At 64.0% G+C, this 56,393-nt stretch carries 51 protein-coding genes and 2 tRNA genes (2 of these 53 cut by a window edge); 28 read left to right on the plus strand and 25 right to left on the minus strand.

Features of this window, described 5'->3' with window-relative positions; genetic code table 11:
* Positions 1-321 carry the final stretch of a porin gene (locus ACPPVR_RS19700; protein ID WP_426615804.1) on the plus strand. Its footprint begins 1,236 nt before the window's first position, so only the last 321 of its 1,557 coding nucleotides appear in the window; its start codon lies off the left edge, out of view; its stop codon occupies positions 319-321.
* 279 nt (positions 322-600) lie between these two features.
* Here ACPPVR_RS19700 and ACPPVR_RS19705 read toward each other — a convergent pair whose 3' ends face one another.
* From ACPPVR_RS19705 to ACPPVR_RS19715, 3 genes are all read right to left on the minus strand, one after another.
* Positions 601-1,092, minus strand: coding sequence for a GcrA family cell cycle regulator (locus ACPPVR_RS19705; protein ID WP_426615805.1), 492 nt, complete (start codon positions 1,090-1,092; stop codon positions 601-603).
* 73 nt (positions 1,093-1,165) lie between these two features.
* On the minus strand, positions 1,166-1,363 hold the full coding sequence (locus tag ACPPVR_RS19710; protein ID WP_007603456.1) for a hypothetical protein: 198 nt from the start codon (positions 1,361-1,363) through the stop codon (positions 1,166-1,168).
* A gap of 200 nt (positions 1,364-1,563) precedes the next feature.
* The gene (locus tag ACPPVR_RS19715) at positions 1,564-2,505 is read right to left on the minus strand and encodes an acetamidase/formamidase family protein (RefSeq protein ID WP_426615806.1); all 942 of its coding nucleotides are present in this window, start codon (positions 2,503-2,505) and stop codon (positions 1,564-1,566) included.
* A 155-nt stretch (positions 2,506-2,660) separates the two neighbouring features.
* Between ACPPVR_RS19715 and ACPPVR_RS19720 the strand changes: the two genes are divergently transcribed.
* Genes ACPPVR_RS19720 through ACPPVR_RS19735 form a run of 4 tightly spaced genes read left to right on the plus strand, consistent with a single transcriptional unit; the run spans position 2,661 to position 6,683 of the window.
* Positions 2,661-3,464: a YdcF family protein gene (locus ACPPVR_RS19720; protein ID WP_426616139.1), complete on the plus strand. Its 804-nt coding sequence runs from the start codon at positions 2,661-2,663 to the stop codon at positions 3,462-3,464.
* A gap of 49 nt (positions 3,465-3,513) precedes the next feature.
* Positions 3,514-4,296: a DUF169 domain-containing protein gene (locus tag ACPPVR_RS19725; protein ID WP_426615807.1), complete on the plus strand. Its 783-nt coding sequence runs from the start codon at positions 3,514-3,516 to the stop codon at positions 4,294-4,296.
* Positions 4,297-4,305: 9 nt separating this feature from the next.
* Entirely contained in the window at positions 4,306-5,484 is a 1,179-nt protein-coding gene (locus ACPPVR_RS19730; RefSeq protein WP_426615808.1) for a saccharopine dehydrogenase family protein, read from the plus strand.
* 20 nt (positions 5,485-5,504) lie between these two features.
* The gene (locus ACPPVR_RS19735; protein ID WP_426615809.1) at positions 5,505-6,683 is read left to right on the plus strand and encodes a saccharopine dehydrogenase family protein; all 1,179 of its coding nucleotides are present in this window, start codon (positions 5,505-5,507) and stop codon (positions 6,681-6,683) included.
* Between the two features lie 142 nt (positions 6,684-6,825).
* Here ACPPVR_RS19735 and ACPPVR_RS19740 read toward each other — a convergent pair whose 3' ends face one another.
* Positions 6,826-8,022, minus strand: a complete 1,197-nt coding sequence (locus tag ACPPVR_RS19740; RefSeq protein WP_426615810.1) for an FAD-dependent monooxygenase — start codon at positions 8,020-8,022, stop codon at positions 6,826-6,828.
* A gap of 147 nt (positions 8,023-8,169) precedes the next feature.
* Here ACPPVR_RS19740 and ACPPVR_RS19745 point away from each other — a divergent pair, with 147 nt between their 5' ends.
* Positions 8,170-8,646, plus strand: coding sequence for a MarR family winged helix-turn-helix transcriptional regulator (locus ACPPVR_RS19745; protein WP_426616140.1), 477 nt, complete (start codon positions 8,170-8,172; stop codon positions 8,644-8,646).
* Here ACPPVR_RS19745 and ACPPVR_RS19750 read toward each other — a convergent pair.
* From ACPPVR_RS19750 to ACPPVR_RS19760, 3 genes are all read right to left on the minus strand, one after another.
* A complete protein-coding gene (locus tag ACPPVR_RS19750) occupies positions 8,615-9,871 on the minus strand; it encodes an O-antigen ligase family protein (protein WP_426615811.1) in 1,257 nt (418 codons plus the stop codon). The two genes, ACPPVR_RS19745 and ACPPVR_RS19750, sit on opposite strands and share 32 nt — an antisense overlap.
* 155 nt (positions 9,872-10,026) lie before the next feature.
* The gene (locus ACPPVR_RS19755; protein ID WP_426615812.1) at positions 10,027-11,574 is read right to left on the minus strand and encodes an undecaprenyl-phosphate glucose phosphotransferase; all 1,548 of its coding nucleotides are present in this window, start codon (positions 11,572-11,574) and stop codon (positions 10,027-10,029) included.
* Between the two features lie 116 nt (positions 11,575-11,690).
* On the minus strand, positions 11,691-12,824 hold the full coding sequence (locus ACPPVR_RS19760) for a glycosyltransferase family 4 protein (protein WP_426615813.1): 1,134 nt from the start codon (positions 12,822-12,824) through the stop codon (positions 11,691-11,693).
* A gap of 202 nt (positions 12,825-13,026) precedes the next feature.
* Between ACPPVR_RS19760 and ACPPVR_RS19765 the strand changes: the two genes are divergently transcribed.
* Positions 13,027-15,276 (plus strand): GumC family protein, encoded by a 2,250-nt coding sequence (locus ACPPVR_RS19765; protein ID WP_426615814.1) that lies wholly within the window; start codon positions 13,027-13,029, stop codon positions 15,274-15,276.
* A gap of 5 nt (positions 15,277-15,281) precedes the next feature.
* Here the strand turns inward: ACPPVR_RS19765 and ACPPVR_RS19770 are convergent, their stop codons facing one another.
* Positions 15,282-16,463 (minus strand): GNAT family N-acetyltransferase, encoded by a 1,182-nt coding sequence (locus ACPPVR_RS19770; RefSeq protein ID WP_426615815.1) that lies wholly within the window; start codon positions 16,461-16,463, stop codon positions 15,282-15,284.
* A 129-nt stretch (positions 16,464-16,592) separates the two neighbouring features.
* On the opposite strand from ACPPVR_RS19770, the gene ACPPVR_RS19775 reads away from it, so the two are divergent.
* A complete protein-coding gene (locus ACPPVR_RS19775; protein WP_426615816.1) occupies positions 16,593-17,636 on the plus strand; it encodes a polysaccharide deacetylase family protein in 1,044 nt (347 codons plus the stop codon).
* On the opposite strand, the gene ACPPVR_RS19780 is transcribed toward ACPPVR_RS19775, so the two are convergent.
* Entirely contained in the window at positions 17,626-17,847 is a 222-nt protein-coding gene (locus tag ACPPVR_RS19780) for a DUF2842 domain-containing protein (RefSeq protein ID WP_426615817.1), read from the minus strand. The genes ACPPVR_RS19775 and ACPPVR_RS19780 overlap by 11 nt on opposite strands.
* A 97-nt stretch (positions 17,848-17,944) precedes the next feature.
* Here ACPPVR_RS19780 and ACPPVR_RS19785 point away from each other — a divergent pair, with 97 nt between their 5' ends.
* On the plus strand, positions 17,945-19,027 hold the full coding sequence (locus ACPPVR_RS19785; protein WP_426615818.1) for a COX15/CtaA family protein: 1,083 nt from the start codon (positions 17,945-17,947) through the stop codon (positions 19,025-19,027).
* Here the strand turns inward: ACPPVR_RS19785 and ACPPVR_RS19790 are convergent.
* The 4 genes from ACPPVR_RS19790 to ACPPVR_RS19805 all read right to left on the minus strand — a co-directional run bounded on the left by ACPPVR_RS19790 (position 19,024) and on the right by ACPPVR_RS19805 (position 22,430).
* A complete protein-coding gene (locus ACPPVR_RS19790) occupies positions 19,024-19,365 on the minus strand; it encodes a hypothetical protein (protein ID WP_426615819.1) in 342 nt (113 codons plus the stop codon). The two genes, ACPPVR_RS19785 and ACPPVR_RS19790, sit on opposite strands and share 4 nt — an antisense overlap.
* A 108-nt stretch (positions 19,366-19,473) precedes the next feature.
* Complete coding sequence (locus ACPPVR_RS19795) at positions 19,474-20,754, minus strand: O-acetylhomoserine aminocarboxypropyltransferase (RefSeq protein WP_426615820.1); 1,281 nt, start codon at positions 20,752-20,754, stop codon at positions 19,474-19,476.
* 129 nt (positions 20,755-20,883) lie between these two features.
* On the minus strand, positions 20,884-21,468 hold the full coding sequence (locus tag ACPPVR_RS19800) for a CoA-binding protein (protein WP_426615821.1): 585 nt from the start codon (positions 21,466-21,468) through the stop codon (positions 20,884-20,886).
* A 137-nt stretch (positions 21,469-21,605) separates the two neighbouring features.
* Entirely contained in the window at positions 21,606-22,430 is an 825-nt protein-coding gene (locus tag ACPPVR_RS19805; protein WP_426615822.1) for an enoyl-CoA hydratase, read from the minus strand.
* Positions 22,431-22,528: 98 nt separating this feature from the next.
* On the opposite strand from ACPPVR_RS19805, the gene ACPPVR_RS19810 reads away from it, so the two are divergent.
* From ACPPVR_RS19810 to ACPPVR_RS19835, 6 genes are all read left to right on the plus strand, one after another.
* On the plus strand, positions 22,529-22,957 hold the full coding sequence (locus ACPPVR_RS19810) for a PaaI family thioesterase (protein ID WP_045003148.1): 429 nt from the start codon (positions 22,529-22,531) through the stop codon (positions 22,955-22,957).
* Between the two features lie 159 nt (positions 22,958-23,116).
* The gene (rplM, locus tag ACPPVR_RS19815) at positions 23,117-23,581 is read left to right on the plus strand and encodes a 50S ribosomal protein L13 (protein ID WP_092028874.1); all 465 of its coding nucleotides are present in this window, start codon (positions 23,117-23,119) and stop codon (positions 23,579-23,581) included.
* Positions 23,582-23,583: 2 nt separating this feature from the next.
* Positions 23,584-24,063 (plus strand): 30S ribosomal protein S9, encoded by a 480-nt coding sequence (rpsI, locus tag ACPPVR_RS19820; RefSeq protein ID WP_007611021.1) that lies wholly within the window; start codon positions 23,584-23,586, stop codon positions 24,061-24,063.
* 229 nt (positions 24,064-24,292) lie between these two features.
* Positions 24,293-25,525: a diguanylate cyclase gene (locus tag ACPPVR_RS19825; RefSeq protein WP_426615823.1), complete on the plus strand. Its 1,233-nt coding sequence runs from the start codon at positions 24,293-24,295 to the stop codon at positions 25,523-25,525.
* A gap of 58 nt (positions 25,526-25,583) precedes the next feature.
* Positions 25,584-25,820 carry a hypothetical protein gene (locus ACPPVR_RS19830; protein WP_426615824.1) on the plus strand — a complete coding sequence of 79 codons (237 nt, stop codon included), beginning with the start codon at positions 25,584-25,586 and terminating at the stop codon, positions 25,818-25,820.
* 98 nt (positions 25,821-25,918) lie between these two features.
* On the plus strand, positions 25,919-26,215 hold the full coding sequence (locus ACPPVR_RS19835) for an antibiotic biosynthesis monooxygenase family protein (RefSeq protein ID WP_426615825.1): 297 nt from the start codon (positions 25,919-25,921) through the stop codon (positions 26,213-26,215).
* Positions 26,216-26,221: 6 nt separating this feature from the next.
* Here the strand turns inward: ACPPVR_RS19835 and ACPPVR_RS19840 are convergent, their stop codons facing one another.
* On the minus strand, positions 26,222-27,352 hold the full coding sequence (locus tag ACPPVR_RS19840) for an AI-2E family transporter (protein WP_426615826.1): 1,131 nt from the start codon (positions 27,350-27,352) through the stop codon (positions 26,222-26,224).
* Positions 27,353-27,610: 258 nt separating this feature from the next.
* On the opposite strand from ACPPVR_RS19840, the gene ACPPVR_RS19845 reads away from it, so the two are divergent.
* The gene (locus tag ACPPVR_RS19845; protein WP_426615827.1) at positions 27,611-28,384 is read left to right on the plus strand and encodes a gamma-glutamyl-gamma-aminobutyrate hydrolase family protein; all 774 of its coding nucleotides are present in this window, start codon (positions 27,611-27,613) and stop codon (positions 28,382-28,384) included.
* A 179-nt stretch (positions 28,385-28,563) separates the two neighbouring features.
* Positions 28,564-29,175 carry a hypothetical protein gene (locus tag ACPPVR_RS19850; RefSeq protein WP_426615828.1) on the plus strand — a complete coding sequence of 204 codons (612 nt, stop codon included), beginning with the start codon at positions 28,564-28,566 and terminating at the stop codon, positions 29,173-29,175.
* Between the two features lie 113 nt (positions 29,176-29,288).
* Here ACPPVR_RS19850 and glnA read toward each other — a convergent pair whose 3' ends face one another.
* The gene (glnA, locus tag ACPPVR_RS19855; RefSeq protein WP_426615829.1) at positions 29,289-30,698 is read right to left on the minus strand and encodes a type I glutamate--ammonia ligase; all 1,410 of its coding nucleotides are present in this window, start codon (positions 30,696-30,698) and stop codon (positions 29,289-29,291) included.
* A 152-nt stretch (positions 30,699-30,850) separates the two neighbouring features.
* Complete coding sequence (locus ACPPVR_RS19860) at positions 30,851-31,189, minus strand: P-II family nitrogen regulator (RefSeq protein ID WP_007603495.1); 339 nt, start codon at positions 31,187-31,189, stop codon at positions 30,851-30,853.
* Between the two features lie 380 nt (positions 31,190-31,569).
* Between ACPPVR_RS19860 and ACPPVR_RS19865 the strand changes: the two genes are divergently transcribed.
* On the plus strand, positions 31,570-33,069 hold the full coding sequence (locus tag ACPPVR_RS19865; RefSeq protein ID WP_426615830.1) for an NAD(P)H-hydrate dehydratase: 1,500 nt from the start codon (positions 31,570-31,572) through the stop codon (positions 33,067-33,069).
* A gap of 63 nt (positions 33,070-33,132) precedes the next feature.
* Here the strand turns inward: ACPPVR_RS19865 and ACPPVR_RS19870 are convergent, their stop codons facing one another.
* On the minus strand, positions 33,133-34,437 hold the full coding sequence (locus ACPPVR_RS19870) for a multicopper oxidase domain-containing protein (protein WP_426615831.1): 1,305 nt from the start codon (positions 34,435-34,437) through the stop codon (positions 33,133-33,135).
* A gap of 153 nt (positions 34,438-34,590) precedes the next feature.
* On the opposite strand from ACPPVR_RS19870, the gene ACPPVR_RS19875 reads away from it, so the two are divergent.
* The 10 genes from ACPPVR_RS19875 to ACPPVR_RS19920 all read left to right on the plus strand — a co-directional run bounded on the left by ACPPVR_RS19875 (position 34,591) and on the right by ACPPVR_RS19920 (position 44,402).
* A tRNA-Leu gene (locus ACPPVR_RS19875) sits at positions 34,591-34,675 on the plus strand.
* A 179-nt stretch (positions 34,676-34,854) separates the two neighbouring features.
* Positions 34,855-36,216, plus strand: coding sequence for a trigger factor (tig, locus tag ACPPVR_RS19880; RefSeq protein ID WP_426615832.1), 1,362 nt, complete (start codon positions 34,855-34,857; stop codon positions 36,214-36,216).
* A gap of 277 nt (positions 36,217-36,493) precedes the next feature.
* Positions 36,494-37,126: an ATP-dependent Clp protease proteolytic subunit gene (locus ACPPVR_RS19885; protein WP_426615833.1), complete on the plus strand. Its 633-nt coding sequence runs from the start codon at positions 36,494-36,496 to the stop codon at positions 37,124-37,126.
* Positions 37,127-37,589: 463 nt separating this feature from the next.
* Positions 37,590-38,861, plus strand: coding sequence for an ATP-dependent Clp protease ATP-binding subunit ClpX (gene clpX, locus ACPPVR_RS19890; protein ID WP_045014137.1), 1,272 nt, complete (start codon positions 37,590-37,592; stop codon positions 38,859-38,861).
* Positions 38,862-39,185: 324 nt separating this feature from the next.
* Entirely contained in the window at positions 39,186-41,609 is a 2,424-nt protein-coding gene (lon, locus tag ACPPVR_RS19895; RefSeq protein WP_426615834.1) for an endopeptidase La, read from the plus strand.
* Between the two features lie 83 nt (positions 41,610-41,692).
* Complete coding sequence (locus tag ACPPVR_RS19900; RefSeq protein WP_426615835.1) at positions 41,693-42,097, plus strand: GFA family protein; 405 nt, start codon at positions 41,693-41,695, stop codon at positions 42,095-42,097.
* A 49-nt stretch (positions 42,098-42,146) separates the two neighbouring features.
* Positions 42,147-42,222: transfer RNA gene (locus ACPPVR_RS19905), tRNA-Val, on the plus strand.
* 249 nt (positions 42,223-42,471) lie between these two features.
* Positions 42,472-42,885 carry a hypothetical protein gene (locus ACPPVR_RS19910; protein WP_426615836.1) on the plus strand — a complete coding sequence of 138 codons (414 nt, stop codon included), beginning with the start codon at positions 42,472-42,474 and terminating at the stop codon, positions 42,883-42,885.
* 300 nt (positions 42,886-43,185) lie between these two features.
* Complete coding sequence (locus ACPPVR_RS19915) at positions 43,186-43,377, plus strand: hypothetical protein (protein WP_426615837.1); 192 nt, start codon at positions 43,186-43,188, stop codon at positions 43,375-43,377.
* A gap of 164 nt (positions 43,378-43,541) precedes the next feature.
* Positions 43,542-44,402, plus strand: a complete 861-nt coding sequence (locus ACPPVR_RS19920; RefSeq protein ID WP_426615838.1) for a class I SAM-dependent methyltransferase — start codon at positions 43,542-43,544, stop codon at positions 44,400-44,402.
* Positions 44,403-44,411: 9 nt separating this feature from the next.
* On the opposite strand, the gene ACPPVR_RS19925 is transcribed toward ACPPVR_RS19920, so the two are convergent.
* The 8 genes from ACPPVR_RS19925 to ACPPVR_RS19960 all read right to left on the minus strand — a co-directional run.
* Complete coding sequence (locus ACPPVR_RS19925) at positions 44,412-45,401, minus strand: cation diffusion facilitator family transporter (RefSeq protein ID WP_426615839.1); 990 nt, start codon at positions 45,399-45,401, stop codon at positions 44,412-44,414.
* A gap of 2 nt (positions 45,402-45,403) precedes the next feature.
* Positions 45,404-48,613, minus strand: coding sequence for an efflux RND transporter permease subunit (locus ACPPVR_RS19930; RefSeq protein ID WP_426615840.1), 3,210 nt, complete (start codon positions 48,611-48,613; stop codon positions 45,404-45,406).
* A complete protein-coding gene (gene ihpB, locus ACPPVR_RS19935; protein ID WP_426615841.1) occupies positions 48,606-49,583 on the minus strand; it encodes a divalent metal ion exporter adaptor subunit IhpB in 978 nt (325 codons plus the stop codon). The genes ACPPVR_RS19930 and ihpB overlap by 8 nt, the downstream gene beginning before the upstream one ends.
* Complete coding sequence (gene ihpA / locus ACPPVR_RS19940; RefSeq protein ID WP_426615842.1) at positions 49,580-50,854, minus strand: divalent metal ion exporter subunit IhpA; 1,275 nt, start codon at positions 50,852-50,854, stop codon at positions 49,580-49,582. Before ihpA ends, ihpB begins: the two co-directional genes overlap by 4 nt.
* Positions 50,855-50,909: 55 nt before the next feature.
* The gene (locus tag ACPPVR_RS19945; protein WP_426615843.1) at positions 50,910-51,275 is read right to left on the minus strand and encodes a hypothetical protein; all 366 of its coding nucleotides are present in this window, start codon (positions 51,273-51,275) and stop codon (positions 50,910-50,912) included.
* A gap of 148 nt (positions 51,276-51,423) precedes the next feature.
* Entirely contained in the window at positions 51,424-54,582 is a 3,159-nt protein-coding gene (locus tag ACPPVR_RS19950) for an efflux RND transporter permease subunit (protein WP_426615844.1), read from the minus strand.
* Entirely contained in the window at positions 54,579-56,015 is a 1,437-nt protein-coding gene (locus ACPPVR_RS19955) for an efflux RND transporter periplasmic adaptor subunit (protein WP_426615845.1), read from the minus strand. The genes ACPPVR_RS19950 and ACPPVR_RS19955 overlap by 4 nt, the downstream gene beginning before the upstream one ends.
* A protein-coding gene (locus ACPPVR_RS19960; protein ID WP_426615846.1) for a FixH family protein crosses the window boundary here: on the minus strand, positions 56,012-56,393 show its 3' portion. The gene runs 17 nt beyond the window's last position; the window shows 382 of its 399 coding nt (coding positions 18-399); the start codon falls outside the window, past its right edge; its stop codon occupies positions 56,012-56,014. Before ACPPVR_RS19960 ends, ACPPVR_RS19955 begins: the two co-directional genes overlap by 4 nt.

Below are 56,393 nucleotides of genomic sequence, written 5' to 3' on the forward strand. Positions count from 1 at the left end.
ACGGCGCTCTACGGTGCTTGGGCTGCCGTCAACTACAGCGGCACGGCCAAGGGCTTGATCTGCGGCAGCGCCTCGTTCGCGACCCTGACCGGTACCTGCAACCCGGACTTCAACATCGGCCAGGTCGGTGTGATCACCCGCTGGACGCCGGTCAAGAACCTGACCTTCTCGGCTGACTTCGTCTACAGCCACCTCGACCAGAAGTACTCGGGCACGATCACGACGCCGGCGCTCACGGCCGTCGCCAAGCCCGCGGCGACCTACGAGCTGAAGGACCAGGACACCTACAGCCTGCTGCTGCGCGCCCAGCGCAACTGGTAAGCTTCCGGTCTCTTGCAATCGACGAAGCCCCGGCGGGATACCGCCGGGGCTTTTTTCGGAAGAGGCGACGGTTTCGAAAAACCGAAATATCCTACGCAAGCGGCGAAGACGAGCTATGCGAATCGATCGGCGCCAAACTTATTTACTTACCTGAGTTACTAAGCTATATAGCTGTCAGCCGATTTCGAAAGTCACGGCTCTTAGCTTGATGCTAAGCCTCCAGAAACCTCCGGCGATGCCCCGCCGGAGGTTTTTCATTTTGGGAGATTGCGTAGGACCTCAGCCGCGCGCGAGGCGCGCGCGGGAGTTTGGCCGGTAGGCGAGGCGGCTGTGGCCGGCGCAATAGGGCTGTCCATCGTGAGCGGCATTGCCGCAGAAGCAGAAATCGTCTGCGCCCGGCGTCGAGATCGGCCAGCGGCAGCGATTTTCACCGAGCTCCATCAGCGAGCAGCGATTGGCCTCGTCGATCGGCCGGTTGATCGCTGGCTCGTTGGATTCGCCATAGATCGTGGCGAGCATTTCAAATTGCAGCCGGGGTACCGCTTTCGGCGCGCGTGCTGGCGCTAGATTTCTGTCCCGGAGCCTGCGCTCATCGACCGAGCGGCCGCGGGTCAGATTCAAACGGGACAGCTTGCCGATCACGGCGTTGCGGCTGACGCCGATGTCGGCGGCGATGTCGCGGCAGGACAGGCCGGCTTCGAAGTGCTGCTTCAGAAGCTCGATGCGTTCGTTGGTCCAAGTCTGTGAAGAAGTTGGTGAGAGAACAGGCATTTGTAACGGTCCCAGGTTGCAGATGTCGGCCATCCGCCTCTCGAGATCCGTCCGCCTCACGTCCGGCGCGCGCTCACGTCCTGCCATTGTCGCGAATCGACAAAAGCCCGTCCTTGATGGCGAGACGGATGCCTTCCTCGATCAAAGTCCGTGCGACGCCGGGAACGCTGGTGCCGTGGGTGCCCTGTCTCACCAGCTTTTCCAGATAGGTGATGGTCGAGAGCGCCAAGGTTACGGGAATGCGGTCAGTCTCGGCTTTTTCGGTGGCCATGGTCCGAACGCTAACCTCATACTCAGATACATAAAAGTAACGATTAAGACTCTATTTAGGTTCGGGGGTCGAAGTCAAATCCAGCGCCAAGGCGTTCTTGAGGCCCTTGGAATTGCTGAAGAAAATAGCCACGACGCTGCGCGCCGCGCCGACGGATCGGGCGGCGACAGAGCCGGATGGGAGGGGAAGAGCCCGCAGGCCTAGCCGTGCACGATCGCCTTTTCGATCATGCAATGGATGCCCTTGGAGCCGTTGACGGTCTGCGTCACCCGCAAATCGGCCGCCAGGCTGCACAGCGTGTAGGCGTCCTCGCGCGACAGGTTTCGCCTCTCGCCGAGCAGCGTGATCATGTCGCGCAACGCCCGCACCACGCATTGGTCGAGGTCGGGATCCATCGCCATGGTCATGTAGTGCGTCGGCGTCTCGCCACGGGGATAGTCGAGCCGCAAATCCTTGCGCAGCGTCAGCCGGAAGCGACCTTGCAACGCGGTCTCGATCGCGGTGACGCAGACCTCGCCGTCGCCCTGCACCCCATGGCCGTCACCGCAGGAGAACATCGCGCCCGGCACGAACACCGGCAGATAGAGCGTCGCACCCGCGCCGAGCTCTTTGTTGTCGAGATTGCCGCCCATTGCGCGTGGAATGAGCGAGGTGATCCGGCCCCAGGCCGGCGGTGGCGCCACGCCCATCACGCCGAAAAACGGCTTCAAGGGCAGATCGAGGCCCCAGGGCATGCGGCCGACCATCCGAGTCCGGTCGAGAGGAATGTTGAGGATCCGCGTCTCGTGAAAATCGTCGGGCAGGGTGCCGGACAACGGCTTGATCAGATTCCAGCCCCAATCCTGCCGAAGCTGGACGTCGAGGATCTCGATCTCGAGCACGTCGCCGGGGGCAGCGCCGTCGACGGCGATCGGGCCAGTCAGGATATGGCCCGGGAGCATCCGCTCGGATTTCGCATGGACCTCGAACAATTCGGGCGGAACGTGAAACCGGTTGCGGTCCGGCACCACCTCCGGTCCGCCGCTGATGGTGTCGATCGTGACCTCGTCGCCGCTTGCGACGGTGAGAACCGGCTTGAGCTGGGCCTCGAAGAAGCCCCAATGGCAGGTTTCGGGGCTCGCGTGCAGGTGATGATGGGTCATTTGCTGTGTCCGGTCGTTTTCATCGGGAGGCGGCATGAGAACTTGTCATGGCCGGGCTTGACCCGGCAATCGATCCTCTTCCAAGAAGATTTCTGTGGATGGGCGGGCGGGTCAAGCCCGCGCGTCACCGGCTCGATCATTCCAGCGAGGTTCTCCTGTTCTTCGTTCTTTCCAAGACGCTCGGCGCCGCGCTGCTGCCGATCAATTTGCTGGTCGAGCTCGGCGTCCTGTCGCTGGTCCTGATGCTGACGCGCTTTGCGGCGTTCGGCCGCAAGCTCGCCGCGGCCACGCTGGTGCTGTGGGTGCTGGCGGCGTTTTCGCCGCTTGGCAATTGGCTGCTGTATCCGCTGGAATCGCGTTTTCCGCCGTGGGATCCGTCGCGCGGCGCGCCCGACGGCATCATCGTGCTGGGCGGCTCCGTCGATCCGGACCTCTCAGCGGCGCATCATACCCCGGTCGTGCGCCAGGCGGCCGATCGGATGCTGGCGCCGCTCGAATTGGCGCGGCGTTATCCGAACGCGAAGATCGTCTTTACCGGCGGCAGCGGCGACCTGATCTCGTCCGACGCCAAGGAGGCCGATTGGTCCGCGGTGCTTCTGGAGAATGCCGGCATCGCCAAGGAACGCCTGACCCTGGAGCGGAACTCGCGCAATACCTACGAGAACGCGCTGTTCACGAAACAGCTGGTCGCGCCAAAGCCCGGGGAGCGCTGGCTGCTGGTGACCTCGGCCTACCATATGCCGCGTTCGGTGGGGATTTTTCGCAAGGCCGGATTTGACGTCGAGCCCTATCCGGTCGACTGGCGGACGGGTGGGCGCGGTGATCTCTTCACCTTCACCAATTCCGGTGCCGACGGACTTGGTCACACCGACGTGGCCGTGCGCGAATGGATCGGGCTCGTGGCTTACCGCCTGATGGGCAGGACTTCCGATTTGCTTCCCGGCCCGGCGAAGGACTAGAAACGACAACAAAGATGATCGGCGCATGATCGCCGGCCCGGAGAACGCCATGCAACAGCAGAGTGCCGAGACGATCGACCTTGCCGGCCTCGTCGCCGATCTCAACAGCCTGCTGCGGCTGAAGACGACGGTGATCGGCATGAAGCTGTTCGCGCGCGTCGACCAGATGGAGGCAATCCCGAAGATCCGGCGGCCGAATGCGGTCCACACCACCGACCAGATCGTCAGCATGGCCTCACGGTTAGGATGGACCGTCGGCATCACCGGCGAGGATCTCGTGGGCGCGCAGTGCCGCGCGGTGATCGGGCTCGCGCCACAGGACGACAAATGGCTCGCCGGCGAAAACTATGTCGGCGTCTGGCATGGTACGGCGGAGGACGCGCGCAAGCGCCAGGAGGCGCTGGACGTGGTTCCGTTCGGCCACTATCAGGCGCTCGCGGTGAGCCCGCTCGCTAGCGGCCGGCTCGATCCGCCCGATATCTGCCTCGTCTATGCAACGCCGGGGCAGATGATCATCCTGATCAACGGGCTGCAATATACCGGTTACAAGAAGTTCGAATGGGGCGTGGTCGGTGAAACCGCGTGCGCGGATTCCTGGGGGCGGGCGCTCAAATCCGGCGAGCCCAGCCTGTCCTTGCCATGCTATGCCGAACGGCGCTATGGCGGCGTGCCGGATGAGGAGATGCTGATGGCGCTCAAGCCCCAGCATCTCGCCAAGGCGATCGAGGGCATGAAGGCGCTGGCGAAAAATGGCCTGCGCTATCCGATTCCGCCCTACGGGATTCAAAGCGACGTCCGTGCCGGCATGGGCGTGAGTTACGCGAAGAAGTGAAGGCCAGTCATGAGCTCTACGAAATTCGACATCGTCGTCTATGGCGCGACCGGCTTTACCGGCCAGCTCGTCGCCGAATATCTGACGCTGCATTACAAGGGCGACAAGGCGCTCAAATGGGCGATGGCGGGCCGTAGCCTCGGCAAGCTGAAATCGGTGCGCGACGCGATCGGCGCGCCCGGGAATACACAGCTGATTGTCGCGGATGCGTCGGACGCCGCCTCGCTGAAGGCGATGGCGGAGCAGACGATGTCGGTGATCACCACCGTTGGTCCCTATCAGCTCTATGGTGAGGAACTGCTCGCGGCCTGCGTCGCCACCGGCACGGATTATTTCGATCTCTGCGGCGAGCCGATCTGGATGCGGCAGATGATCGACAAGTACGAGGCGGAAGCCAAGGAAAGCGGCGCGCGCATCGTGTTTTCCTGCGGTTTCGATTCCGTGCCGTTCGAGCTCGGCACATTCTTCGTGCAGGAAGAGGCCAAGCGCGTGCTCGGCGCGCCGGCCTCGCGCGTGAAGGGCCGCGTGCGCGACATGCGCGGTACGCTGTCAGGCGGCACCGCGGCGAGCGCGAAGGCGACGTTCGATGCGGTGGCAAAGGACATCAGCCTCATCACGATCCTGAACGATCCATTCGCGCTGACGCCCGGGTTCACCGGCCCGAAACAGCCGAAGGGCAACAGGGCGGCCCTCGAGGAGGACCTGCAATCCTGGGCGGCGCCGTTCATGATGGCGTTGATCAACACGCGCAACGTCCATCGTTCCAATATGCTGATGGGATTCCCTTACGGTCAGGACTTCGTCTACGACGAGATGGTCCTGACCGGTCCCGGCGAAAAGGGCGAGGCCAACGCGAAGCGCGTGATGGCGGCGAATTCAGAGAAGACCGGTCCGAACGCGCCGAAGCCGGGCGAGGGCCCCTCGAAGGAAGAGCGGGATAACGGCCGCTTCGATCTGCTCTATGTCGCGATCGCGTCTGACGGCCGTCAAATCCGCGCCGGCGTCACCGGCGACCGCGATCCCGGCTACGGCTCGACCTCGAAGATGATCTCCGAATGCGCGATCTGCCTGTTGCGTGATGTGACGGACGTGCCGGCGGGCTTCTGGACTCCGGGCGCGGCGATGCAGCACAAGCTGATCGAGCGGCTGCAGGAGCATGCGGGGCTGACGTTCAGGGTTGAAACCTAAGTTCGCTCGGGGCCTCGCCTTTGCCATCGTCGAAATTCGATATCGTCCTTTACGGCGCAACCGGCTTCACCGGCCAGCTCGTTGCCGAATATCTCGCCGCGCGATACGGAGACGATGAGACGCTGACATGGGCGATGGCCGGGCGAAGCAGAGACAAGCTCGCCTCGGTGCGCGATGCGATAGGCGCGGCGGCTGATACGCCGCTCATCATTGCTGATGCTTCCGATCCCGCGTCGTTGCAGGCAATGGTCGATCAAGCGCGGCTGATGATCACCACTGTCGGTCCGTACCAGCTGTATGGTTCTGACCTGCTAGCCGCCTGCGTCGCCTCAGGCACCGACTATATGGACCTCTGCGGCGAGCCGATCTGGCTGAAGCAGATGATCGACAAGCATGAGGCGGCAGCAAATGCGAGTGGTGCTCGCATCATGTTCTCCTGCGGCTTCGATTCCATCCCGTTCGAGCTTGGTGCTTTCTTCGTTCAGGAGGAAGCCAGGCGTGTGTTCGGCGCGCCGGCGCCGCGCGTAAAAGGGCGCGTCCGCGACCTCAGCTGGAAGTTCTCCGGTGGCACCTCGGCCAGCGCAAGGGTCACGTTCGAAGCGGTTGCGCAGGATCTCAGCTTGGCGTCGATCCTCAAGAACCCCTTCGCATTCACGCCCGGTTTTGAAGGACCCAGGCAGCCACGCGGCAACAAGCCTGTTTTCGAGGAGGATATGCAATCCTGGTCCGCCCCGTTCGCGATGGCGATGCTGAACACGCGCAATGTCCATCGCTCCAACATGCTGATGGGATTCCCCAATGGCCGGGACTTCGTCTATGACGAGATGGTGCTGACGGGGGCGGGGGACGAAGGGCAGGCCAACGCGAAGCTTGTGATGGCCGCCAACAGCGAAAAGACCGGCCCCGAAGCGCTCAAACCGGGCGAGGGGCCGTCGAAAGAAGAGCGCGATGCCGGTCACTACGACCTGCTCTATGTCGCGATTGCGCCTGATGGCCGTCAGGTTCGCGCGGCGGTCAAGGGCGATCTCGATCCCGGCTATGCGTCAACGGCGAAGATGATCTCCGAATGTGCGATCTGCTTGCTGCGTGACACACCTGATGTGCCGGCTGGTCTGTGGACGCCGGGCGCAGCGATGCAGCACAAGCTGATCAAGCGGCTGCAAGAGCATGCGGGACTGACGTTTGCGGTGGAAAGCTAGCGGCCCAGTCACGCGCCGCAATCACGTTGTCATCGCCCGGCCTTGACCGGGCGATCCAGTATTCCAGAGGCTGCAATAATTGAGCCGAGAAGCCGCGGCGTACCAGATGCCCCGCTTTCGCGGGGCATGACAGCTTCCATCGCTACACCGCCCTTGCATCATACGCATACATGAACTCCATGCTCTTGGAGCCCAGCGGCAACAGCCATTTCATCATCTGATTTCTGACCCAGGCGCCGGTGGCGCTGAATTCGCGCTTGCTGTTGCCATTGCGCCGCGCCATCGCGACGATCTTTTCGGCGCGCGGGCGGCGCTCGGCCTCGAAATTCTGGAAGGTGACGCCAAGCTCCTGGCCCTCCTGCATGAGACGGGCGAACCGCATGGCATCCTCGAGCGCGAGCGAGGCGCCCTGACCGGCATGCGGGCTCGTCGCATGCGCGGCGTCCCCAATCAGCAGCGAGCGCTTGCGCGACCAGATCGGCAGGGTCGCGACGTCGAGCGTGTCGGTGACCACGATGTTCTCGGCCGCCTCGATGATCGCGGGGATCGGATCGTGCCAGCCGTGATGGAAGCCGCGCAGATGCTGCTTCAGCGTCGTCTCGTCGAGCGCGCGGAACATCGTGGCATCCATGCCGTGCGCGGGCTGCGTGCTCCACCACATCACGCCGTCGCTGGGATCCGGGCTGCAATAGCCGTAGCCGAAGAAGCCGCTCTGCCCGAAAGTGGTCTCGACATGCCGGCCGATCGGCCTGCCGTTGAGCACCGCATGCGGCACGAAGCCGCCGAACCCGATCAGGCCGGTGTTGAAGGGTGTTGGCCCGTCCGGCACCACCTGGCGCCGCGCGATCGAATGCACGCCGTCGGCGCCGATCAGGAAGTCGCCCTCGGCAGTGGTGCCGTCGGCGAAATAGGCGACGATTGGCTGGTCGCCGCGGTCCTCGATCTTGATCAGGCGCTTGTCGAAATACAGCGAGACGCAAGCGCACCAGGCCTTGTCGATCAGCATCTCGTTCAACGTCGCGCGGCAGACATTGACCGCGGGCTGGCCGAAGCGCCGCGCCATGTCGCGGTTGATCGAGCCGAGCCTTCGGCCTTCCTGCGAATAGAAGTCGAAGGACTCCGCGATCGAGCCGCGGCTGATCAATTCGCCGGCGAGCCCGATCTCGTCCATCACATGCATGCCGTTCGGCGCGATCTGGAGGCCGCCGCCAATGCCCTTCGAGTAGGGCCAGGCTTCGTAGATCGCGGATTCGATGCCGGCGCGGCGCAGCAGGATCGCGGTGACGGGACCGGCGATGCCGGCGCCGATGATCAGGGCCTTGCGGGGACGGTAGGACATGGCTTGCTCCGGACGCTTCCGTGGTGATAGGAGAAATTAAGGTCACTAAATCTCTTAGTGACTAAGATATATATCGACTAAGATATGAGGTCGGCCTTGTCAAGGACGAAAGCGCGCGCGACGTTGTTGCAAGAGGTCGAGGAGGCGATGCGCCGGTCGTCCGCGCAGGGCGTGCTCTATGGCCAGACCGTTGCCAACGTTGCAGGAATTGCCAATTCCGACCTCGAATGCATGGACATCCTGTACCTCGAGGGTCGCGTCACGGCGGGCCGGCTCGCCGAAGTCACGGGACTGACGACCGGCGCCATCACCGGTGTGGTCGACCGGCTCGAGAAGGCCGGCCTCGTGCGCCGCGAGCGCGATGAGACCGACCGCCGCAAGGTTTTCATCGCCGTCGTGCCGGAGAAGGCTATGAAGATCGGCGAACTTTATGTGCCGATGCAGCAGGCGATGGAAAAGGTGTGGAGCGCCTATTCCGATGAGGAGTTGCGCCTGCTGCTGCGCTTCGCGACCGAGGGTTACAAGGGCGTGCTCGCGGCGACCGCTGCGCTCAAGGGCTTGCTCGATACGCCGCCGGAGAAGCGTCCCGATCTCAAGCTGAAGAAGCGTCCTCGCCAGACTTGACCTTGTAGGCCTGTGCGGCTGCGATCATGCCCCACATCGCCCCCAGCATCATCCAGAAGTGCCGCCAGTGGTCGGTGTCGATCACAAAACTTTCGCCGACGGTGCCAACGAAGGCCGAGAACACCGCGAGATAGGCGCGCTGCCAGGGCACGCGCACGAAGATGTGGCGGAAGCCCATGATCACGGTGGTGAACACCAGCGCGGGATAGCACACGCCGGAGAGCCAGCCGCCTGACATGAAGGCGTTCAGATAGGAATTGTGGGTGTCCTCAGGGAAGAAGCGGTGGAATTGCAGGGGGCCGATGCCGAACGGCAGGTCGAGCGCCATCTCCGCGCCGAGGATGTGCCGGCCGAACCGGCCGAAGCGGCCTTCGTCATAGCTCTGGTCGAAGCTCGCGCGCTGCTTGAACATTTCGGCGATGCTGTCGAACGACAGCAGCACGGCGATCAGCGCCAGGCCCAGCACCACCGCGACGATCGCCATGATGATGATGCGCGAGCGCTGCGCGTTGGTGCGACTGGTCAGCACCATCAACGCCAGCATGAAGGCCGATGTCAGGACCAAACCACCCCAGGCGGCGCGGGAGAAGGCGAGCAGGATCGCCAGCGACATGATGCCGAAGGCGATGACGTTGCGGAACGCCTTGGCAAGCTTGTCGGAGACCACGCTCTGGAGCGCGAACAGCGCCGGCAGGATCAGGAAGGCGCCGAGCACGTTCGGATCCTTGAACGTGCCGCGCGCACGCTCGTACAGCGTCAGGAGGTCGTGGCCGCCGGGAACGAGGTTGAAATAGCCCGCGATCGCGGAGAGCGAGGCGATCATGGCGCCCACCACGAGGCCACGGCGCAGCATGTCGAGTCGTGCCGCCGTATCCTCTGACGCGACCATGGCAAAGAACACCACGGTCACCGCCATGTACCAGGAGGTCGCGATCCAGCTTGCGACCTCGGACTGGTCGAGCAACGGGATCGCGCTGATGGTGTAGCCGACATTGAGCAGGACCAGGGCCAGCAGCAGCGGCATCAGCACCAGCTTGAGCCGCAGGCCGGTGGCGAAGAAGGCGACGGTGGCCAGCAACGTCACGATCTCGTAGGGGCTCGGCTCGATGAAGACGATCGCACCGGACGCGCCGACCAGCCACACCAGCGCGCGCTGGAGCGCCAGCACGCCGGGCGCAGCGCGAACCGCTGCATTCAATTCCCCAGCTGTTGCCGCATACGCCATCACACGCTCACACTACTCGTACGCTACAAACACCGCTGTCATCGCCCGGCTTGACCGGGCGATCCAGTATTCCGCAGCACGCGTTGGAGAAAACGGCTGGCGCTGCGGAATACTGGATGCCCCGGTCAAGCCGGGGCATGACGGAGAAAATCAGCTCAATACGCGTTCTCGTTCTTGGTCAGCAGCGAGATCGGCGTCTTCAGGAGAATGACGAGGTCGAACAGCACCGACCAGTTCTCGATGTAATAGAGGTCGAACTCGACGCGCTTCTGGATCTTCTCTTGATTGTCGATCTCGCCGCGCCAGCCATTGACCTGGGCCCAGCCGGTGATGCCGGGTTTGACGCGGTGGCGGGCGAAATAGCCGTCGACGGCCTCGTCGAACAGCCGGCTCTGGAGCTTGCCCTGCACCGCATGCGGGCGCGGGCCGACCAAAGAGAGATTGCCGGAGAAGACCACGTTGAAGAGCTGCGGCAGCTCGTCGAGGCTGGTCTTGCGGATGAAGCGACCGACGCGGGTGACGCGCGGATCGTTCTTGGTCACCACCTTCGACGCGGTTGGGTCGGCCTGGTGGTGATACATCGAGCGGAACTTGTAGACGTCGATGCGCTCATTGTTGAAGCCGAAACGCTTCTGGCGGAACAGTACGGGGCCGGGACTGTCCAGCCGCACCGCCAGTCCCACCAGCGCCATCACCGGGAGCGCGGCGAGCAGCGCCAGGCCGCCGACGATACGGTCGAACAGCCATTTCATCACCAGATCCCAGTCCGTGATCGGCGCCTCGAACACGTCGAGCGTCGGCACCTCGCCGAGATAGGAATAGGAACGGGGACGGAAGCGCAGCTTGTTGGTGTGGGCGGAGAGGCGGATGTCGACCGGCAGGACCCAGAGCTTCTTCAGCATTTCCAGGATGCGCGTCTCCGCCGAGATCGGCAGCGCGAACAGCACGAGGTCGACGCGGGTGCGGCGGGCGAATTCGACGATGTCGTCGACCTTGCCGAGCTTGCGCGCGCCGGCGCAGGTGTCGAGCGCGCGGCTGTCGTTGCGGTCGTCGAACACGCCGAGCACGTGGATGTCGGAATCCTCCTGCGCGTTCAGCGCCTCGACCAGCTCCTCGCCGGTACGGTCGGAGCCGACGATGATGGTGCGGCGATCGAGCCGGCCCTGGCGCGCCCAGTTGCGCACCAGCGAGCGCAGCACCAGACGTTCGGAGATGAGCGCCGCAAGCCCGAGGAAGTAGAAGGCGGCGAGCCACAACCGCGACATCTCGCTGCCGAACTTGGCGAAGAAAGAGATGCCGATGAACAGCAGGAAGACGAAAGACCAGGACGAGATCATCCGCGTCATCTGCCGGAGCTGCCCGCGGAACAGTTGCACCTGGTAGATGTCAGCGGCCTGGAAGCAGACCACGGCGGCGACCGCGACGGCGATGATCTCTGCGGGATAAACCCAGCTGAAGCCTACAAGCGGCATGACATAGCCGACATACAGAGCGACTCCGACGAGGCTCAGCAGCAGGAAATCGGCCGCGCGCGCGATGCCGGTGATCACGATCGGCGAATAGGCGGGGGCGACCTTCTGGTTGACGACATCGAGCGCAGCCGGCGTCAGTCGGCGACGGCGTTCGATGAAAGCTGTTTCAGCCGGCAAGGCCGCGGTGCTGGTCGCGGCATCGAGCATCGAGCGTGCGTTGAGCGGTTCCACGGGCGTCCACGTCCATTCCAACAGCCCAGGCGCGGCTTTGCACCCGGGCGGGCATCCCCCAGGCTCATCGGATAACGGACAAATCGGAAGATTCTCTAAAGCGGCCTTAAGGATGGTTAATGATTTGCAAATGCGTCGCGATAACCCGCGAGCACACCATCGACCATCGCCTGCTGGGAAAAATGCGCCGATATCCGCTCGCGGAGCGATGCCGCACGTTGTGCGGTCGCCCGCGGGTTCTCGAGCGCGGCCGCGATGGCCTCGGCCATGGCGTCGGCATTGCTTGCTGCAAACAGGGCTGGGCTCTCGGGCCGAAAAATCTCGGGAATACCGCCGACGCGGGCTGCGATCATGGGAACGCCGGCCGCGCCCGCCTCGATCACGACATAGGGCATGGAATCGCCGCGCGAGGGCACGACCAGGAGCCGGCCCTTGGAAAAACCATAGCGCGCCTTGACGTGGCCGATGAAGCGGATCGCGCCGCCAAGGCCGAGCTTCTCCACTTGCGCCTTCAGCGCTGCCATCTCTTCGCCATCGCCGCCAAGTGTCAGCGTGACCTTCTTGCCGTTTGCGTGCAGTCGCGCCACCGCATCGACCAGCAGGTCGGCGCCTTTGATGTGCCTGAATTCGCCGACATAGGCGAGGTCGGTCGCGTCATCGGCGATGACGACCGGCTCGAACTCCTCGGGCGTCACGCCGTTGAAAACGCAATGCACCACGCCCTTCGGCATGCCGACGATGCGTTGATAAGTGTCCCGCGCAAAGGCGCTCTCGAACAAAAACAAGTCGGTCGCGTTGATCAGCGAGCGTTCGAGCCGTGCGTAGAACTCGCCCTTCAGGGTGTTGAGGGGATAGTGCAGCGAGCCGCCATGCGGTGTGTAGATGCGGATGGTGTCATCCGAGCGCCGCCGCATGCGGACGAAGGCGCCGGCCTTAGCGCCGTGGCCGTGCATGACGTCGGGCTTGAGCTCGCCGACCAGGCGCCGCATCCGAAGCCACACCAGAAAGTCGTCCGGTGATGGTTCGCGGCGGATCGCGAGCCGGTGCACGCCGAGCTTCAGCCTTGGTGCGAGCTCGGCAAGCGCCTTGTCGGCGCGCTCGCCACCGGTGAGGCTATCGGCGAGAATCCCGACATGATGGCCGCGATCGACCTGGCCGTTGGCGAGGTCGAGGATGTGACGAATGATGCCGCCGACCGGCGCGCGAACGGCGTGAAGGATGCGAAGCGGCTGGTCGGCAGAGGGGGGCATGATCAAAACCGGCGTTCGACGGCGAATGCCGAACAAAGTTCTCGAAATATCGAGACGGATTAAGAGCCCTCGTGGTTAACAAACGGTGACGCGCGCATGTGGGTCCGTTGCAAGAGGCCGCGATTAACCCAGCAGCAACCTTAATGGAGTGTAATCGCCCCGGTTGAGGTGGAGTTGCGGCGTTGCCCTGCGGGAGTGTTCGATGCGTTTAGCGTTCTGGCGTGCCGGCAAGGACAAGGCGGTGGTCGAGCGGGCTGTGTCGAAGCCCAAAGCCGAACCCAGAGCCAAGGTCGAAGCAAAGCCCACGCCCGTCGCGGTGAAGCAGGCGTCAGCCGAATCCGGTGATATCGATCTGCATGCGCTCGGGGGCGCGCTGGCCCGCAAGCGCCGCTGGGTCATCGTGCCGACGGTGTTGGCGCTCGTGGTTTCCGTCGCCATCGTCAATTTGGTGACGCCGCGTTTCAAATCTGAATCGCGCATTCTAATCGACGGCCGTGAGAACGTGTTCCTGCGGCCGAGCAGCGACCGCAGCACCGAGGAGCGGCAGGCGCTCGACCCCGAAGCGGTGACGAGCCAGGTCCAGCTCGTGCTGTCGCGCGATCTCGCGCGCGAGATCATCAAGAAGAACAAACTTGCAGAGTTGCCCGAATTCGATCCGGTGCTGCAAGGCGTCTCACCGCTGAAGTCGCTTGCGGCGCTGGTCGGCATCGGCCGCGATCCGTTCTCGATGACGCCGGAAGAGCGCGTGCTCGACGCATATTACGATCGCCTCCAGGCCTACGCCGTCGACAAGTCGCGCGTGATCGTGGTGGAATTCCAGTCGGTCGATCCCGAGCTCGCCGTGCGCGTCGCCAATTCGATTGCCGACGGCTACCTCGTGCTGCAGCAGAATGCGCGCCAGGAGCAGGCGCGCAGCGCCAGCCAGTGGCTTTCGGGCGAGATCGAGAATCTGCGCAAGAAGGTCTCCGACGCCGAAGCCAAGGTCGAGGATTTCCGTTCCAAATCGTCGCTGTTTGTCGGCACCAACAACACCACGCTGTCGAACCAGCAGATGGGCGAGGCCAACACCCAGCTCAACAACGCACGCTCGATGAAGGCTGACGCGGAATCCAGGGCGCGGCTGATCCGCGAGATGCTCCAGAGCGGAAAGCCGATCGAGGCGTCCGAGGTGGTGAATTCCGAATTGATGCGGCGGCTGTCGGAACAGCGCGTGACGCTGCGGGCGCAGCTCGCCGAACAATCGTCCACGCTGCTCGGCAATCACCCGCGGATCAAGGAGCTGAAGGCGCAGCTCGGCGATCTCGACAACCAGATTCGTGACGAAGCGGCCAAGATTTCGCGCTCGCTTGAAAGCGATGCGCGGATTGCCGGCGGCCGGGTCGACAATCTGACCACGAGCCTCGACCAGCTCAAGAAGCAGGCGACATCGACCAACGGCCAGGACGTCCAGCTCCGCGCGCTCGAGCGCGAAGCCAAGGCGCAGCGCGACCTGCTTGAAACCTATCTTGGGAAATATCGCGAGGCCAGTACCCGCGAGACTATCGACACCGCGCCGACGGAGGGCCGCATCATCTCGCGCGCCATCGTCTCGAACACGCCGGCCTATCCGAAGAAGCTGCCGATCGTGCTGATCGCGACGTTGGCAACGCTGCTGCTCTCGTCCGGTCTCGTCGTTACCGGCGAGCTGCTGCGCCAGACCGCGCCGCGCGCCGTTGCTGCGCTGATCCCGGCGCAAACTCAATCGCAAGCGCCGGTGCGCCACGAGCCGGTCGTCGAGCCCGTCATCGAGTCCGTCCTGGCGGAGCCCACGCCGCTCCAGCCGGAGATGACGGCCGATGCGGACGTCAGCGAACTCGTGGAAATCGGTGAATTGGCCGAGAGGCTGCGCGCCGCGGGCCCGGGGGCGAAGAAGGTCACGGTGCTGGGCACAGCCTCGGGCGAGGCCATCACCTTGTCGACGCTGACGCTCGCCCGCCATCTGGCGCGCGATGCCCGCGTCGTCGTGGTCGATCTTGCCGCATCCCTACCGACGATTGCCGCGGTGTCCGTCGATCCGATGGCACCCGGCCTTTCCGAGCTGATGCAAGGGGAGGCCTCGTTCGCGCAAATCATTACCCGCGACAAGCTCTCGCGCCTGCATCTGGTGATGGCCGGCCGTCCCGGCTTCGACCGCAGCCTGCTGCAGTCGCCGCGCGTGACGCTCGCAATCGATGCGCTGCTGCGCGCCTACGACCATGTGCTGATCGACGCCGGCAGTGCCTCCGACTTGCCGGCCGAGCTCCTGACGGCGAATGCCCGCGCCGTCGTGGTGCCCGATGTGTCGATGGAGCCGGAAGTACGCGCCCTGATGTGCGAGCAGCTCAAGGCCGCCGGTTTCAGCGAGGTGACGATGCTGACCAGGCCTGTGCAGCCGTCGGACGCCGTGGAAGTGCCGCGCGTCGTAGCGGCGTAGGCTATTTACCCGAACGCCCGCCGCAGCCTCTGTGCCAGATCGAACAGCATCTGGTTCTGCTTCACCAGGCGTTTGCCGTGGTTGAGTGAGGACATTGCCATCGCGGCGAGCTTGCCGCGGGAGGTCAGGGGGACGAAGCTGTCGAAGATGTCCTCGTCGTCCTTGCAGAACATACGCTTGTAGTCGTCGGAGCCGATGCCGAGGTCGAGCGACCGGTAGCTGCGCTCGGCGTAGCGGTCGATGATGTTGCGCATCAGGATCAGGCCGGGGCTGTAGCGGGCGTGTTCCGACAGCGTGTAGGTGTTGAACATCGTCGAGAAGCGCTGGCCGTCGGCGACGCCGGCGAAGATCGCGATGACCTCGTCGTCGCATTCGAGCGCATGGATGTCGATGACGCGGCCTTCGCCGCGCGGTGACAGGCAGGCGCTGCGGACGAACTGCTCGACGCCCGGCTCGGCGAATACGTTCGGCAGTTTCTGCTCGGCCATCCGCGCCGGCTTGACCCGGAAGAACCAGTCGAGCAGGCGGGTGACGTCCGCATCGGTGGTGGCGAGATGATAGCGATAGCCGGGCAGAGCTTGGAGCTTCTTTTCCTTGCTCTTCAGACGGCGACGGAAGGAATTGCTGATCCGCGATGCGGGGGGGCCGCCGGGCTCCATCACCAGAAGCGGGCAGCCGTTGATCGAGCTCTGCCGCGGGAGAGCCGCAAACGGGTTTTGCTGGTCATTCCAGCGCAGCGGCTGCTGCGTCAGCGCCAGCACGTCGACATGCTCGCGCAGCGGCGCGAACAGCGCGTCGAGATCGGCCGCGCCGGATTGTGCTGCGAACTCGGCGTTCCACAGCCCCATGTTGAAGGTCGTATGCTTGCCGCCCATGAAGCAGGCGGTGCGCACGCCATGGCTCTGACGGAGCGAGAGCGGCAGCAGCGCGAGCGGCCGATGATCGGCGTCGCAGGCAATGACAATGAAGGGGCGTGCGCCTTCGTGTCTGCCGACCTGCTGCTGCCAGGGGCTCAACATCTCGAACCGCTGATAAGGCGTGGAGAGGTGACCGGGCTCCTCGAAGGCGCGCCAGACCGGCTCGGCCACGCCGAGATCGGCGACGATGTCGACATGCGCGATGCGGCTCGCTTTGGACCGCGCTGGCGCTTCTGCCGTCCGGCTTTGCATCGCCGCAGCCATGGTCATTCGCGAAACCTGTCGAGAAATCAAAAAATGCGTATTTCGGCCTGTGGCCGACCTTTGCAAAGAAATGTCAACAAAGGGTAATGACAATAAGCGAGGAAACCGCCCGCGGGCGAGCGCGAAGGTGGGATATTGGCATCTGACGACAGATGGATGGAGCGCTTGCGGCTCGAACTGGCCTGGTTCACCGGCCAGCCATTGCTGCGCAGCCGCGGCGCCGGCGCGATTTTGCGCTTCGAGCGTGTGCGCCCGCGGCGGCACGGCGCGTTCCAGCCGCTGTGCGACAACGAGATCACGCCGCAATTCCTCGACCGCACCATTCGCGCGCTGAAGCGCTGGGGCTACGACTTTCTCGGCATGGACGAGGTCTGCCGGCGCGCGGTCACGCTGCCGGAAAAGCGGCGCTTCGTGGCGCTCACCTTCGACGGCGCCGCCAAGGACCTCATCAGCTTCGCCTATCCGGTGCTGGCGCGCCACGCCGTGCCGTTTACGCTCTACGTTCCCACTGCCTTTCCCGACGGCGTCGGAGAGGCGTGGTGGCTCGGGCTCGAACAGGTGATTGCGCGCGAGAGCCGTATCAGCCTGATGATGGGCGACAGGGAGCAACGCTTCACCGTCACCGGCAACGCCGAGAAGCGCGCGCTTTTCTCGTTCGTCGAAGGCTGGTTGCGCTCGCTGCCGCCGGCGGGCCTGTCGGCCGCGATCGCCGATCTCTGCACCCGCTATCGGATCGATCTCGCCGCACTCTCGCGCGATGCGTCGATGGATTGGGAGGATCTGGCGAAGCTTGCGGCCGATCCGCTGGTCACGATCGGCAGCGCGACCGTGAACTATCCCGTTCTCGCCAACATGAAGGACGTGGCTGCGCTGCGCGAGATGATGATGGGCAAGGCTGTCGCCGAAGCGGCCTTTCACCGAGATATCCGGCATCTGGCGTTTCCGTTCGGCGATCGCGCCTCGTTCCGGCGCAATCACGTCGTGATGGCGGAGGAGGCCGGCTTTGCCAGCGCGGTGTCGACGATACCAGGCATCGTGGACGCGGAAGGGCGGACCAATCTGCGCGCGCTGCCGCGGATTTCCTGGGACGGCCGGGTGCGCTCGCTGCGCCTGATGCGCGTGCTTGTGTCAGGAGTTGCGTTTCCGCCGGTGAAACCGACGGCTGGCGTCACGAACTAGATTTGGCGCGATCCGGCCGCTGCATCCAGCTCACGATCGGCATCGCCGGCAACACCCAGCCCATGCCGACGACCACGTAATAGATCGCCTGCCGCCAGCCGGACTCGGCGATCCACGGTATCTGCGCCGCCGCCATGCCGAGCAGGGCCCAGACGGTGGCGAGCACCAGGAGCAGGATGGCGCCGAGGAACTTGCGGGTGCGGATCGTCATGGCGGAATATTGCGGCTTTCGCGTAACTTGCGCTGCGGGAGCGGGGGACTATAAGGGGCACGCAGTCCGGTTCAAGCCTTGGTTTTGACCCCTGAAAATGACGACGAATTCTGCCCTGACCAACCCGCATCGCGCCGTGCGCTGGTGGCTGATCTCCGTGGCCGCTCTGATCGCGCTGATGGTGCTGGTCGGTGGCGCAACGCGGCTGACGGAATCCGGACTTTCGATCGTCGAATGGAAACCGGTCACCGGCAGCGTGCCGCCGCTTTCTGCGGCGCAATGGACCGACGCGTTCGAGGCCTACAAGACAATCCCGCAATATCGCGAGCTCAATGCCGGCATGAGCCTGTCCGAGTTCAAGCAGATTTTCTGGTGGGAATGGAGCCACCGGCTGCTCGGCCGTTTCATCGGGGTCGCTTATCTGCTGCCGTTCCTGTTCTTCCTGTGGCGCGGCGGCCTGTCCGGTGAGTTGAAGCGGCGGCTGTGGCTGCTGTTTGCGCTTGGCGGGCTTCAGGGCGCGGTCGGCTGGTGGATGGTCGCCTCGGGCCTGTCGGAACGCGTCGAGGTCTCGCAATATCGGCTGGCGACGCATCTCGTGCTCGCGCTCCTGATCTTCGCCGGCATCGTCTGGACGGTGCGGCGGCTTGCCGAGCGGCCGCCGATCGCGGTCCCTGCGCGGCTGCGGTTCACGAGTGCAGTGCTCGTGATCGTGACCTTCGTGCAGATCTATTTCGGTGCGCTGGTCGCGGGCCTGCACGCCGGGCGTGCTTACAACACCTGGCCGCAGATCGACGGCGCGTTCATTCCCTCAATGGAGCGGCTGTGGTTCGAGACGCCGTGGTGGCGCAACATGTTCGACAATGTGCTGACCGTGCAGTTCGAGCACCGCATGACGGCCTACGCGCTGTTCGCGCTCGCGGCACTGCATGCGGTCGATGCGGTGCGGTCTCGCGCGGGTTCAGCAGCGAGTGGCGCGCTCTGGCTGTTGGGCGCGGTGAGTTTGCAAGCCGTGCTTGGCATCCTCACGCTGCTCAACCAGGTGCCGATTGACCTTGCGCTTTCGCACCAGGCGGTCGCGATCGTGGTGCTCACGCTTGCGATGATGCAGGCAGAGCGGCTGGCGTCACGGCACGCCGCCGAAGCGCAGCCGCGCGCGGTTCCCCTCGGTCAGGCCGGCTAGCAATAGCCGTAGATGCCGCACGAGTAGGGCAGGCGCCAGAAATAATCGACCTGCTTCCCGCCGTAATACGAGCCCTGATAGTCGTAGTCCCAGGGACGGCCGTAATAGCCCGGCAGCGTATGCGCGCCCGGCAGCAGCGGCGTGCCCGGCAGATTGCGGATGTAACTTCCGATGCCGTAAGCCGGCGAGATCAGGGCGTCCGGATCGGTCTCGACATAGACTTTGGGAGGCTCTTGCTGAGCGGCGGCCCGCCGCTTCGACGTTGCCGGCAAATCGGCCGCCAGCGCGCTTGAGACGGTCAGCGTCGCGGCAAGGGCAGGTACCATCCAGCGCAGCATCGTCGGCTCCGAATCAAAAGGGCGATCCAAGGACGATGTATGCGGCAGATATGGTTAATGACTGTTAACCGGGGCGCGCTTTCGCGTGCCCCGGAATGACCAGGAAAACTAGGCGCTCAGCGCCTGCTCCAGGTCCGCGATCAGGTCTTCCTTGTCCTCGATGCCGATCGAGAGCCGGACCACGTCGGGGCCGGCGCCGGACTTCACCTTGGCGGCGTCGTCGAGCTGGCTGTGCGTGGTCGAGGCCGGGTGGATCACCAGCGAGCGGGTGTCGCCGACATTGGCCAGGTGCGAGAACAGCTGCAATTTCGACACCAGGCTGACGCCGGCGTCGTAGCCGCCCTTGAGGCCGAAGGTGAACACGGCGCCTGCGCCCTTCGGCGCATATTTGCGCGCGAGCTGATTGTACTTGTCGCTTGGCAGCCCGGCATAGCTCACCGAGGCCACCGCCGGATGGCCGGCGAGGAATTCGGCAACCGCCTTGGCGTTGTCGCAGTGCTTCTGCATGCGCAGCGGCAACGTCTCGATGCCGGTGAGGATCATGAAGGCATTGAACGGCGACAGCGCCGGGCCGAGGTCGCGCAAGCCCAACACGCGGCAGGCGATCGCGAAGGCGAAATTGCCAAACGTCTCCTGGAGGCGGATGCCGTGATATTCCGGCCGCGGCTCGGAGAGCATCGGATATTTGCCGCCGGTCGACCAGTCGAAGGTGCCCGCATCGACGATGATGCCGCCGAGCGAATTGCCGTGGCCGCCCAAAAATTTCGTCAGCGAGTGCACGACGATGTCGGCGCCGTGGTCGATCGGGCGGATCAGATAGGGCGAGGCCAGCGTGTTGTCGACGATCAGCGGCACGCCCGCTTTGGTCGCCACGGTCGAGATCGCCTCGATGTCGGTGATGCTGCCGCCGGGATTGGCGATGGACTCGATGAAGATCGCCTTGGTGCGCGGCGTCACCGCGCGCTCGAAGCTTGCGATGTCATCCGGATCGGCCCACACCACGTTCCAGCCGAAGCTCTTGAAAGCATGCGTGAACTGGTTGATCGAGCCGCCATAGAGTTTTCGCGCGGCGATGAATTCGTCGCCGGGTTGCAGCAGCTGCTGCAACACCACGACCTGCGCGGCATGGCCGGAGGCGACCGCGAGCGCGGCGGTGCCGCCCTCGAGCGCGGCGACGCGCTCTTCCAACACCGCATTGGTGGGGTTGCCGATGCGGGTGTAGATATTGCCGAACGCCTGCAATCCGAACAGCGAGGCCGCATGGTCGGCGTCGTTGAAGACGAAAGAGGTCGTTTGATAAATCGGAGTTGCGCGCGCACCGGTGGTGGGATCGGGCTGTGCACCGGCATGCACGGCGAGGGTCGAAAATCCCGGAAGGCGATCGCTCATTGATGGCGTCCTGTTCTTGTGGTCTGAAATCGCGCGGCATGCTGATCGGCGCCGCGGCTGCCGTCAAGCTGTGGCTTCACGTCGTGCTACGCATTGTCGCGTCGGCGAAATCAATCCTTCGCAGTTGCGTCAGCTTTGATCGCTCTTGTTTTTGGCGGCGCGATCCGCGGCCGCGGTGTCGCCCCCGCCGACACTCATCCGATTGAGGGATAGTCGCATGCCCTGCGTCGGCGCCGGCGGACGCTTGGAACTCAGCGTGCGCGAATTCACACCCATCCAGGAAATTTCGGACGACAAGCGGCCATATTCGATTTTTGGGCAACGGTTCATCACCACCTTGATGCCGGCTGCTTCCGCCTTTTCTGCGGCGGCATCGTCGCGCGCCCCGAGCTGCATCCAGATCACCTTCGGCAGCGGATCGAGCGTCAGCGCCTCCTCGACCACGGGCATGATGTGACTGGAGTTGCGGAAGATGTCGATCATGTCGACGGGACGGCCGATGTCGGAGAGCGACGCGACGAAGGGTTTTCCGAGCAGGTCCTTGCCGACATGGCCGGGATTGACCGGGATCATGTCGTAGCCGCGCTGCGCCAGATATTTGAACGCGAAATAGCTCGGCCGCACATTGACCGGCGAGGCGCCGACCATCGCGATCGACTTCACGCTACTGAGGATGGCGCGGATGTAATTGTCGGGATAGGCGTCGTGGTTCATGTGCTCATCTTCTTGCTGTCATTGCGAGGAGCTCGCGACAAAATTGCGAAGCAATTTTGCGCTGAAGCGACGAAGCAATCCAGTCTGTTTCCGCGGTGGGATATCTGGATTGCTTCGCTTCGCTCGCAATGACGGAGTTATTCATCCCGCCACGTCGGCGCGCGCTTCTCGATGAAGGCGCCGATGCCTTCCTCGGCGTCGCGCGCCATCATGTTCTCGGTCATCACCTCTGCCGTATAGCGATAGGCGTCCGCAAGGCACATCTCGGCCTGGCGATAGAATGCCTCCTTGCCGAGCTTGACCGTGTAGGCCGATTTCAGCGCGACCTGTTGCGCAAGCTCGATCGCGGCATCGCGTTCGGCGCCGGCGGCGACCACGCGGTTGATGAGGCCGATCTCGCGGGCGCGGCCGGCCGGGATCGGCTCGCCCGTCAGCAACATCTCCATCGCCTGCTTGCGCGGCACGTTGCGCGACAGTGCCACCATGGGCGTCGAGCAGAACAGGCCGATGTCGACGCCGGGCGTGGCGAAGCTCGCCGCTTCCGAGGCGATCGCAAGATCGCAGCTCGCCACGAGCTGGCAGCCGGCCGCGGTGGCGATGCCCTGGACGGCTGCGACGACTGGCTTCGGCAGGTGCACGATCGCCTGCATCATCGCGCTACAGGCGTTCATCATCTCGGCAAAGAAGGCGCGACCGCGATCGGGATCGCTGCGACGCGCCGTCAGCTCCTTCATGTCGTGGCCGGCGGAGAAGGCGGGACCATTGGCCGCGATCACCACGCCACGGACGGCCTTGTCGTCCCGGATCTGATTGAGCTCGGCGTGCAGGCTTGCGATCATCGCCTCCGACAGGCTGTTGCGCGCGGCCGGCCGGTTCAGCGTCAGGACAGCGATAGGGCCGATGGTCTCGCGCAGCAGGATCGGCGGTTGCGGGGAGGGGGCGCGAGCGGCCTGGGCGGACATTGAGCGTTTCCGGTTGGATTATTGCACTTGGATGACGCAGATGGATGATGCAGATAACCTAATGTAACAGGGGACGTGAAGCGAGGGCGAGGCGTAGCATGGCGTTAGCGAAAATGAGCGTGGCGGAGCTTGAACAGTTTCTCCGCGACGAGTTTCCCCAGGCCTTCAGCGGCGACGACATCACGATCGAGAGCGCGGATGGCCAAACCTGCCTGCTGCGCCAGCGCTACGGCGAAAAGATGCTGCGGCCGGGCGGAACCGTGTCCGGCCCGACGCTGATGGCGCTGGCCGATTTCGCCATGTACGTCGTGCTGTTGTCGGCCATCGGGCCGATCGGGCTCGCCGTCACCACCAATCTCAACATCAACTTCCTGCGCAAGGGCCAGCCCGGTCAGGACGTGCTGGCGGAGGCGCGCCTGCTCAAGCTGGGCAAGCGCCTGGCGGTCGGGGAGGTGAACCTGTTGTCCGGCACCTCGCCTGATCCGATTGCCCATGTCACGTCCACCTATTCCATTCCAAATGTTTGAGCTTTTTGCAGGTAATATAGCACCATATTTTTAAACTATTGATTTCGCTTGTGTAATTTACGTTGCTGGGCATTGACCGTTGCGCGTCACTTCTCTAGAAAACCGCGCAGTCCGGTGCGGTGTTCGCGCCGATGTCTCCCCGTTCACGGAAACTCCGATATGAAAACCTTTTCGGCAAAGCCGGCTGAGGTGACGAAGAAGTGGGTGCTGATCGACGCCAAGGGTCTGGTCGTCGGCCGTCTCGCCACCATCGTCGCCATGCGCCTGCGCGGCAAGCATCTCCCGACCTACACCCCGCATGTTGATTGCGGCGACAACATCATCATCATCAACGCGCAGCATGCGGTTCTCACCGGTCGCAAGCGCGAGCAGAAGACCTACTACAAGCACACCGGCTATGTCGGCCACATCAAGGAGCGCACCGCGCGCCAGATCCTCGAGGGCAAGCATCCCGAGCGCGTGCTCGAGAAGGCCGTCGAACGCATGATCCCGCGTGGTCCTCTCGGTCGCGTGCAGATGGGTAACCTCCGCGTTTACGGCGGCGCCGATCATCCGCACGAGGCCCAGACGCCCGAGAAGATCGACATCGCCAAGTTGAACCGCAAGAACACGAGGGCCGCATAATCATGGCCGAATCCATTCAGTCGCTCGACCAGCTCTCACAGCTCAAGACCGCAGCGGCGCCCGACGCGCCCAAGCACGAGAAGAAGGTCGACAAGTTCAACCGCGCCTACGCCACCGGCAAGCGCAAGGACGCGGTCGCCCGCGTCTGGATCAAGCCGGGCGCCGGCAAGGTCACGGTCAATTCGCGCGAGGTCGAGGTCTATTTCGCCCGTCCCGTGCTGCGCATGATGATCGAGCAGCCGTTCTCCGTGGCCGCGCGTTCCGGCCAGTACGACGTGATCTGCACCGTCGCCGGCGGCGGTCTGTCCGGCCAGGCCGGCGCGGTCCGTCACGGCATCTCCAAGGCGCTCACCTATTTCGAGCCGGAGCTGCGTACCGTGCTCAAGAAGGGCGGCTTCCTTACCCGCGACTCGCGCGTGGTCGAGCGCAAGAAGTACGGCAAGGCCAAGGCCCGCCGGTCCTTCCAGTTCTCGAAGCGTTAATCGCTTCGGTCACATTCGCTGCGAAAGCGGCTTCAATGAAATGCAAAGGGGCGCTGATTTCAGCGCCCTTTTTGTTGTTCGTTTGTACGCAAATTGATGACGAGTTTCCCGAAAACTTGGCCTCGCTTGAAAACCTGAATGGAACTTGCGGGACATAGAGTCGCATCTGGAAGGGCGCGCAAATCGGCTGAGCCGATCGCGTAACTGCTATGTTCAAGAGGGGGCCGACATGATGTCGCTCGATAGCATCACGCTCTATTTGGTCGCCACGATGGTTGCCGCATTGCTCGGCGCCATGATGGTGTTTTTCGGCAGGCAGGAGAACAGTCCCGCGCTGAAATGGTGGGGCACCGCGTATCTCCTCGGCGCAGCTTCCGTCGCGCTATGGACTGCGACCGGCGACAAGCTCGGCCCGCACCTCTATCTCGCGCTCAATGCGGTGGGCTTCGTCGCCTGCGGCATGGTGTGGAATGCGGCGCGCGTCTTCCACGGCCGCAAGCCGAACTGGCCCGGTCTCGTGCTCGGCGCGCTTGCCTGGGTCGCGACGGTGACGCTGCTCGATCCCGCCGCCTCCATGCTGCGCATGATCATCGGCGCCGGCATCGTCTCGGTCTACGCCGCGCTGACCGCGAGCGAGCTCTGGGTCGAGCGGCGCAAGAGCCTGCAACGGCGCTGGCCCGCCTTCGTGGTGCCGGTGATGCACGGCTGCGTGCTGATGCTGCCAATCCTGCTCGGCAGCTTCCTGCGCCCTCATGACGCCGGGTTCTCAAGCAGCGTATGGGTCACCGTGTTCGCGGTCGAGCTCGTGCTCTATGCCGTCGGCACCGTGTTCGTGATTTTCATGCTGGTGTCGGAACGCACCGTCACCGCGCACCGCACCGCTGCGTCGACCGATCCCCTGACCGGCATGCTCAACCGGCGCGGCTTCTCGGAGGCCTGCGCGCGAATGATCGAGCGCGAGGCCAAGGGCGGCCGCCCGGTCACCGTGATGATCTTCGACATCGACCACTTCAAGTCGATCAACGATCGCTTCGGCCATCCCGCCGGCGACGAGATGTTGAAACTGTTCTCGACCGTCGTCGTCAGCAATCTGCGCATCTCTGACTTGTCGGGCCGCATCGGCGGCGAGGAATTTGCAGCTTTGTTGCCGTGCTCGCTGGAAGAGGGTGTGCTGGTGGCCGAGCGCGTGCGCGAGGCGTTCGCGACCTCCGGCGTCGTGGTCGATGAAGGCCCGGTCGACACCACTGTCAGCATCGGGGTGTCCGGCGGTCCGGCCGGCACCGAGCTCGAGGTGCTGCTGGCTTCGGCCGACACCGCGCTCTATCAGGCCAAGCGCGGCGGCCGTAACCGCGTCGAGGCGGCGGAGGAGCTGCCGCTGTCCTTGGAGAACTGGCGCCGCCAGAGCGCCGCGCGGATCGGTGTGCCCAAGACACAGTCCAAGGTACAGCCGGTCACAGCCTGAGGCGCAGGAGGCCTTGCGGTAATCTTCTGTTTACCATTCGGTTCCTACCATTGCGGTCATGGAATCGATCCGTCGACAGAACCCGCAAGCCGCCCTGATGTCGCTCGAAGCCGCTGCGGCCTCGGCACGCGGCGGTTTCGCCTGTCTGTTCTCGCCGGCTGACGAATACGAGACGGCCGTGATCACCGAGCGCCGCGCGCAGGGGCGCTACACGCAGAGCCGCAGCTATTGGCCGCTCGCACTGTTCGTCGGCTGTGCGCTCGTCGTGGCAGGCGCCGCTGTGCTGTTCGCCTGAGAGCGCCGCGTTTTGAGCCGATCAGGGCGCCGTTCGGGCGCCTTTTTCTTTGCCTCCGGCTGCGGTAAATACGCCCATCAACAAGAAGGGCGGAAACGATGATCACCGAGATCGCGCAAATCGACATCAAGCCGGGCAGCGAGAAGGATTTTGAGGCCGCTGTCGCCAAGGCCAAGGCCGCCTTCGGCCGCTCCAAGGGTTTTCACGGCTTCGAGCTGCACAAGTCGATCGAGAAGCCGCAGCGTTACCGGCTGATGGTGAAGTGGACGACGCTGGAAAACCACACCGTCGATTTCCGCGGCTCGGAGAATTTCACTGAATGGCGCGGCCTCGTCGGCCAGTATTTTGCCTCGGCCCCTGAGGTCGAGCACACCGAGACCGTGCTGACGGCCTGAACTGCGTTAAGCCGCCTCGGCCAGGGCCGGCGCCTCGTACGTCTTGAAATGGTCGATCATGACCTTGGCGATGGCAACCAGTGGCAGCGCCAACGCCAGGCCCCAGATTCCAAAGACGACGCCGAGCAATATCTGGAACGCGAACAGCGTGGCCGGCGGAATGTCGAGCGCCTGCCGCTGGAGCAGCGGCGTCAGTACATAGCTCTCCATAACGTGCACGCCGAGGAAGAGGATGAAGGCGGAGAGCGCCGGGATCCAGCCCGAGGCGAGGCTCGCCAGCACCACGACGACGCCGGCGATGATGGCGCCGACGGTCGGGATGAAGGCGAGTAGGCCAGCTTGAATCCCCAGGATGAACGAGCCGGGGATGCCGATCAGGGCAAGCCCGATCCAGGTGACCACGCCGACCGCGAGCATGACGATGATCTGCGCGACCAGCCAGCGCTCAAGCGTCTCGCCGATGCGGTCGATGATGAGCGTGGCGTGGGTGCGGTGCCTGGCCGGGACGAGGAATAACAGGCCATCGTGATAGACGCCCGGCTGGGCGGCAAAGGCCAGCCCGAGAAACAGCACGATAAAGATGTTGCCGACGGCGCTGATCGTGCCGAGCAGCAGCTTGAAGGTCTGGCTCACGATCGCGCCGCCGCTGGAGGCCAGCGCGCCGGCCCCTGGCAATTGGCCGTGCGGGGCCGGGTTCGGGGAGGGCGCCGCCGTGTCGTTGGAAGCGGCGGGTGCGGTGTTACCGAGATCGAAGAAGCTCGTGTCGATGCCGTGGCTATCGAGGAAGGACTTCACGTTCGTGATCTGCGACTTGATGGTTTTGCTGAGCACCGAGGCTTGATCGGCGATGGTGGCGCCGCCGAGATAGGCGACGCCCGCGAGCACCAGCGCCAGCCCGATGCAGACGATCGCAAGCCGCAGCGTGTGCGGCAGGTGCATGCGGCGGCCAAGCGCATTGGTCAGTGCATTGAGGCCGACGCCGAGCAGCATGCCGGCAAAGATCAAGAGGACGGTGGCCGCAAAATACCAGGTAAAGACCAGCAGCGTGGTGAATAGCACGACACCGGTGCCCCCGACCGAAATCGCCCAGGCCAGATCGGTGCGGGTCCGGGGCCGTTCATCTGCAGGAATGGTCACATCGGGTCCTTTTCGAAGGCGGCGGACGGGGCACTCTGTCGCGAAATTTCCCCGGGGATCAAGCCGCGCCCAAGCGCCGATTTGACGCGTTCGCGGCCTCGGGGGCCAACGCCGCCCGGGCCAAAGGGTGCCAGGCCAGCGTCCGGCCGGTTATTTGCGCGAAATAGCATTGCCGTCCCGCGAACCCTTCTGTTGAATTTGTTCCATCCGAGGGGCATGTTTGGAGAATCTTATTCGGCGGAGAGGTCGGAACGGGAGATGAGAAAGCCGGTCGTCGGCGTGATCGGGAACGCCCATCGCGTCGAAAATCGATTTCAGGTCCAGATGGTCGGCGAGCGCAATCTGCGTGCGGTGGCCGAGGTCTCCGGCGGCTTGCCGGTGATGTTCGCGGGCTCGCCTGACATCACGGATATTGCCGCACTGCTCGATGCCGTCGACGGCATCGTGCTGACCGGTGCCCGTGCCAATGTGCATCCGACCCGCTTCAACGTCGATCCCTGTGAGAAGCACGAGCCCTACGACATTCATCGCGACGAGGTCGCACTCGCGCTCTCGATCGCCTGCGTCGCCCGTGGCATTCCGCTGTTCGGCATCTGCCGGGGCCTGCAGGAGATGAACGTCGCCTTCGGCGGCTCGCTGCATCCCGAGATCCGCGAAATCCCGGGCCGCATCAACCACCGTATGCCGCGGCTCGAGAACGGCGAGATCCATCCCGATCCAACCGTCGTCTTCGCCGACCGTCACGACGTCGACCTCACGCCCGGAGGCGCGTTCGCAAAGCTGCTCGGCTGCGAGAGGATCAGGGTCAACTCGCTGCACGGCCAGGGCATCCTCGATCCCGGCAAACGCGTGCTGATCGAAGGCATCGCCGAGGACGGCACCATCGAAGCGATCCGCATCGCGGAAGCGCCGACCTTCGCGCTCGGCGTGCAATGGCACGCCGAATACGACCCGCAGCAAAATCCGATCAATCGAAAGCTGTTCGAGGCGTTCGGCGAAGCGCTGACCGAGCGGCAGCGCGCGACGGTGTAGGGCGCCTGGCGCCGTCGCTCTAACTCCATCGTCATTGCGAGCGCAGCGAAGCAATCCAGAGATTTGTCGGCGGAGACAGTCTGGATTGCTTCGCTGCGCTCGCGATGACGGGGTGTTGTGCCGAGCCGACCTCGCGCGTTACCTTCGGTCTCTGATTTCAAAATTGGGATTGCATCTCAATGATACGCAACGTCGCCGTCACGACTCTCATCCTGGTCGCGTCCCCCGCATTCGCCCAGACCGCTCCGCCGCAGGAAGCCCCGATCACCTGCGCTTCGCCAATCGCGCCGGACGACACTGAAAGGAGCCTGAAACAGCGCTACGGCAAGGAAGCCGTGGTGCAGGACCTGCCGGGCGCCGAAGGTGAAAACTACAAGGGCCTTGTGCTGTTCCCGAAAGCGACGGACCGTCGTATCGAGATCGCCTTCACCGACGACAAGGCAAGGCGCGTCTCCGGGTTGACCTTGCGCGACAGCGCCAAGACCAGCCGCTGGAGCGTCAACGACATCGCGATCGGATCAAGCCTCGCTGACGTGCAAAAGGCCAATGGCAAGCCGTTCCTAGTCAACGGTTTCGAGTGGGACTATGGCGGCTTCGTCACCGACTGGAAGGGCGGCGCGCTCGGTCGTCCGCTGCAAGGCGGCTGCACCGTGACGGTGCGGTTCGACAAGAACGCCGCTGCGCCCAAATCGCTCCTGGGTGACGGCGTGAAGGCGGCCTCCGACAACGCGACGCTGGTGAAATGGGCGCCGGTGGTGACGGAGATCGGAGTGAATTTTCCGGACAAGTGAGTATCCGTAGGGCGGATTGGCCGAAGACGTAATCCGCCGAACAGGCGTCTCTTCAAAACGAAAAGGCGCCCCTCGCGAAGCGCCTTTTGCTTGTCGCACAGAGTTCGAGCCGATCAGCCCGAATAGTACATGTCGAACTCGACCGGGTGCGGGGTCATTTCGAAGCGGACGACTTCGGTCATCTTCAGCTCGATGTAGCTGTCGATGAAATCGTCGTCGAACACGCCGCCGGCCTTGAGGAAGGCGCGGTCCTTGTCGAGGTTTTCGAGCGCCTCGCGGAGCGAACCGCAGACGGTCGGGATCTGCTTCAGCTCTTCCTTCGGCAGGTCGTACAGGTCCTTGTCCATTGCCGGACCCGGATCGATCTTGTTCTTGATGCCGTCGAGGCCGGCCATCAGCATCGCGGCGAAGCCGAGATAGGGATTGGCGAGCGGATCGGGGAAGCGCACCTCGACGCGCTTGGCCTTCGGCGAAGCGGTGTAGGGGATGCGGCAGGAGGCCGAGCGGTTGCGCGCGGAGTAGGCGAGCAGCACGGGGGCCTCATAGCCCGGGACCAGACGCTTGTAGGAGTTGGTCGACGGGTTGGTGAAGGCGTTGATCGCCTTGGCGTGCTTGATAATGCCGCCGATGTAGTGGAGGCAGGTCTCCGACAGGTCGGCATACTTGTTGCCGGCGAATACCGGCTTGCCGTCCTTCCAGATCGACTGATGCACGTGCATGCCCGAGCCATTGTCGCCAAAGATCGGCTTCGGCATGAAGGTGGCAGTCTTGCCGTAGATGTGCGCGACCTGGTGGATGCAGTATTTGTAGATCTGCAGATGGTCGGCCATCAGCGTCAGCGTGTCGAACTTCATGCCGAGCTCGTGCTGGGCGGAAGCGACTTCGTGGTGATGCTTCTCGACCTTGACGCCCATTTTGGCCATGGCGCCCAGCATCTCCGAGCGCATGTCCTGCACGGAGTCCTGTGGCGGCACCGGGAAGTAGCCGCCCTTGGTGCGGATACGGTGGCCGAGATTGCCGCCTTCATATTCGGTGTCGGAGTTGGTCGGCAGCTCCGAGGAGTCGAGGCGGAAACCGGTGTTGTAGGGGCCGGAGGAGAAGCGCACGTCGTCGAACACGAAGAACTCGGCTTCGGGGCCGACGAACACCGTGTCGCCCACGCCCATCGACTTCACCATGGCTTCCGCTTTCTTGGCGATGCCGCGGGGGTCGCGGTTGTAGGGCTCGCCCGTGGTCGGCTCGAGCACGTCGCAGGTGATGACCATGGTGGTCTCGGCGAAGAACGGGTCGATCGTCGCGGTCACCGGATCGGGCATCAGGCACATGTCCGACTCGTTGATCGCCTTCCAGCCGGCGATCGAGGAGCCGTCGAACATCGTCCCTTCGGCGAAAATGTCGTCATCGATCATGCTGACGTCGAACGTCACATGCTGCCACTTGCCACGCGGATCGGTGAAGCGCAGGTCGACGTATTTGACGTCGTTGTCCTTGATCGATTTCAGGACGTCTTTGGCGGTCTTCATGCATACCCCTTTTGGCTCTGCGGGTCGGTTTCCAGATGAGCAATATCATTCTCGCTTTGGGCGAGTTTTGCGCGACCGCATAAACGAAATCAGGCCGCCGAAGCAGCCTTATTTCTTCTCAGAGTGTCGCAAAATGCGGGATAGCACCCGGCTCAGATAGCGTCCAGCCCGGATTCGCCGGTTCGGATGCGGATCGCCTCTTCGATATTGGAGACGAAAATCTTGCCGTCGCCGATGCGCCCGGTCTGCGCGGCGCGGCGGATCGCGTCGATGGCGCGCTCGACCAGGTCGTCGCCGATCACGATCTCGATCTTCACCTTGGGCAGGAAGTCGACGATGTATTCTGCGCCGCGGTAGAGCTCGGCATGACCCTTCTGGCGGCCGAAACCCTTGGCTTCGGTCACGGTGATGCCTTGCAGGCCGACTTCCTGAAGCGCTTCCTTCACCTCGTCGAGCTTGAACGGCTTGATGATGGCTTCGATTTTCTTCACTGCGCGCCTCCCGGCCTTATCGATCAATAGCTACGTCTTCGTCAGGATGCGCTTTTCTCACGCACGATAGTGTCTTCGTTATGCCGCGATCCCTGACCAGCTCTGCAACAACGGCCGGCCACACCCAGTTAATGCCAGTGAGCACGACGAACCGAAGCGGCTTCCTCGAAAGCAGGGTCTATGCCAAGTTGCAAATGCCCTGATTATTGGAGCGTTATCAGCCTTTTATCGAGCATCTCTGATAGGTGGAGCCGACCGGCCCAAAATAGCGAAGACTGCGAAATAGGCAAACGGTTCAATATCTATGCAGATCATTGTTCCGTGGGGTGGATCGGCACGGAACGTGCCTCTTGAAAAGGCGTTTGGACCAGGGAAGTGGCATGGAAGTTCTGACCAACGCTGAAATGCAGCGGGCCGACCAGCTCTCGATCGCGGCCGGCACGCCCGGCTTCAAGCTGATGCTCAGCGCGGGCCAGGCCGTCGCTGGGGCCGCCAATGCGCTGGTGGAGGAGGGGCCGATCCTGATCGTGGCCGGTCCCGGCAACAATGGCGGTGACGGTTTTGTCGCTGCCGCCGAGCTCGCTGCCCAGGGGCGCGAGGTCTCGGTGATCCTGATGTGCGAGCGCGACCAGCTCCAGGGCGATGCGGCCTCCGCCGCGCGCGGCTGGAAGCATCCGGTGCTCCCCTTCAATCCGCAGGCGATAGGCAAGCCCGCGCTGATCATCGACGCGCTATTTGGCGCGGGTCTCAGCCGCGCCGTCGACGGCGAGGCGCGCGAGATGATCGAGGCGATCAACGGCAACGGCGCACCGGTGCTGGCGGTCGATCTGCCGAGCGGCATCAACGGCACCAGTGCGGCCGTGCTGGGCGTGGCGGTGAATGCCACCGAGACGGTCACCTTCTTTCGCAAGAAGCCGGCGCACCTGCTGCTGCCCGGCCGCATGCATTGCGGCCACGTGCGCGTCGCGGATATAGGCATCGAAAGCCATGTGCTCGACGAGATCGGGCCGCAGATCTTCGAGAACGACCCGGATTTCTGGGGCGCAGCTTTTCCGGTGCCGCGCACCGACGGTCATAAATACGCGCGAGGGCATGTGCTTGCGGTCTCCGGTGACGCGACTGCGACCGGCGCAGCGCGGCTCGCCGCGCGCGGCGCGCTACGCGCCGGCGCGGGTCTGGTGACGCTCGCGAGCCCGCGCGATGCACTCGCGATCAATGCGGCGGCGCTGACCGCAGTGATGGTTCGCGCCGTTGACACCGCGATCGAATTCGCCGCGCTCCTCGGCGACAAGCGCTACAACACCTGCATGATCGGTCCCGGTACGGGCGTCGGCGATCGCACCTGCGATTTCGTTCACACGGCGCTTACGGCGCAGCGGCATCTGGTGCTCGATGCGGATGCGCTGACGAGCTTTGCGGCGACGCCGGAACGACTGTTTGAATCGATCAAATCCTCGCAGGACAATGCGGTCGTGCTCACGCCGCACGAAGGCGAGTTTCCACGCCTGTTCTCCGACCTCAGCAACAAATATCCGGGACGTTCGAAGCTCGAGCGCGTGCGCGCCGCCGCCGAGCGCTCCGGCGCCGTCGTGCTGCTGAAAGGCCCGGACACCACGATCGCAGCCCCCGACGGCCGCGCCACCATCGCTGCCAATGCACCGCCCTGGCTTGCGACTGCCGGTGCCGGCGACGTCCTCTCAGGCATCATCGCAGGCCTCCTCGCACAAGGCGTGCCGGCCTTCGAAGCCGCCAGCATCGGCGTCTGGATGCACGGCGAGGCGGCCAGCGAAGCAGGGCCGGGGCTGATCGCGGAAGACCTCACCGAGACGCTGCCGGCCGTGCACCGGCGGATCTACGGTGCATTGGGGATTGAGTACTGAGCTCTTACTCCACGTGCGATTGGTAGGATGGGTTGCGCTTCGCTCTACCCGTCCTACAAACGCTCACTCCACCCCGTACCATCGCACCAGCCGCGGCGCGGCCCAGTCGGTTACGACGGATTCGATCAGCCATCGACCGGGCGAAGTCGCGGCGAACGCGATGCGCTGGGCTTGGCCGGGCTCGATTGCGAGCGTGTCGAGCCAATAGGGCTTCCAGCCATCGTCGAGTTTGTCGAGCAGGCGGAAATGGTGGCCGTGCAGGTGAAAGACATTGGTGACAGGCCCCGGGTTCTTGAGAGCCAGCACGACGGTGCGGCCGGTCTTGGCGCGGAAGGCGGGGGCTGAGGCGGTGGAGAAACTTGCGGGCCGTATCCAGCCGGCATCGGGCGCGCCGAGCGCGACATCGAACCGCAGGGCGCCTTTCAGGTCGAGCTTGTCCGGCAGGTCATTCGATGGGAGCGGCTGGGGCGGCAATGGCGGTGCGCCCCGCTCCGATTTGCCGGAGATCGTGAGGCTCCCGATCGGGCGTGCCTCCTTGCCGTCGTGCAGCAGGAATTGGGCCGATGTGGCCGCGTCGACAAATGCGTCCGCGCGCGCGCCGGGGGCCAGCACTACCGCACCGCTGCGCGCCGGGAAAGGCTCGGCGGGCTGTCCATCCAGGGCCATCACGCGGACCTCGTGACTTTCCAATTTAATCGCCAGGACAGTACGTTGGGAGCCGTTGATAAAGCGCAGCCGCAGCCGCTCATTGGCCGCGGCTGAGAGTTCGAATGAAGTCTGCCCGTTGAGGGTAAAGAGCGGAGTCGTGTCCTTCGGGTCGTGGCCGGGCGGAAGTGCAGTCCCATCCGGCCGCAGGCGCCATTCCTCAATCAGCAGGATCTCGTCACGATCGACGGCGACCCGGTTGGTCTCACTGGCGATGACCGGAAGCGGGCGCGCGGGTTGCTTCAGGCCGTCTTCGAAGAGACGGAAGTCGGCCAGCATGGTTCCCGCGTTTGGTATTGAAATAATTGATGTTTCTGTCGCGTCCGGCGGCGTCGGCGCCCGTCCCCGCAGCGGATCGGCCGCGGCCGTGCCATTCAGGCCGTACCAGACTGGGGCAAGCGGCACAGGCAGATCGTTCCGAAAGACCACCTCGCAGCGGTCGCCGCGCTTGAGATGGACGTTCCCGATATGGCTTACGGCGGCCAGCTCCCAGATTGGTGTAGCTGGCTGACCCGGCCTCAGAGCCAGGGTCGCGAGGCGGGCTTGGAGGGCGATCTGGGCGGTCACGGACGGCGCTGCGCCACCGGCGATCAACCCCGCCGCCGAGGCTCCCAGGCCGGCCAGGACCTCGCGTCGGGTCGGGGCAAAAAACCGTGTCGTCATGGGTCGATGCGGACCATGCCGCGCTGGATAAGTCCAGCCGCGATGCCTACTTCAGGTGGGCGTCCACACGGCCATTTTTTTGCTGCGAACAGGCGGGCACATGCTATAAGCCCGCCGCCCGCGGCATCGCGGCCGGTCTTGATGCAAATTTACGCGGGCGTGGCGGAACTGGTAGACGCGCTGGATTTAGGTTCCAGTGACGAAAGTTGTGGGGGTTCGAGTCCCTCCGCCCGCACCAAGCGCTTTCAGCGTTTGCACGGATTACTGACAGGCCTGCTCCTCGCGGATGTTTTTCCGTCTGGAGCCGGGCCTGATGAACCCACCGGCGCAGGGGCATTGGCCTCGCGCGCCGGACCGATTGATGACAGCGTCCCGACGCATGCGTGCCGGGACCGAACGAGAAGAAGATTGGACGCCATGCAGGTCACAGAAACCCTCTCGGAAGGATTGAAGCACGAGTTCAAGATCAGCGTTCCCGCGTCTGATCTCGACGCCAAGGCTGGCGCCAAGCTCGTCGACCTCAAGGACAAGGTCCGCATCAACGGCTTCCGTCCCGGCAAGGTGCCGGTGACTCACCTGAAGAAGGTCTATGGCCGCTCGGTGATGGCCGAGACCATCGACCAGACCATCCGCGACACCAACACGCAGCTGTTCTCCGAGCGCGGCTTCCGTCTTGCGACCGAGCCGAAGATCACGATGCCGACCGAGCAGGCCGAGGTCGAGGAACTGCTCTCGGGCAAGTCTGATCTGACCTACACGGTCGCGATCGAAGTGGTGCCGGCAATCGCGCTCGCCGACTTCAAGGCCTTCAAGGTCGAGAAGCCCGTCGCTGACGTCTCCGATACCGATATCGACGATGCCATCAAGCGCATTGCCGATTCGAACCGCGGCTACGCGGCGAAGGCCGAGGGCGAGAAGGCCGCCTCCGGCGATCGCGTCACCATCAACTTCAAGGGCACCATCAACGGCGAAGCCTTCGAGGGCGGCACCGGCGAAGGCATCCAGGTCGTGATCGGCTCCAACACCTTCATCCCTGGCTTCGAGGAGCAGCTCACCGGCATCGGCGCGGGCGAGACCCGTACGCTGAAGGTGGGATTCCCGAAGAACTACATGAACGACAAGCTCGCCGGCCAGCCGGCCGAGTTCGAGACCACCGCGACGACGATCGAGGCGCCGCAGGACGTCGCCATCGACGACGAGTTCGCCAAGACGCTCGGCCTGGAATCGCTGGACAAGCTCAAGGAGGCCGCGCGCGAGCGGCTGGCCGCCGAGTTCGCGGGTGCGACGCGCCAGCGCGTCAAGCGCGCGCTGCTCGACCAGCTCGACGAGGCGCATCGCTTCGAAGCACCGCCCTCACTCGTCGACGAGGAGTTCAATCTGATGTGGAACTCGGTCAAGGCCGAGATGGACTCGGCCGGCAAGACCTTCGCTGACGAGGATACCACCGAGGACAAGGCCAAGGACGAGTACCGCAAGATCGCCGACCGCCGCGTGCGGCTCGGCCTCGTGCTCTCTGAGATCGGCGAGAAGAACAAGATCACCGTGACCGACGACGAGGTCGGCCGCGCCGTGATCGAGCGCGCGCGCTCGATGCCGGGCCGCGAGAAGGAAGTCTGGGACTATTACCGCAGCAACGCCCAGGCGTTGGCCCAGCTTCGTGCACCGATCTACGAGGACAAGGTCGTCGACTTCATCCTCGAGCTGGCCAACGTGACCGAGAAGAAGGTCTCGCGCGAGGAGCTCTACAAGGACGAGGAAGCGGAAAAGACCGCGGCCTGAAGGCTTTGAGAAAGCCTTCCATTAAGGATGATCCGCAAAGGGGCCCAGCTAGCCAGGTGGCCGGCTGGGCCTCTTTGCGCGAATCAGCTTCAACTGCCGCGAGGATTAAGCCTTAATTCGTTCCGCACTTGTCTGGCGCGAATTGGGCTATATCTGTCGCTCCACCCTTTACCCAAGTTCCTGCATCACAAGACGTCCATCAGCCTTCTGGCAAATCGGGCCAAGATACTGGCAGCCAAGAGTGGCGATGTCCGCGTCCGAAAAACCTAGGTGACTCATGCGCGATCCGGTTGAAACTTACATGAACCTCGTGCCCATGGTGGTCGAGCAGACCAACCGTGGCGAGCGCGCCTACGACATTTTTTCGCGCCTGTTGAAGGAGCGCATTATCTTCCTGACCGGACCGGTCGAGGACGGCATGTCGACGCTGATCGTCGCGCAGCTGTTGTTCCTTGAGGCGGAAAATCCGAAGAAGGAAATCTCGATGTACATCAACTCGCCGGGTGGCGTGGTGACGTCGGGCCTTGCGATCTACGACACCATGCAGTTCATCCGCCCGCCGGTCTCGACGCTGTGCACAGGGCAGGCGGCCTCGATGGGCTCGCTGCTGCTCGCCGCCGGCGAGAAGGACATGCGCTTCTCACTGCCGAACGCGCGCATTATGGTGCACCAGCCCTCCGGCGGCTTCCAGGGGCAGGCCACGGACATCATGCTCCACGCGCAGGAAATCCTGAACCTGAAGAAGCGGCTCAACGAGATCTACGTGAAGCACACCGGTCAGACCTACAAGGCGATCGAGGACGCGCTGGAGCGCGACAAGTTCCTCACCGCGTCCGACGCCAAGGAGTTCGGCCTGGTCGACAAGGTGATCGACAAGCGCGCCGAAGAACCGGCAGCGAAGCCCCAGTAACGCGACCGGGGCGGCAACACCGATTCCTGGAATACCTCTTGAGGATTCCCGGGGATCGGCAAGGAGCGACGTTGACGTTAACGGCGCACTTCGTATGGGCGCAAAAAAGCAATTTTGCGCCCTGCGGCAGGCAGAAAGTTCCGCTTTCGTGCTTGTTTTTCGTGGCAATCCAGCAACGCCGGGGTGATTTCGATCACTTCTCCCGTGCCAAGACGTGAAATCACGGTATTGTCACGGGTAGCCGGCGGCTCCCCGATTAGCGAATTCTTGATAGTCGGGTGACAGCATGGTTGGCTACGATTGATCGGCTATGGTCGCGGAGAATCGAGTGACCGTGATTCGCACGGGATGTAACGCGTAGGGTCTTTTTTGGTACGGAATTTGCTCTATTTAAATGTCTATGCCGGCTGTGCCGGAATAGAGCGATCGAGCGGACGGGATCGAACCGCGGACGGAGACATGAATGAGTAAGGTCGGCACGAGCGACTCCAAGAACACGCTATATTGCTCGTTCTGCGGCAAGAGCCAGCACGAAGTTCGCAAACTGATCGCGGGTCCCACGGTCTTCATTTGCGACGAGTGCGTTGAGCTCTGCATGGACATCATCCGCGAGGAAAACAAATCCTCGCTCGTGAAGTCGCGCGACGGGATTCCGACGCCGAAGGAAATCTGCAAGGTCCTGGACGATTACGTCATCGGCCAGAGCCATGCGAAGAAGGTCCTGTCGGTCGCGGTGCACAATCACTACAAGCGCCTCAACCACCAGACCAAGCACAACGACGTCGAACTCGCGAAGTCGAACATCCTGCTGATCGGTCCGACCGGCTCGGGCAAGACACTGCTCGCGCAGACGCTCGCCCGCATCCTGGACGTTCCGTTCACGATGGCGGATGCGACGACGCTGACCGAAGCCGGCTATGTCGGCGAGGACGTCGAGAACATCATCCTTAAGCTGCTCCAGGCCGCCGACTACAATGTCGAGCGCGCCCAGCGCGGCATCGTCTATATCGACGAAATCGACAAGATCAGCCGCAAGTCCGACAATCCCTCGATCACGCGCGACGTGTCGGGTGAGGGCGTGCAGCAGGCGCTGTTGAAGATCATGGAAGGCACGGTGGCTTCGGTCCCGCCGCAGGGCGGCCGCAAGCATCCGCAGCAGGAATTCCTGCAGGTGGACACCACCAACATCCTGTTCATCTGCGGCGGCGCGTTCTCGGGCCTGGAGAAGATCATCTCGGCACGTGGGCGTTCGACCTCGATCGGTTTCGCCGCCCAGGTGCTGGCGCCGGAAGATCGCCGTACCGGCGAAATCTTCCGTCACGTCGAGCCCGAGGATCTGCTGAAGTACGGCCTGATCCCCGAGTTCGTCGGCCGTCTGCCGGTCGTGGCGACTCTGGAGGATCTTGATGAGGCTTCGCTCAAGAAGATCCTGGTCGAGCCGAAGAACGCGCTGGTGAAGCAGTACCAGCGGCTGTTCGAGATGGAGAACATCGAGCTGACCTTCGCCGACGAGGCGCTTGGCGCGGTCGCCCGCAGGGCGATCGAGCGCAAGACTGGCGCGCGTGGCCTCCGCTCGATCCTCGAGGCGATCCTGCTCGAGACCATGTTCGATCTGCCGGGCCTGGAAGGTGTGGAAGAAGTCGTGATTTCCCGCGAAGTCGTGGAAGGCACGGCCCGTCCGCTCTACATCTACGCCGATCGGTCCGATCGCGCCGTCGAGAACGCCAGCGCCTAAATTGCGACGCTGGAATGCGCCAATCGTCCCATCAATTAAGGGCTGCGGATTGTACCTCCGCAGCCGGTGTTGCGTCGCTTATCCGCGTGCGTAAGCGCCTGATGGCGCGCGTCTTTCAATGACTTGACACCCCCCCGGTCGATAGCCACCTAATGTCGGCGGCGAGCGAGAGTTCTCTTCAAGATTCGCCTCAGTTCCGATCCGGCAAGCCCGGTCCAACCTTCGAATGGTAGACCGGATTTGCGGATCAATATTGCACCTTGTGGCGGTCGCGCATGAGCACAGCGGACTGCGTGCGAGGGGGCAAAGCAAAAGGAAAAGGCCATGACCAATCCAAAACCCCGGCCAACCATTGTCCATGGCGAAACGCACGCCTATCCCGTGCTGCCGCTGCGCGATATCGTCGTCTTCCCGCACATGATCGTTCCGCTTTTCGTCGGTCGCGAGAAGTCGATCCGCGCGCTCGAAGAGGTGATGAAGAACGACGCGCTGATCATGCTCGCGACGCAGAAGAACGCATCCGACGATGATCCGGCACCCGATTCCATTTACGAGACGGGTACGCTTGCCAGCGTGCTGCAGCTCTTGAAGCTTCCCGACGGCACCGTGAAGGTGCTGGTCGAAGGGCTCGAGCGTGCGCGCGTGGAGAAATACACCGATCGCGCCGAATATTACGAAGCCACCGCAATTGCGCTCGCCGACACCGATGCGAAGTCGGTCGAGGCGGAAGCGCTGTCGCGCTCGGTCGTGTCTGACTTCGAGAGCTATGTGAAGCTCAACAAGAAGATCTCGGCCGAGGTCGTCGGCGTCGTGCAGGCGATCAACGATTTTGCCAAGCTCGCCGACACCGTTGCGTCCCATCTCGCCGTCAAGATCGCCGATCGCCAGGGCATCCTGGAGACGCTGTCGGTCACGCAGCGCCTGGAGAAGGTGCTCGGCCTGATGGAGAGCGAGATCTCGGTGCTTCAGGTCGAGAAGCGCATCCGCTCGCGCGTCAAGCGCCAGATGGAGAAGACCCAGCGCGAGTACTATCTCAACGAGCAGATGAAGGCGATCCAGAAGGAGCTCGGCGACGACGACGGTCGCGACGAGCTCGCCGATCTCGAAGAGAAGATCTCCAAGACCAAGCTCTCCAAGGAAGCGCGCGAAAAGGCGCAGCACGAATTGAAGAAGCTGCGCCAGATGTCGCCGATGTCCGCGGAAGCGACCGTCGTGCGCAACTATCTGGATTGGCTCTTGTCGATCCCGTGGAACAAGAAGTCCAAGGTGAAGAAGGATCTGGAAGCCGCGCAGGCGGTTCTGGATGCGGATCACTACGGGCTCGAGAAGGTCAAGGACCGCATCGTCGAGTATCTGGCGGTGCAGTCGCGCGCCAACAAGCTGACCGGACCGATCCTGTGCCTCGTCGGGCCTCCCGGCGTCGGCAAGACCTCGCTCGGCAAGTCGATCGCCAAGGCGACGGGACGCGAATTCGTGCGCGTCTCACTCGGCGGCGTGCGCGACGAGGCCGAGATCCGCGGTCATCGCCGCACCTATATCGGCTCGATGCCCGGCAAGATCATCCAGTCGATGCGCAAGGCGAAGTCGTCCAATCCGCTGTTCCTGCTGGACGAGATCGACAAGATGGGCGCCGATTTCCGCGGCGATCCGTCCTCTGCTCTGCTCGAGGTCCTCGACCCCGAGCAGAACGCGACCTTCAACGACCACTATCTCGAGGTCGACTACGATCTCTCCAACGTGATGTTCATCACGACCGCGAATACGCTCAATATTCCCGGTCCACTGATGGACCGCATGGAGATCATTCGGATCGCGGGCTACACCGAGAACGAGAAGGTCGAGATCGCGCGCAAGCATTTGATCCCGAACGCGGTGACCAAGCACGGCCTGGACTCCAAGGAGTTCTCGATCGACGACGACGCGCTGCTGCTTCTGATCCGCCGCTACACCCGCGAAGCGGGCGTGCGTAATCTGGAGCGTGAGCTCTCCACACTCGCCCGCAAGGTGGTGAAGGAGCTGATGATCTCCAAGAAGAAGTCGGTCAAGATTACCGAGAAGACTCTCGAAGAGCTTCTGGGTGTGCCGAAGTACCGCTACGGCGAGATCGAGAGCGAGCCGCAGATCGGCATCGTCACGGGCTTGGCCTGGACCGACGTTGGCGGCGAACTGCTGACCATCGAAGGCGTCATGATGCCGGGCAAGGGCAAGATGACGGTGACGGGCAATCTGCGCGACGTGATGAAGGAATCGATCTCGGCGGCGGCGTCCTATGTCCGCTCGCGCGCAATCGTCTACGGCATCGAGCCGCCGCTGTTCGACCGCCGCGACATCCACGTGCACGTGCCGGAAGGCGCGACGCCGAAGGATGGTCCGTCGGCGGGCGTGGCGATGGCCACCGCGATCATCTCGGTCATGACCGGCATCCCGGTCCGCCACGATGTCGCGATGACCGGCGAGATCACGTTGCGCGGCCGCGTGCTGCCGATCGGCGGTCTGAAGGAGAAGCTGCTCGCCGCTGCCCGCGGCGGCATCAAGACGGTGCTGATCCCCGAGGATAACGCCAAGGATCTCACGGAGATTTCCGATGCGATCAAGGGCGGCATGGAGATCATCCCGGTCTCGCGTCTGGACGACGTCGTCGCCCGGGCGCTGGTGAAGAAGCCGGTGCCGATCGTCTGGGAAGAGGACACCAAGGTGACGGTGAAGCCCGACGGTGACGAAGCCGCCGGCGGCCTGACCGCTCACTGATGTGATCGCAGAGAAGATGATAAAACGGCGCCTCCGGGCGCCGTTTTTGTTTTTGGGGCAACTCTCTTTTGAAGAGCAGGGTCATGAAGATCGACGGGCAATGCCATTGCGGCCAGATCACCTTCGAAGCCGAGATCGACCCTGAGGCTGTGTCGGTCTGTCATTGCCGCGACTGTCAGACGCTGACGGGATCGCCGTTCCGGGTGACGGCGATCTGTTCCGCCTCCGACGTCAAGCTGACCGGCGGCACGCCAAAGATCTACGGCAAGCGTGGCGACAACGGCCGGACGCGCTTCCAGCACTTCTGCGCCGACTGCGGTTCCCCGCTGTTCACCAGCGGCGAGGGCGACCAGGCCGACGATTGGGGCATCCGCTGGGGCAGCATCGGCCAGCGCGACGCGTTGCGCCCCACCCGCCAGATCTGGTGCAAGTCGGCGGCGGTCTGGATTGACGCGGTGCCGGTGTTGCCGGGGAGGCCGCAGGACTGACGTTCCGGACTTGCCCCTATGGGGCGGGTAGGGATAAAGAGGCGGCGAGGGGCGGTTAGCTCAGTTGGTAGAGCGCCTGCTTTACACGCAGGATGTCGGCGGTTCGAGCCCGTCACTGCCCACCACCCCCCGCATCGCTGAGCTTGAGCACTTCGAACGGATCTGCTTGAAATTGGCGGCCGCCTCCATGCCGGAGGAGCGCGCCGGCTGGAGCTTCTGGCCAACAAGACGTGGATCTACGTCGGCGACCCATGGAAGGCCGCATTAAAAGACGTGCACGTTTACCTATTTCATCAACCAGCAGACGAATTTAGCTCGCGCCTCAAAGATGCCGTGGAGACCACAAAGGCGGTCTTCATGCGCGACTGCGAACGATGCCTGATTTCGGCAAACGCATAAATGCCATCCTCATCTTCTGTCGATCGCCGTATCGTGTGATTGCGCCTGACGTCATTGCTCCGGTTGGATCAGACGAGGAAGCCAAAGTCGTTGGCAAGGGGTTGAGCGATCTGAAGACGTCCGGTTTGGCAGGTGGTCGTGAACACCTCGAAGCAGCTGCAAATGAATTGAGCGCCGGGCACTTTGCGGACAGCGTGCGGGAGAGCATGCATGCGGTCGAATCTGTTGTTCGCGTACTCGAGCCTGATGGCGATTTCAGCAAAGCATTGGCCAAGCTGGAGGCCAAGACCAACATTCATGGCGCTTTGAAAAAGGGCTTTGTTGCAATCTACGGCTTTTCTAGCGATGAGCAGGGCATCCGTCATCCTCTGCTGGAAAGCGGCACCTGATGTCGACGAGGCAGACGCCCTTTTTATGATTGGAGCCTGTGCAGCATTTGTCTCTTAGCTGATCAACAAGGCGAGGGCGGCAGGCCTGCTCAAATGAAAGCGCGGGGCTTCGGTCCCGGCTCTCGCCGCGCCAACCCGACGCCCGAACCCGGTTGGCGGGCGCTCTTGCGCCTTTCGCCAGGCATGGGACGCCCAGAAATTGGCCCCCGATGGGTCCAAAATTGCCTTCGTTCGGTCATCTTTTCGGTCGCCGCGCGAACCACCGTTCCAGCTCCCGTTATCAGGGTGGAGTATCGCGTAATGGGTGATCTTCGCACGAAGCTGGAAAGATACGAGGCCAAAGCCGTCCATTGCATGAAGGCGGCTCGAGAAGCTCCTGATGAGGCCGGGCGGGCCTTTTACGAGGAGCTTGCTTACTACTATGACGAACTCGCAACGGACTTCCGCCGCGTCCTTGCCAAACGAACCGGGGTCTCGCTGGCAGCAGAATGACCTGGTGTAGCGCAATCTCCTGGCTGTCCGCCCCTGACGCCGAGTAGCGCGGCGTGCACGCAAAAGTGTCTCGCTGACAGGTGGACTGAAGAGCCCGCCTCAGTTGACGGCGTCTTTGCAATTCGGCATCCCGGTCTTTCGACCAAGCTGCCGGAGGGGCGTCCATGGAACAGCCAAGCGGGCACGAGCAAAACGCCGACCAGATCGCCTATTGGAACGGTCCGAGCGGGCAGCGCTGGGCCGATCGTCATTCGGTGCAAGAGAGGCTGCTCGGGCCGATTGCCGAGGTGCTGATCAGTCGCGCCAAGCCGAAGCCAGGCGAGCGCGTGATCGACGTCGGCTGCGGCTCCGGTGCGACCACGGTCGCGTTCGCCAAGGCGGTGGCGCCGAACGGATTTGCGCTCGGGCTCGACGTCTCCGACCCGATGCTTTCGCAGGCGCGCGCAACGGCGCCAAAGGGCCTGCCGCTCGAGTTCGTGCTGGCGGATGCGACGGTGCATCCGTTCGAGCCGGCGAGCTTTGATCTCCTGGCCTCGCGCTTCGGCGTGATGTTCTTCGCCGATCCCGTTGCGTCCTTCACCAACCTTCGTCGTGCCCTGAAGCCATCCGGGCGGCTGGTGTTTGCCTGCTGGCGCGAGCCGAAGGAAAACCCGTGGATGATGACGCCGCTGATGGCGGTGTACAAACACGTCCCCAAGATGCCGCCGGTCGGGCCGGACGAGCCGGGCCCGTTTGCCTTCGCCTCGGAAGAGCGCGTGATGCGGATTCTCAAGGGTGCAGGCTTCGTTGACGTGGCGATGGAGCCGCACAATCTCGCGATGGATATCGCAATCGGCGGCGGCCTCGAGGCGGCCGTCGACAGCTCGCTCCAGATCGGTCCTGCCAGCCGCGCGCTGCAAGGCCACCCGCCGGAGACCTACGAGGCCGCCAAGGCCTCGATCCGCGAGGTGCTCGCGCCGTTCCTCAAGGGGCAGTCGGTGGCGTTGCAGGGCGCGATCTGGATCGTGTCGGCGAAGGCGGCGTAGTCGCAAGCCTCACACCACATCATCCGGCGCCAGCGCGCAGCCATTGTCCGGATGCGTCTCGACCTGAAGCGTGGTGTGGCCGATCCGGAACGACGTCTTCAGCAGCTGCGCTGTCTCCATCAGGAACGCATCGCCAGTGGTGCCGTCGGGTATCACGAGATGGCAGGTCAGCGCCGTCTCGGTGGTCGAGATCGGCCAGACATGGAGATCGTGGATGGCGGAGACGCCGGGCCGCGCCAGCAGAAACCCCCTGATTGCGTCGAGGTCGGTGCCCTTTGGGGCTGCCGCCATCGACATATCGATGGAGCCGCGGAGCAGGCTGGTGGTGCTCCAGAGGATGGCCGCGCAGATGACGAGACTGGTGACGGGATCGAGCCAGAGCCAGCCGGTCCAGATGATCAGCGCGGCCGAGACCACGACGCCGAGCGAGACCGCGGCGTCGGCCGCCATGTGCAGATAGGCGCCCTCGATGTTGATGTCGTCCTTGCGTCCGCGCGCGAACAGCATGGCGGTGAAGCCGTTGACGAGGATGCCGATGCCGGCGACCACCATCACGGTGACGCCCGCGATCGGCTCCGGTTCGCGCAGGCGCAAAATCGCCTCCCAGCCGATCGCGCCGGTTGCAACCAGCAGGAAAACGGCGTTGGCAAGTGCCGCGAGGATGGTCGAGGCGCGCAGGCCATAGGTGAAGCGGCCGCTCGGCGCGCGCCGCGCTGCGATCGAGGCGCACCAGGCCACGACCAGGCCGAGCACGTCGCTGAGATTATGGCCGGCGTCCGCCAGCAGGGCGGTGGAATTGCCGAGATAGCCGTAGACGGCTTCCGCCACGACCAGCGCGGTGTTGAGCGTAATGCCGATCGCGAACGCCCTGCCGAAACTGGCGGGCGCATGGACGTGCGCGTGGCCGAGACCATGACCATGGTCGTGGCCGTGGTCATGCCCATGATCATGCGCGCGGCCGGCATGGTCATGGTGATCGTGATGATCGTGGCTGCCCAATTCTAGCGCTCCCCGGAAGCCGCCAAATCAGGCGCTATTGTAGGCGTTTCGCGCGCGCGGTCACGCCGGAACAGCACGTAGAGTGCCGGCAATACCAGCAGCGTGAGCACGGTCGAGGAGATGATGCCGCCGATCACCACGGTCGCGAGCGGCCGCTGTACCTCGGCGCCGGCGCCGGTAGCAAGCGCCATCGGCACGAAACCGAGCGAGGCGACCAGCGCGGTCATCAGTACCGGCCGCAGCCGCGTCAGCGCGCCCTCGTGCACGGCATCCACGACGGAGAGCCCCTCGCTGCGCAGCCGCTCGATGAAGGCGATGATGACGAGGCCGTTGAGCACGGCGACGCCCGACAGCGCAATGAAGCCAACGCCGGCGCTGATGGATAAGGGAATGCCGCGCAACAGCAGCGCCGCGACGCCGCCGGTCAAGGCCAGCGGCACGCCGGAGAACACGAGCGCCGCATCCGCCGCCGATCCCATCCCCATGAACAGCAGCAGGAACACCAGCGCGAGCGCGACCGGCACCACGATGGTCAGCCGCTTAGTCGCCGAGACCAACTGCTCGAACTGTCCGCCCCAGCCGATCCAGTAGCCCGGCGGCAGCTTGACCTTCTCCGTGACGGCTCCTTGCGTCTCGGCGACGAAGGAGCGCAGGTCGCGCCCACGGACGTTCGCCATCACCACCACGCGGCGCTTGCCGTTCTCGCGGCTGATCTGGTTGGGGCCAGGTGCGATTTCGATCGACGCGACGGAGGACAACGGGACGTAGCGGAGCGCCGTGTTTCCGCCCGGCCAGGCGGCCTTCGTGACGGCCGCCACATCCTCGCCCGGCGGCAGCGGGATCGGCAGCGACTTGATCGCGTCCGGGTTGGCGCGCAGGCTTTCCGGCAGGCGCACCACGATGTCGAAGCGGCGGTCGCCCTCGAACAGCTTGCCGGCCGGCTTGCCGCCGATCGCGATCTCGACGAGGTTTTGCACCTCGCTGAGGCTGAGGCCGTAGCGCGACAGCGCCTGGCGGTCGAGCTTGACGGTGAGGATCGGCAGGCCCGCGATCTGCTCGGTCTTGACGTCGGCCGCGCCCTCGATGCCGCGAACGACGCTGTGAACCTGCTGGGCGATGCCCGCGAGCACATCCAGATCGTCGCCGAAGATCTTGACGCCGACGTCGCTGCGGATGCCGGCGATCAGCTCGTTGAAGCGCATCTGGATCGGCTGGGTCATGCCATAGGCCGTGCCGGGCAGGGTGTTGGCGGCGCGTTCGAGCTCGGCCACCACCTCGGCCTTCGGCTTGGCGGGATCGGGCCATTCTTCGCGCGGCTTGAGCGTGACATAGGTGTCGGCCACGTTCGGCGGCATCGGGTCGTTGGCGATCTCGGCGGTGCCGACCTTGGAGAAGATGGTCGCGACCTCCGGCACCTGCTTGACCGCCTTCTCCAGCCGCAGCTGCATGTCGACGCTCTGGGTCAGGCTGGTGCCGGGAATCCGGATCGTCTCGATGGTGACGTCGCCCTTGTCGAGGCTCGGGATGAACTCGCCGCCCATGCGTGTTGCGGCAAAGAGGCTGCCGGCGACGATGAGGATGGCGCCCAGCGCCACGCTACGACGGTAGCGGATGGCGCGGTCGAGCAGCGGCAGATACAGCCGCCTGGCCGCCCGCATGAACACGTTCTCCTGCTCCGAGACCTTTCCGGTGACGAAGATCGCGATTGCGGCCGGCACGAAGGTGACCGACAGCAGCGCGGCGCCGGCCAGCGCCATCAGCACGGTGAGCGCCATCGGCGTGAACATCTTGCCCTCGGTGCCGGTCAGCGTCAGGACAGGCAGATAGACCACGGCGATGATGAGCGTGCCGAACAGGCTCGGCTTGATCACCTCGCTGGCGCCCGCGCGAATGGTCTGGAGCCGTTCCTCCAGCGAGAGCAGCCGGCCGCGCCGGTGCTGCTCGGCGGCGAGCAGCCGCAGGGAGTTCTCGACAATGATGACCGCGCCGTCGACGATGATGCCGAAGTCGATTGCACCGAGGCTCATCAGATTGGCGCTGACCTTGCTCTCGACCATCCCCGATATCGTAAACAACATCGAAAGGGGAATGACGCAGGCGGTGATCAGCGCGGCGCGGATGTTGCCGAGGATCAGGAACAGCACCGCGATCACCAGCGCCGCGCCCTCGACGAGATTCTTCTCGACGGTCTGGATGGTGGCTTCGACCAGATGCGTGCGATCATAGACCGCGCGCGCGATCACGCCGTCGGGGAGCGATTTTGCGATCTCGTTGAGCCTTGCCGCCACGCGTTGGGCCACGCTGCGGCTGTTCTCGCCGATCAGCAGCATGGCAGTGCCGAGCACGGTCTCCTCGCCGTTGGCGGAGGCCGCGCCGCTGCGCAAATCCTGACCCTCCTGCACCTCGGCGACGTCGCGGATACGCACCGGCACGCCGCCGCGCGAGCCGATCACGATGTCGCGGATCTCTGCGATATTTGCGACCTGGCCGGGCGCGCGCACGAGATATTGCTCGCCGTTGCGTTCGATATAGCCGGCGCCGACATTGGCGTTGTTGGCGGCCAGCGCCGTCATGATGTCGCGAAAGCCGAGCTTGTAGGCCATCAGCCGGCCGGGGATCGGCAGCACGTGGAATTGCCGCTCATAGCCGCCGATCGAGTTGACCTCGATCACGCCGGGAATGGTGCGCAGCTGCGGCTTGATGATCCAGTCCTGGATGGTGCGCAATTCCGTCGGCGTGAACTCAATGCCGCTCGGCGACTTCGCGCCGGGCCTGGCTTCCACCGAGTAGACGTAGATTTCGCCGAGGCCGGTCGAGATCGGTCCCATGGCGACCTCGACGCCGGCCGGCAATTGGTCCTTCGCTTGCTGAATGCGTTCGTTGACGAGCTGGCGCGCGAAATAGATGTCGGTGCCGTCCTGGAACACGACGGTGACCTGGCTCAGGCCGTAGCGCGAGATCGAGCGGGTGTAGTCGAGCTTTGGCAGGCCGCCCATCGCGGTCTCGATCGGAAAGGTGATGCGCTGCTCGGCTTCGAGCGGCGACAGGCCCGGCGCGCGCGTGTTGATCTGGACCTGGACGTTGGTGACGTCAGGCACGGCGTCGATCGGCAGCCGTGTGAAATTCCAGACACCGAAGGCGCCGGCCGCGAGCGCAAAGAGGATCACGAGCCATCGCTGGCGGATCGAGAAGCCGAGGAGGGCGTCAATCATGATCGGCGTCTCCCTTGCCCATCTCTGCCTTGACCACAAAACTGTTCTCGGCGACGTAGCGCTCGCCGGCCGCAAGGCCTGCGCGGATTTCCACGTATCCCGGATCGGAGTCGCCGAGTTCGACCGGGCGCGCCTCGATCTTGTCGCCGTCCTCGCGGACAAACACGATGGTCCTGTTCTCCAGCGTCTGGATCGCGCTTTTGCGCACGGCGACCGCGACGCTGCGCGCGGCCAGGATCAGCCGTGCGGTGACGAACAGGCCGGGGCGCAAGCGCCCGTCCGGATTGGGCAGCACCACGCGCGCGAGCGCGGTCTGGGTCTCACTCGACCCGATCGGCGCGATATAGGTGATCGTGCCCTTGATCTCGCCGCGGCCGTCGTCGGGATCGATCAGCACCTGGTCGCTGATGCGGACGCGCTTGAGGTCCTGCCGGTAGATCGAGAGATCGACCCAGATGGTGGACAGGTCGGCGACGACGAAGGCCGGCTTCTGCTCGGAGGCGTATTCGCCGAGCGAAATCTGCCGCTCGATGACGGTACCGCCGATCGGCGCCTTGAGCTCGTAGACCGTGAGGCTCTGGTTGCTCTCGATCGCGGCGAGCAGATCGTCCTTGCCGACCTTGTCGCCGATGCGCTTCAGAATCGATTTGGCAACGCCGGGAAAGCGCGGCGTCACCTGCACCACGGCCTCCTGGTTGGCGCGCAAAATGCCGTTGAAGGCAAGCGTATCGGTCAGCGTGGCGCTCGCGGCCTCCGCCAGCGTCACGCCGGCGGCCGCGAGCTTGACGTCGGAGATCTTAATGCGGTCGGCGCCGTGCTCATCCTGCTCGACGTGGTCGTTCGGCCTCTCCGGCTTCCTGTCCACGGCATGCTCGGTCGGTGCGACCTTGGCCGGCACGAGGATGGAATAGCCGTAAGCGCTGAACGAAGCCGCAACGATGGCGACGAGGAGAGTGGAGGATGTCTTCATCGTGCGCCCTCCCGGGCCAGCGTAAAGGGATTGCCGACGAGGCCTTCGATGGTCGCAACGCCGGCGTGGAAGTTCTGAAGGGCCTCCTGCTCGCGCAGACGCGCCTGCGACACGCTCGCCTGGGCGTCGAGCACCTCGAGCAGCGTGAAGCGGCCCTGGCCGTAGCCTTGCGAGATCGCCTCCGCCGCCTCCGTGGCCTTGGGGATGGCAGTCTCGCGCAGCACGGCGAGCTCGCGCAGCGAGCCCTGGAGCGAGTCGTAGGCGCGGCCGGCGATCACGATCAGCGTGTTGCGGTTGGCCTCGCGCTCGGCCCTGGTCTTGGCGAGGCTTTCCTGCGCCGAGAGGATGTTGCCCTGGTTCTGGTCGAACACGGGGATCGGCACTGAGACGGTGAGGCGCACCGCATCGTCGTTGGTCTCGTTGAAATGGCGCCAGCCGGCGGCGATCCGCACGTCGGGATAGGGTTTTAGCCGTGCCAGCAGCAGCTCGGCATTGCGCTGGGCAAAAACCGCGGTCCAGCGCACCAATTGCGGATTGGCGTCGATGGCGGCGACGACCGACTGGAACGTCGGCGGCCGTCCCATGGTGTCCAGCCGACCGGAGACCTCACCGAATTTTGGCGTTGGATCGCCCATCAGCACCGCAAGCTCGCGCCGGGCGCTCGCCAGCGTCGCCTTGAAGCGCTCGCGATCGGCTTTCACCAAAGCGGACGCGACCTCGGCGCGGCCGGTTTCGGCCGGCGAGGAGGCGCCGGCCTCGACGCGGCGGCGCAGCAGCGGCGTCAGCCGGTCAATCGCGGTGATCTGTTCGTCGAAGATCTGGATACGCCGCTGCGCACCGAGCACGCTCAGGAACGCAATCGCGGTCTCCGACAGCACCTCTAACCTGATCGCCTTGCGCTGGATCGCGGCGACCTCGATGCCGGCGGCGCCTGCGGCAATGCGAGCCTCACGCTTGCCGAACAGCTCAAAGGCCTGGCTGATCTGGAGCGTGGTCTCGGCCGATTTGGTGCCGCGATAGATGCCGGAGCCGAAGGAATTGTCCTGCTCATAGGACAATTCCGGATTGAGGAGGGCGCCCGCCTGGATGCGCTGCCCCGTGGCGATGCCGACATCGCGTTCCGCCGCCGTCAGGCGCGGGCTCGCGGCCAGCGCGCGCGACAGCGCTGCGCGCATCGTCAGGGTCTGGGCGTGTGAAGTCAGCGCAAAGAATGGGCTGACGAGAATAGCCATCGCGCACGCGATGCGCGCGGCTGTTCGCCTGCAAAACATGAAAAGAACCTGCGAAGGAGAACCGATGGGCGCCAGCTGCGCCCGGTTGATCCGTTCAGGTCAGGTGTTTGGGAGGCGGGGAGTCCGTATCGGGCGCGACGCCCACGAGCGCAGGCTGCCGCGGCGGGATCGGCGCGGCAACGATGTCGACCGTGGCTGCGGACTGCACCGGTTGCACGACGGCGACGGAGAAGCAGCCGTGGCAGTGATGGCCGCCGAGTGCCTTGTGGTCGTCATGGCCGGCAGAGCCGTCGTCGAGGATCGAGGCGATCTCCGAGCCGCCGGCCGGACTGGTGACATCGATGTCGTGCGCGCCATGCAGCACGCCCGACAGCATATACATGACCGCAATGAGCACAGCCACAAGCCCGCGCCAGTTGCGCGGGTGGCTGAGTCTGAGGAGGCGGCGGTTCAGGACCACGAATTCACTCTTGCTGTCGGTTCGGCTGCCCTAGCATGGCATTGGGAACAGTGTCGACCCGCAATAATATTACGTGTGGGGAACTCAACGTCGCAGGCACATGCGCTGATGCGACTGCAAGCGCCTCGCAAATGCTGGGATCACGGCCTCATTCGGCAGCCTCCGAGACCGCCTCCGGCATCACTGCCCCATCGCCGAAACGCAGCCCAAAGCCCTTCGCCAGCCCAAAGATCGCGGGGATCACGATCAGCGTCAGCAGCGTCGACGAAATCATGCCGCCGATCATGGGAACGGCAATGCGCTGCATGATCTCAGATCCCGTTCCGCTACTCCACATGATCGGCAGCAGGCCGGCCATGATCGCAACCACCGTCATCATCTTCGGGCGGACGCGTTCGGCGGCGCCTTCCATGATGGCCGCGTCGAGATCGTCGCGAGTCGGGGGGCGGCCTGCGTGCGCGCAGCGCGCTTTCGTCTCGGCGAGTGCCTGGTTGAGATAGATCAGCATCACCACGCCGGTTTCGGCCGCGACACCCGCCAGAGCAATGAAGCCGACGGCGACCGCGACCGAGAGGTTGAAGCCGAGCCACCACATCAGCCACAGCCCGCCGACGAGGGCGAAGGGCAGGGACAGCATCACGATCATCGTCTCCGTGACCGAGCGGAAGTTGAGATAGAGCAGCAGGAAGATGATCAGCAGCGTCACCGGCACCACGATCTTCAACCTCGCGGTGGCACGTTCGAGATATTCGTACTGTCCGCTCCAGACCACATAATAGCCCGGCGGAAACTGGATGCTTGCCTGTACGGCGCGTTGCGCGTCGGCGACATAGCCGCCAAGGTCGCGGTCGCGGATGTCGACGTAGATGTAGGCCGCGAGCTGCCCGTTCTCGGTACGGATCGAGGTCGGCCCACGCGCGGGGGTCACGCTTGCGACCTCGCCGAGCGGGACGGCGCCACCGCCCGGCATCGGCACCAGGATGTCGCTGGCGATCGCCTTCGGATTGTCGCGCAAGTCGCGGGGATAGCGCATGTTGACGGTGAAACGCTGCCGGCCTTCCAAGGTCGTCGTCACCGTCTGGCCGCCGAGCGCGGTCGCGATCGTGTCCTGCACGTCCTGCACCATGATGCCGTAGCGCGACAGTGCCTCGCGGTCCGGCGTGATCTCGAGGTAGTAGCCGCCGAGGCCGCGCTCGGCATAGGCCGAGGAGGTGCCGGGCACTGCCTTGAGCACCTGCTCGATCTGCCGGGCCAGCTTGTCGATCCCGGCAAGATCGGGGCCCATGACCTTGACGCCAACGGGCGTGCGGATGCCGGTCGAGAGCATGTCGATGCGCGCCTTGATCGGCATAGTCCAGGCGTTGGAGACGCCGGGAAACTGCAAAGCCTTGTCCATCTCGGCGATCAGGCTGTCGACAGTTACGCCTGCGCGCCACTGTTCCTTCGGTTTCAGGTTGACGATGGTCTCGAACATCTCCGAAGGCGCGGGGTCGGTCGCGGTCGCTGCGCGGCCAGCCTTGCCGTAGACCGAGGCGACCTCCGGAAACGAGCGGATGATCCGGTCCTGGGTCTGCATCAGCTCGGCTGCCTTCGTCACGGAAATGCCGGGCAGCGTCGTCGGCATGTAAAGCAGGGTGCCTTCGTTGAGGTTCGGCATGAACTCGGAGCCAAGCTGACGCGCCGGCCAGATCGAGACGGCAAGCACGCCGAGCGCGAGCAGGATCACGAGGATTTTCGCGCGCAGCACAGCTGATATCACCGGCCGATAGATCCAGATCAGAAAGCGGTTGATCGGGTTCTTGTGCTCAGGGATGATTTTGCCGCGAACGAAGATCACCATCAGTGCCGGCACCAGGGTGACCGACAGCAGCGCCGCCGCCGCCATCGCAAAAGTCTTGGTGAAGGCGAGTGGGCTGAACAGCCGACCCTCCTGCGATTCCAGGGTGAAGATCGGCGTGAACGACACGGTGATGATCAGAAGGCTGAAAAACAGCGCCGGGCCGACTTCGGTGGCGGCCTCGATCAGGATCGCCACCCGCGAACGGCCGGGCTCGGCACGTTCGAGATGCTTGTGCGCGTTCTCGATCATGACAATCGCGGCGTCGATCATGGCGCCGATCGCGATAGCGATGCCGCCGAGGCTCATGATGTTGGAGCCGATTCCTAGCAGCTTCATCGCCCCGAACGCCATCAGCACGCCGACGGGGAGCATCAGGATGGCGACCAGCGCGCTGCGCACATGCAGCAGGAACACGATGCAGACGAGGGCGACGACGATGCTCTCTTCGAACAGCGTATGCTTCAGCGTGTCGATCGCCGCGTAGATCAGGTTCGAGCGGTCGTAGACCGGGACGATCTCGACAGATTTCGGCAGGCTGGTCGCGATCTCCTTGAACCGCTTCTTGACGTTCTCGATGACATCGAGCGCGTTCATGCCGAAGCGCTGGAGCACGATTCCGCTCGCCACTTCGCCCTCGCCATTGAGCTCGGCGATGCCGCGCCGCTCGTCCGGCCCGAGCTCGACGCGGGCAACGTCGCGCAGCTTGACCGGTGTTCCGCTGTCGGTCTTCAGCACGATGTTGCCGAGATCGTCGATGCTCTTGAGATAACCCTTGCCGCGGATGACATATTCGAACTCGGAGAGTTCGACGGTGCGGCCGCCGACGTCGGTGTTGCTGGCGCGGATGGCGTCGCGCATCTTCGCCATGGTGATGCCGAGGTCGCGCATGCGCTGCGGGTCGAGGATGACGTTATACTGCTTGACGAAGCCGCCGACGCTGGCGACTTCTGCCACGCCTTCGGCCTTGGCGAGCGCGAATTTCAGGTTCCAGTCCTGGATCGTCCTTGTCTCGGCAAGGTTCAACTCCTTGGACATCACCGCATATTGGTAGACCCAGCCAACGCCGGTGGCGTCCGGGCCGATCGTGGGCGTGACGCCGGCGGGCAGCCGCGCTGCGGCACCGTTGAGGAATTCGAGCACGCGCGAGCGGGCCCAATAGATGTCGGTGCCGTCCTCGAAGATGACGTAGACGAAGGAGACGCCAAAGAAGGAGAAGCCGCGCACAACCTTCGATTTCGGCACCGTCAGCATGGCGGTGGTGAGGGGATAGGTGACCTGGTCCTCGATCACCTGGGGCGCCTGTCCCTGATATTCGGTGTAGACGATAACCTGGGTGTCGGAGAGATCGGGGACGGCGTCCAGCGGCAGATGGAGCAACGCATAGAGGCCCGCGGCGGCGGCGAAGCCGGCGCCGAACAGCACCAGCAGCAGGTTGCGTGCCGACCAGGCGATGATGCGTGCGATCATGGCTTGGCTCCCATTGCCTTCTCGCTGTCTTGCGCGTGACCGGATTCAGAAAATCCCTTGAGCGCGGCCGTCAGATTGCTTTCGGCGTCGATCAGGAAGTTGGCAGAGGTCACGACCGCATCGCCCTCGACGAGGCCGTCGCGGATCTCGACATAGCCGTGGCCCCTCCGTCCGAGTATGACCTCGCGTGGCTCGAAGCGGCCTTGTCCCCTGTCGAGGAGAACGGCCTGCTTGCTGCCGGTGTCGAGCACCGCGCTTTCAGCCACCGCGAGCACCGGCGTCGGAGTGCCGGTATCGATCTCGGCATCGACATACATGTCGGGAAGCAGCGCAAGATCGGCGTTGGTCAGTTCGATCCGCACGCGTGCCGTGCGCGTCTCCTTATTCACCTGCGGATAGATGACGCTGATCCGGCCTTTGAAATCCCGGCCGGGATAACTGCGCGCGCGCACCGTCACGGGTTGGCCGACGGCGATACCGCCGAGGTCACGCTCCGAAATATCGACGTTTGCCCACACCAGCGAGGTATCGGCGATGCGGAACAGGACGTCGCCGGGCTGGGCGCGCATGCCCTCGATGGCGCTGCGCTGGAGCACGATGCCGTCGCGCGGGGACAACCATTGGACGGTGATCGGGACTGAATGGCTCTTCTCCATCTCGGCGATGATGGGTTCGGGGACGTCCAGATTGACCAGCCGCTGCCGCGAGCCGCGGCCATAAGGCTCGATGCCTGCGGTGGTTTTTGAGGTGATTGTCGCGAGATATTCGGCTGCCGCGGACGACACTGCGGAGCTGTAGATATCCATCAGCGGCTGCCCCTTTGTCACGCGGCTTCCCGTCGTGACGTCAGCGACTTTCTGCACAAAACTCTCGGCGCGCATCGCGACCACGGAAACCCGCCGTTCGTCGAGCTGGATCGTGCCGGGCGCGCGCACCGCCGTCCTGATGGGGCGCAATTCGGCCGGCTCGGATTTGACCCCCGTACGCTGGATCTTGCCGGGCGACAGCTTGACCGAGCCGTCGTCGCTGTCGTCGCCTTCGTAGACGGGGATGTAGTCCATGCCCATCGAATCCTTTTTCGGTGCCGGGGAGGTGTCGGGCAGGCCCATCGGGTTGCGATAGTATTTGATCTTGCGCTCACCTTTGGGCTCGGCCGTCTTCATCTCCGGTGGCGAACCCGGCTCATCGAAGCTGATATCAGCGCTCGCGGGGACGGCGCGATACTCTCGCTCGTCCGGCGTTTTTTTGGGCGTTGATGAATAGAACGGCTTGCCATCCGGGTCCTGATAATAGAGCGGAGCGCCCGTATCTGCAGCGTCAGCGGTGGACAGGATCGTGCCCAACTTCGGTAGCGAAGGGGCGCCGGCGAACAGCGCGGCACATGCCGCTCCGATCATCGCAGCGGCAGTGACCATGAGGTTGACGCGAGTCATTTCTCGGCCGTGACAACGAGCTTGTTTTCGAGCGTTCCGTTTTCGCCCTGCACCTTGGCGCCGAGCGAAAGTTGCCATCGCCCGGCCATGCCGAAGGTGGCCTTGAAACGGTAGGTGCCGGGCTCGGTGCCGGGCATCGGCGTGACCTTGGTAGCCATCTCCTGCATGCCGTCGGGAGCCATGTCGAGCCGGCGGGCGAAGATCACCGCATCTGGCACCGCCTTGCCGGAGGTCTTGTCGACCAGTCGCACCGTCACGATGCGATCGGCGCCGGCCTTGACGGTCGGCTGGACGAGCTGGAATTCGTAGTTCTTGATTTCGGCACGGGCGGCGCCCGCAAGGGCAGCAGCGATCAGCGCGGCCATGGCGGCGCGCGCG

Source organism: Bradyrhizobium sp. McL0616 (assembly GCF_049993385.1).
Classification (GTDB): domain Bacteria; phylum Pseudomonadota; class Alphaproteobacteria; order Rhizobiales; family Xanthobacteraceae; genus Bradyrhizobium.

What these genes read in the sequence shown, in the direction of transcription:
- ACPPVR_RS19785 (WP_426615818.1), top strand. Translation starts at nt 17,945, where the DNA reads ATGACGACGAATTCTGCCCTGACCAACCCGCATCGCGCCGTGCGCTGG.
- ACPPVR_RS19955 (WP_426615845.1), bottom strand. Translation starts at nt 56,015, where the DNA reads ATGACTCGCGTCAACCTCATGGTCACTGCCGCTGCGATGATCGGAGCG.
- rplM (WP_092028874.1), top strand. Translation starts at nt 23,117, where the DNA reads ATGAAAACCTTTTCGGCAAAGCCGGCTGAGGTGACGAAGAAGTGGGTG.
- tig (WP_426615832.1), top strand. Translation starts at nt 34,855, where the DNA reads ATGCAGGTCACAGAAACCCTCTCGGAAGGATTGAAGCACGAGTTCAAG.
- ACPPVR_RS19865 (WP_426615830.1), top strand. Translation starts at nt 31,570, where the DNA reads ATGGAAGTTCTGACCAACGCTGAAATGCAGCGGGCCGACCAGCTCTCG.
- glnA (WP_426615829.1), bottom strand. Translation starts at nt 30,698, where the DNA reads ATGAAGACCGCCAAAGACGTCCTGAAATCGATCAAGGACAACGACGTC.
- ACPPVR_RS19750 (WP_426615811.1), bottom strand. Translation starts at nt 9,871, where the DNA reads ATGGCGTATGCGGCAACAGCTGGGGAATTGAATGCAGCGGTTCGCGCT.
- ACPPVR_RS19770 (WP_426615815.1), bottom strand. Translation starts at nt 16,463, where the DNA reads ATGACCATGGCTGCGGCGATGCAAAGCCGGACGGCAGAAGCGCCAGCG.
- ACPPVR_RS19835 (WP_426615825.1), top strand. Translation starts at nt 25,919, where the DNA reads ATGATCACCGAGATCGCGCAAATCGACATCAAGCCGGGCAGCGAGAAG.
- ACPPVR_RS19790 (WP_426615819.1), bottom strand. Translation starts at nt 19,365, where the DNA reads ATGCTGCGCTGGATGGTACCTGCCCTTGCCGCGACGCTGACCGTCTCA.
- rpsI (WP_007611021.1), top strand. Translation starts at nt 23,584, where the DNA reads ATGGCCGAATCCATTCAGTCGCTCGACCAGCTCTCACAGCTCAAGACC.
- ACPPVR_RS19920 (WP_426615838.1), top strand. Translation starts at nt 43,542, where the DNA reads ATGGAACAGCCAAGCGGGCACGAGCAAAACGCCGACCAGATCGCCTAT.
- ACPPVR_RS19930 (WP_426615840.1), bottom strand. Translation starts at nt 48,613, where the DNA reads ATGATTGACGCCCTCCTCGGCTTCTCGATCCGCCAGCGATGGCTCGTG.
- ACPPVR_RS19795 (WP_426615820.1), bottom strand. Translation starts at nt 20,754, where the DNA reads ATGAGCGATCGCCTTCCGGGATTTTCGACCCTCGCCGTGCATGCCGGT.
- ACPPVR_RS19760 (WP_426615813.1), bottom strand. Translation starts at nt 12,824, where the DNA reads ATGCCCCCCTCTGCCGACCAGCCGCTTCGCATCCTTCACGCCGTTCGC.
- ACPPVR_RS19710 (WP_007603456.1), bottom strand. Translation starts at nt 1,363, where the DNA reads ATGGCCACCGAAAAAGCCGAGACTGACCGCATTCCCGTAACCTTGGCG.
- ACPPVR_RS19765 (WP_426615814.1), top strand. Translation starts at nt 13,027, where the DNA reads ATGCGTTTAGCGTTCTGGCGTGCCGGCAAGGACAAGGCGGTGGTCGAG.
- ACPPVR_RS19730 (WP_426615808.1), top strand. Translation starts at nt 4,306, where the DNA reads ATGAGCTCTACGAAATTCGACATCGTCGTCTATGGCGCGACCGGCTTT.
- ACPPVR_RS19845 (WP_426615827.1), top strand. Translation starts at nt 27,611, where the DNA reads ATGAGAAAGCCGGTCGTCGGCGTGATCGGGAACGCCCATCGCGTCGAA.
- ACPPVR_RS19870 (WP_426615831.1), bottom strand. Translation starts at nt 34,437, where the DNA reads ATGACGACACGGTTTTTTGCCCCGACCCGACGCGAGGTCCTGGCCGGC.
- ACPPVR_RS19725 (WP_426615807.1), top strand. Translation starts at nt 3,514, where the DNA reads ATGCAACAGCAGAGTGCCGAGACGATCGACCTTGCCGGCCTCGTCGCC.
- ACPPVR_RS19910 (WP_426615836.1), top strand. Translation starts at nt 42,472, where the DNA reads ATGCCTGATTTCGGCAAACGCATAAATGCCATCCTCATCTTCTGTCGA.
- ACPPVR_RS19915 (WP_426615837.1), top strand. Translation starts at nt 43,186, where the DNA reads ATGGGTGATCTTCGCACGAAGCTGGAAAGATACGAGGCCAAAGCCGTC.
- ACPPVR_RS19740 (WP_426615810.1), bottom strand. Translation starts at nt 8,022, where the DNA reads ATGTCCTACCGTCCCCGCAAGGCCCTGATCATCGGCGCCGGCATCGCC.
- ACPPVR_RS19800 (WP_426615821.1), bottom strand. Translation starts at nt 21,468, where the DNA reads ATGAACCACGACGCCTATCCCGACAATTACATCCGCGCCATCCTCAGT.
- ACPPVR_RS19850 (WP_426615828.1), top strand. Translation starts at nt 28,564, where the DNA reads ATGATACGCAACGTCGCCGTCACGACTCTCATCCTGGTCGCGTCCCCC.
- ACPPVR_RS19715 (WP_426615806.1), bottom strand. Translation starts at nt 2,505, where the DNA reads ATGACCCATCATCACCTGCACGCGAGCCCCGAAACCTGCCATTGGGGC.
- ACPPVR_RS19780 (WP_426615817.1), bottom strand. Translation starts at nt 17,847, where the DNA reads ATGACGATCCGCACCCGCAAGTTCCTCGGCGCCATCCTGCTCCTGGTG.
- lon (WP_426615834.1), top strand. Translation starts at nt 39,186, where the DNA reads ATGACCAATCCAAAACCCCGGCCAACCATTGTCCATGGCGAAACGCAC.
- ACPPVR_RS19885 (WP_426615833.1), top strand. Translation starts at nt 36,494, where the DNA reads ATGCGCGATCCGGTTGAAACTTACATGAACCTCGTGCCCATGGTGGTC.
- ACPPVR_RS19705 (WP_426615805.1), bottom strand. Translation starts at nt 1,092, where the DNA reads ATGCCTGTTCTCTCACCAACTTCTTCACAGACTTGGACCAACGAACGC.
- ACPPVR_RS19745 (WP_426616140.1), top strand. Translation starts at nt 8,170, where the DNA reads ATGCGCCGGTCGTCCGCGCAGGGCGTGCTCTATGGCCAGACCGTTGCC.
- clpX (WP_045014137.1), top strand. Translation starts at nt 37,590, where the DNA reads ATGAGTAAGGTCGGCACGAGCGACTCCAAGAACACGCTATATTGCTCG.
- ACPPVR_RS19950 (WP_426615844.1), bottom strand. Translation starts at nt 54,582, where the DNA reads ATGATCGCACGCATCATCGCCTGGTCGGCACGCAACCTGCTGCTGGTG.
- ACPPVR_RS19805 (WP_426615822.1), bottom strand. Translation starts at nt 22,430, where the DNA reads ATGTCCGCCCAGGCCGCTCGCGCCCCCTCCCCGCAACCGCCGATCCTG.
- ACPPVR_RS19810 (WP_045003148.1), top strand. Translation starts at nt 22,529, where the DNA reads ATGGCGTTAGCGAAAATGAGCGTGGCGGAGCTTGAACAGTTTCTCCGC.
- ACPPVR_RS19830 (WP_426615824.1), top strand. Translation starts at nt 25,584, where the DNA reads ATGGAATCGATCCGTCGACAGAACCCGCAAGCCGCCCTGATGTCGCTC.
- ACPPVR_RS19900 (WP_426615835.1), top strand. Translation starts at nt 41,693, where the DNA reads ATGAAGATCGACGGGCAATGCCATTGCGGCCAGATCACCTTCGAAGCC.
- ihpA (WP_426615842.1), bottom strand. Translation starts at nt 50,854, where the DNA reads ATGTTTTGCAGGCGAACAGCCGCGCGCATCGCGTGCGCGATGGCTATT.
- ACPPVR_RS19825 (WP_426615823.1), top strand. Translation starts at nt 24,293, where the DNA reads ATGATGTCGCTCGATAGCATCACGCTCTATTTGGTCGCCACGATGGTT.
- ihpB (WP_426615841.1), bottom strand. Translation starts at nt 49,583, where the DNA reads ATGAAGACATCCTCCACTCTCCTCGTCGCCATCGTTGCGGCTTCGTTC.